Raw genomic sequence first — 57,671 nt, forward strand, 5'->3', positions numbered from 1 at the left:
GCGATTCGAGTTGTCTGCCGTCCAGCTCGGCATCGCAGAGATAAACCCGCTTCAGACGCAGATCCGGCTTCTTGTCACGCGCCGAACGCGGCAAATCCGGCGCTGCCGCACCCTGAGGCGGCGGCAGCGCCGCGGACGCCTGGCACTCGAGCACGGCAAGTCGGGCAATGCTGTTCGCGAGCTTCCGCTGCCAGGATGGCAGGACTTCGCTGCGCATGGCGACGGGCATCAGTCGCCAGCCGGCCACGAGTTCGGTGGCGCTCGAGCTCTCGGCACTCAGCTCGGGCAGCCCGAGAGTCGCCGCCGTGCCTTTGAGGTTGTGAAACAGACGCTGCAAATCGTCGATCGCAGTCTCGGCCGCCTTGCCCCCGCTCAAGCACAGACAAGCCAGTCTCGCTTCTTCCAGCATTCCCGGCAATCTGGCGAGAAAGAGGCTACGCAAGTGCCCGACCTTGTCGCGCAAAGAAGCGGTATGGGTGGGAATCATGTACAGGTCTCCAACGGTGATTCGATGTCAATCGGCCGGCGGCAGCAGCACGTCGGCGAGCGTCACCATCAACGACGTTTCGAGGTCGGCATCCTTTGCGATGCACGCATCGAGCCGGGGCTCCCTCTGCGCGAGGACATCCGGGTCGTCTGCGCTAAGCAGGATGAAGGGCACGCTGCTGCCTTGCGCACGCAAGGCACGGAACAACTCCATGCCACTCTGCCCCGGCATATTCATGTCGGAGACAATCGCATCGAAGTCCTTGTCGGCATTCAGCACGGTTTGCGCGGGCCCGGCGCCGTCCACGACAATGGCATCGCAGCCGCCGTCTTCCAGCACGGCCGCAACCATTTCGGCAGCAAAAGGATCGTCATCCACGACCAGTATCCGCATCGCTTTCTCTTTTCATAACAACGATTATCCCAGGATGCTTTGCAATATCTCGATCAGGTGCCCCTGATCGAAATCGCCCTTCACGATATAGGCGTCGGCACCGACCTGGATGCCGCGGCGACGGTCTTCTTCCTTCTGCCGCGACGTGATGATGATGATGGGCACCGTCCGGTAGCGTTCTTCCTCCCGCAACAGCGTCGTCAGTGTAAATCCATCCATATTGGGCATCTCGACATCGGTGAGAATGGCGTCAAAATCGCCGTTCCTGGCCTTGTAGAGACCGTCCCGCCCATCTTCCGCCAGGGTGACGTGATAGCCGTGAGCTTCAAGCACATCCTTCTCGATTTCGCGGGTATTGAGCGAGTCGTCGACGACAAGGATGCGTGGCCGCGACGGCGACGCCATATCGTCGTGCAAGCGCACGTCAGCCCGGGCATGGCGCGCCCGTTCCAGCAGTGCCGGAGCATGCAACACGCTCACGAGCTCGTTGCGGCCGGTCACCACGATACCCGCGACCATGTCCAGATGCGCGAGGTGAGCCGGCAAGGGCTTGAGTACCCGGTCGTGTTCATCGACGAGTGCGTCCACCCTGAGCGCGAGTTTTTCGTTGCGAACCCGCACGACCACCAACAGAACATCGACGGCAGACGACGTGCCGCGCGTAGGCAGGCACATCAGATCGGCGAGCCCGACCACGGGAATGAATTCGTTGTCGACGGCCACCACCCGGCGCCCGGCGACGGTGAGCAGACGCTCTTCGGGCAGTTGCCACAGCTGCGCAAGCTGCTGGGCGGAAAAGCCGAACAGCTTTCCGCCGGCCGATACCAGCAGCACCCGCATGACAGCCAGCGAAGGCGGCAGCCGCAGAGAGAAGGTCGTACCCGCTCCCGTACGGGTATCGATAGCAACCGCGCCCTGCAACTCATCAATCACGCAGCGCTTGACGACATCCATGCCGACGCCGCGGCCGGATACGTCGGTGATGATGGCGCTGGTACTGAATCCCGGCACAAAAATCAGGTCGACGACTTCGGGGTCCGAAAGAGCCTGCGCGGCTTCCTGACTCATCAACTCCTTGCGGACAGCCTTGTCGCGCAGAGCGCCGATGTCGATGCCGGCGCCATCGTCGCGGATATCGATGACGACGCAGCCTCCGTCCTGCCTGGCGGAAAGATGGACACGGCCATGGCGCGGCTTGCCTGCGCGTTCGCGCTGCTCCACGCTCTCGATACCGTGATCGACGGCATTGCGCAGCAGATGAAGCAGCGGGTCGCTCAAACGATCAATCAACTGCCGGTCGAGTTCGATGTCCAGGCCCTCGACCGTACACTCGACCTCCTTGCCCATGGAACGCCCGAGCTCGCGCACCCTGCGCGGCAGCGCCTCGAATATCCCGGAAAGCGGCAACATGCGCATGACGAGCGCCTTGCCGTGCAGTTCGTCCATCAGCCTTTCCTGTGCGAGGACATCGTCCTTCAACTGCTGAGTAAATGTATGCAGGCGAGCGCGCCCCGAAGCCGAAAGACCCTCGGACAAGGCGCTGCGTTCGAGGGCGCGGCTGTCATCGAGGCGCTGGCGCAGCCGGCCGTGGCTCGACACCACCTCGCCCATCAACTTGATCAACTCGTCGAGCTTGCTCATCGGAACGCGCACCGTATCAGGCGACTTCAGAGGCGAGGCGCCGATATCGAGCGTCGGCCGTTCAGGCTCGGCCTCGCATGGCGCCGCCGCTTGCCGTGCCGCGGACCCGCCGACCGCCTGCTCCAACTCGGCGCACCATTCCGTATCGATGCCGGTCGGTTCGCGCCCTTCGGCCACCTGCTCGACGAGCCCGGCAATGGCATCGACGCCGCGCTGCAAATGACGGACCAGTTCCGGGGTATGGATAATGCTGCCGCTGCGCAAGGCATCGAGCGCATCTTCGAGCTTGTGCGAGGTCTCGCTGATCGCGCCATACTTCAGCATGCGCGATGCCCCCTTGATGGTATGAGCCGAGCGAAAGACCGTATTGATCAGTTCGGGGTCCGCAGGCGCGGCAGAAAGCGCCGCCAGCCCCCTTTCGAGACGTCCGATGTGCTCCCGCGCTTCCGCAACGAAACGGGCCGCGAATTTTTTCGGATCAAGCGCCATGGCTGGCCACCCGAGTCATCGACGACGCCGCAGCGGAGCGCCTCTCGCACAGAAACCGGATGTCGGCGACGGGAAGGTCGAGCGGCAGCTCGAGCCCGCCATCGGGATCGGGGTGCGCGTCGATCTGCCTGAGCGCGGTCGCGAATCCGCGCCGGGCGCTGGCCTCGTCATCCCGGCACAGGGCGGCCAGGTAATAGTGGGCAGGCCAACAGTCCGGCTTGGAGTAGACAAGGATCCGGAATGCGCGCACTGCATTTTCGACATCCCCCTGCCATTTGCAGGCCAGTCCGATAAGCATGTGGGCTTCCGCCGACCAGTTATTAAACAGCAACACTTGGCGCGCGAGTCCGGCCGCCTCGGAAAACTGCCTCATCTGCAACCGGACATGACTCTCCAGCAAGCGCGGGCGAATATCATCCTCCGGCGCAAGCGAGCCGATCAGCGCCAGGGCCTGTTCATGCTGTTTGTCGCGCAACAAGCGGCGAACCGCTTCCATGGTCGCGCTCCAGCCCGGCGCCGTCACGGCGGGGGCCTCGGCCACAGGCTGCGGGCGGGCGGGCGATCGGCGCGGCGACGGCACCGTTCTCGTCGGCGCCGGCGGTTTCGCTTCCGGCGACGGGCGGGCTAGCGGCATGTGTCCGTTCGCGGCCGCGCTTTTGGCGAAGTAGAACCCCCCGCTCGCTTCACGAAGCTCGAAGACGCCCAGGTCATTGGCCAGGGTCTCCGACGCCCCCAGCACCAGGCTGGCGCCGTCGTTCATGACGGCATGCAGGCGCTGCAGGACAGCCCTGCGGGTATCGGCGTCGAAGTAAATGGAAACATTGCGGAAGAACACGATATCGAAGCCGCTCAGCCCCGAGGGATAATGCGGGGTCAGCAGATTGAACTGGCGAAATTCGACCACGTCGCGCACGGCGGCGTCCAGCACGCTCCTATGCGCTCCGCGGGGAGAGAAATACCGCGCGCGCAAGTCGGGCGACAGCGCGCGAAACGAAAACTCGCCATACTCGGCCTGACGGGCGCGAGCCAGCGCGCAGCGATCGATATCCGCCGCGACAATGCTCACCTGGCCGTGAATGCCTGCGCCGAATTTTTCCCGAACGGCCATTGCGATCGAGTACGGTTCTTCTCCGCTGGAGCAACCCGCGCTGAAAATCCGTATCGGCTCGCCTCCATCCCTCCCGGCCAGCAGCCGCGGCAGCAAAACGTCAGTCAACAATGCCAGCTGCGACGGTTCGCGGAAGAAATAGGTTTCGTTGACCGTCAGATGGGTGACGAACTCCTGAAACTCGGATTCGTCGCCGAGCAGCCGGGCGTAATACGCAGAAAGCGCCGCCGCCCGGGTGACTTCCATGCGTTTGGCCAGGGCCGATGCAAGACTGGGCTCGGTTGTCCGATCAAACCGAAGACCGCACCGCTGCGCCACCAGGCTTTTGAAAGGGGCGAGATCCGCCGCTGTCGTTTCCATCGCTTTGCCGCGCCTTCCGCTCAAGAGTCCGATTCGGTACGGAAGCGGCCGACCTGATCTTTAAGGCCGGCAGACAGCCCCTCCATATCGTGGCTGACCTCGCTCAGCTGCGTCATTGAATACGCTGTCTGTTTGCTAGCATCGGCAATTTCGCGCAGCGAGATCACGACCTGGCTCACCGCCGTCTTCTGCTGCTGCGTGGACAAGGAAATTTGCTGCGCGGCGACATTGGTCTTGCGCGCGCCTTCCACCATATCGTCGAGGCGCTCGGCGGTATGAGCGACGGCGGACTTGCCTTCGTCTATGCTGCTCGCCCCCTTCTCCGACGTAATCACCAAGCGGTTGATCGAATCCTGAATCTGGTTGACCCGCGCCTCGATCTCGCTGGTGGATTCGGTGACATTATCGGCCAGCCTGCGAATTTCGGCGGCAACGACGCCGAAACGGCGGCCGGCCTCGCCGGCACTGGCGGCTTCGAGGGCGGCATTGAACGCGATCAACTTGGTCTGGTCGGCAATCGAATTAATGATCGTCATGACGCGGCCGATCTCTTTCGACGTTCGGCCCAGCTCGATGATTTCGTCGAGGCTGCTCTGGTTTTCCGCCTGGATGCTCTCCATTTTGGAGCTCAGCAATGCCATGGCTTGCACGCCTTTCTGACTACTCTCCCAGGACAGACTGGCGATGTCGGCCACCGAACCCGAGTACTCCGAAATCTGCGACGCCGAAGCAGACAGCTCTTCCATCGTGGCGGCGATTTCCGTTACCGAGGCCGACAGCTGATTCGACGCCACCGACAAGCTCTCGACCGAAGTGGAGATCGTATTGGCGCCGCCATACACCGCACCCGCCGCGACCGACGTATCGCCGACGAGTCCGCTCAATTGCGTCGTCATGTTCTGCAGGGCGAAGCCCAGCCTGTCCCATTGCGAAATCGGCTCGACGCTAACGGTCAGGTCGCCCTGGGTGATGCGGTCGGCAACAGCGACGGTGCCGGCCAGATTGCGCTGCACGGAGGACAGCGCCCGCGCCATATCGCCGATTTCATCGCCACGCTCCGTGCCGGGAATGTCCTTGTCCAGTCGCCCCAGCGCCAGATCACCGGTTTCATCAACCACGCGCGACAATGGCCGCACCACGCCACGCGTGATGATCATCGAGACCGCCACGCTCAGAATCAGCACCGCCCCCCCGATGGCTCCTAGCCGCAAGGCCAGTTGCCAGAACTGGGTATCGATATCGTCGAGATACACCCCGGTGCCGACGACCCAGTTCCACTCGGGGATGCCGACGACAAAGGCAAGCTTGGCCTTGGCTTCGCTCTCACCCGGCGCTTTCAATGTGTAGTGGTAAAAACCGCTGCCCTTGCGTCGAACGACATCGATCATATCGGCGAAGATATGGGCATCGTCGCCGCCCGTCACCGATAGCACCGAGCTGCCGACCAGAGCCGGATTGATCGGATGCATGAGCATCGTACCCGAGGTGTCGAGAACCCAGAAATACTGGTTCCCCGAAAAACGCACCGAACGCAGCGTATCCAGCGCGATGCGCTGGGCATCCGCCTGCGGACGCCCGGCCTTGCCCCATTCCCTGGCAATGCTCTGTATGGTCGTCCTGGCGACGTCGATATGTTCCTGGGTCTTCGCCTCGCGTTCGGTCAGCAGCGTAGTGTGCAGATTGGACAAGGAGATAGCGGCGAAGAGGGTCAGTCCGAGGGCGCCAATGATCACCACCAGAAGCAGGCGGTAAGCGATATGTATATTAGAAAAACGCATGACTTCCTTATTCGCGCCAGTCGCTAGTCCGATGCACGCAGTCGAACTGCATCGCGCCAGGGCAAGCGCTTCCGCAGCTAGCGACACGGCGTGACAAAGCAGAAGCCGGGCGCGGCAGTGCGATCTGCGCCGCAGGTCGAGCGGTGGTCGGAACGTCTGGAAGCGACAACGGGCCGGTGACTGGCGTCACGGTAATGACCACAAATGAATCGCGGGTATTCTTGCGCATAGTCGATATTATTGTCAAATGCAAGCATGCGCATACCATACGTCGGCGCTGGGCACATCCCGCCATCGACAGCGGCGAAGGAATACCGGTGCAGGAGGTTCCCCACTCCGGTAGAGCGCATACACGATACGAATGCGTACCATTACTTTTTGTCATACACAACCCAACGGCCCATGCTACCCTTATTTTAAATATTTACCGAAAAATTGAGATCATTGCGATGACCGTGACCGACATTCCGACAGTAAACCACGATGAAGCCGCCGTCACGGCACTCATCCACTCGATACGAATACCGCCCCGCCCCGCTCTGCTTGCCGATCTGCAACGCGAGATCGACAGCCCCGAGCCCAACATCAAATCGATGGCCCACATCGTGGAGAAAGATATCGCTCTGTCGGGGGCCTTTCTGAAACTCGTCAATTCACCCCACTACCAGCGCTCGCGCAAAGCCGAGACGGTCGAGGCCGCGCTCACCGGGCTCGGTTTGAATCAGGTGTCGCTGCTGGCCAGTGGTTTTCTGGTGCGGGAGTCCTTCCGGGGCAAACAGCACCAACTGGCCGATTTCTGGGAAACATCCAGCCGGCGCTCGATTGCAATGGCCCATCTGGCGCGTGAACTGCGTGCCGGATCGCCCGACCTGGCGCGCAGCTTCGGACTGTTCGCCGACCTCGGCATCCCCTTGCTGATGGAACGCTTCGACGACTACTCCGAAACACTGCGCCTGGCGCGAGACCCCATGCAGACGCTGCCGTTCACCCGGCTTGAGGACAGCCGGCACCAGACCAACCATGCCCTGGTCGGGGCCATGCTCGGACGCAACTGGCAATTGCCTGGCGACGTTGTCAGCGCGATCACCCACCACCATGACGACATGGCATTTGTCTCGGACTCTATTTCCCACCCGGTGCGGCGTCTGATAGCACTGGGAATAATCAGCGACGTTCTCGTCCGGAGCTACACGGGACTCGCCCCGGATGCAGAGATGCTGCGGGCGGCCCCACGGGCTATGGAAGAGCTCGGTTTGGGCGATGACGAACTGGATGAAATCAGCATCGCGATCCATGAGGCGTTCGATCGCGAAGGATAAGCCGACCGTCTCCGGCCAGCCGCACCACCGGGATCGACTCGTCATACTTGAAAATCGAGTCGATCGACCGACTCTTGGGATGCCTGCGCCAACCCGCGTTGAACCCCTGTTCAAAGCGTGCTGACAATGGCGGATTACCTCTACGAGCACAGCTTTCGCATACCGGCATGCTAAGCTGAACAAACGATTTTCCAGCGCCATCGAATATGATCTATCCAAGCCAATACCGGCTCGGCATTGCTATCGGCTTGCTCGCCTGCCTGCCGGCGCATGCGTTGCAGCTTACATTTGCCGTTCCGAACAGCCCACCGAACAGATTGACGGAAATGTCGCAAGCCCTCCTGACCGAGGCCGCGCATCGGCTCGGGCACGAACTGCGGTTCCTGCCCTTGCCCCAGGAACGGGGCCTGGCAAGCGTCGACGCGGGCACGCTCGATGGCGACAGCCTGCGCAGCACCGATCTTGATCTGAAATCCTACACCAGGCTGACACGAATCAATGTCGTCATCGCCGACGATGAGCTGGTGGCCTTCGGGGTCGGCAAAGTGTTTACGCCCCACGGGCTGAAAAGCATCCGACCCTTCTCCGTCGCCAGCACCAGGATCAAAGAACTGGAACAACTGGGCAACGGCTATCACTTCACATTTGTCGCAACCGACATTCAAGCTTTCGAAATGCTTCGCCGCGGTCGCGTCAAACTCGCCGTCTTCCCCCGCAGCGTGCTCTGCCCGGCGCGAAAGGCCGGCTATTCCGACCTCACCATTCAGGAACCCGCACTTCAGCACCTGGAGTTCGTCGCCCACCTGTCCATACGCCACGAAAAACTCGCCCGGCAGTTCGAACGAACGCTGCTCGACATGCGACGCGATGGCAGCATGGAACGGATTCAAGCGCCGATCCGGCGCAAATGGGCCAACTGCAGTGCAGCAACAACGCCTCCGGCCTTCAGGCCGGTGTGCACTGACGGTCGGGATTGCTGACCGTCCAGGGAAATGGGAAATGCGGTGACTTATCGTCGGGCTGGCACAGCGGGCCGTTTCTACCCATGCAATACGTGCGTGCAGATCGCCTGAACGTGCCCGGCTCTAGCGCCACTCACCACGGCAGCGGCAAGCCGCCGTATGCGGCGCGGGCAATCAATCATCGCCCTCGCGGCCGCTTCCCGTCGGGTAGCCCCACAGCTGGTTCATATTGATTTGAATGATATTGTCGCGTTCGGCGACATCCTGAATCGAGAATTCTTTCTGCACGGTATCGCGCACCCTATGCTTGACCAAGGGCATGCCACGCGGACCGAGCACACTTTTCACCACGGGGGTTTGAGAGTCCTCGCCACGGTGAAGTACGATGGCAATCTCGCCGTTAGCCAGCTTGACGAAGGCGCCGGGGGGATACAAACCCAATTCTTTAACGATCAGGGTGGCAAAGCCCTCGTCGACATGGCTGCCGCGCTTTAAAAACAACTCGCGCATTGCCACGCGAGACGAAATCGCAGTCCGGTAGGCACGAGGCGTTATCATTGCAGTATAAATATCGGCCAGAGCGATCAAGCGTGGCCAGGGCGCCAGCCCGGTGCGCGACACTTTACGCGGATAGCCTGAGCCGTCGAGAGCCTCATGATGATGTTCAACGGCATCGCACCAGGCGTCGTCGGTGACATTGAAAGCGCGCAACATCGCCGCCGACTTTATCGGATGCACTTCAATCTCTTCTTTTTGGCTCGCGGTCAAGGGGCCATGCTGCCGGGTCAGCTCTTCTTGCAATCCAAGCATAGAGATATCACAGGTCAGCGAGGCGCAAATCACACGCATGCGCTCATGCTCGCTCATGCCCGACCGCTTGCCGACCAACTCGCAGACAATGGAGCGATGCAGCGGATGCTGGGTCGTGTAGCGATCGTTCCTGTCGAGATGAAGCAGACCGATCGCCGCATCGACATCTAGCGCGCACACTTTCTGCAGACTCGAGGCGATGCCCATGACCCGTGCCGCGAAATCACAGCCGTCGCCGTCGTTCCACGCAGGCTCTCCCGTGCCGATTCGGGAGAGGATCTGTTTCAGGCGCAGGTTCAGATCCGTCAGGAGCTGGAAGGGAGAAGGCTGCGCATCCTCGTCCTCCGCCTGCACCCCCGCCGCTGCCGCGGGTTCCGGATGGGAGAACAAACCATGCTCGATCATCAGCCCCAGCGCCCGTTCCGACTCGATGACCAGGCCCTTCTTGAGCAACAAGCGCCCCTGACTGTCAAAGCAGTCAAACTCGAGAGGTCTGCCAATCGCGATCTGACTGGCGTGCAGTTTTTTTCGTAGCGACATGATTCGAACGAGTCTAAGGCAGGTCCATTGCAACGGCATGAATTTTATGTAAAACATTGAAAAACAGACATAGTTTTTAAATGAACTGTTTATTCATTTTACATAAAACGCGAAGCACGGTCCAGGCAGCGCCAATCGGGCAGCCCCCTCTAGCATGAGTGCCCGGCTCCAGACATCCGGATTGCCGAACAAAAGAGGGAGATCGAGGCAGTGCCCGGCCCCGGGGCCAGGCAGGGAAGACGGTCAAACGAAGTGATAGGCGAACGAGCATGCCTGCCCGCGTTGCCACTGGCGGTGGGCAAAGTCGAAGCTGGGCGCGATGAAATCGATATCGCTGCGCAGATCGGCAACGCGCATGCGAGGATTCGGCGGGACACGCCTGGAGCGGGCCTCTTCCAGCGCCCGCTTCCCGTCGCTGCCGGATTGACGCTGGAAGACCGCCAGCAATGCCCCCGCCGTCAGACTGCCGATGGGCGCGCTTTACGGCGTGAACGAAGCCTGTTCCTCGCAGATCACACCGACAATGGTCTCGCACCAGGCGGCACGATTTTCTTGCAAGGCTGGCGGTGGGTCGCGCGTAATGAAATCGCCATCGATCCGGGCATGAATGGCGGCGGCGCGCCCCATGACGGCATCCAGACGGGAGGGCTGCGGCTGGAAGACGGTACCAACGGCGCTTGCCACGGCATTCGGCAAGCGCGCCGCCACCAGGAAACCGTCCACCGGACAAAGGTCGCTTCTGCCGGCAATCGTCTAATGGCCCGACTGACTGCCGAGCTGGCTGATCAGCACACTGGCCACGATGAGGGCGGCGCCGGAGACGGCCATGATGCCCACCTGCTCTCCGGCCACCGCCCCGACGACCCCTGCCCATACCGGTTCCATCGCATAGATGACCGTCGCCCGCGTCGCCGGCACCGTTTTCTGCGCCCAGTTCATGGCTATCTGGATCAGCGCGGTCGCGAGCCCCATCCCCAGGACACTGAGCAACAGCACGGGATGCGCTTGCACAGCGGCCTCACCGCTGATCTGCCAACCGATGCCGGACAACAGTGCAACGGTCAGCAGCTGCACGACCGCCACCCGCCGCGGATGACACTGGCCGGCAAAACGCCCGACCAGACTGATTTCCAGCGCGATCATACCGGCCCCGGCGACGGTCAGCCATTCGCCGGCTCCAAAATTCAGCCGCATGCCGCGCGGATCGGACAGCAGAACCAGTCCACCAAAGGCGACGGCAATCCCCAGCCAGGCGGCCAGTCGTGGATGGCGGCGGAACAGCAATAGTTGAAACAACGGAACCAGCGGGACGTACAAGCCCGTGAGAAAGGCCGACTTGCTACTGGGGATCAGCTGCAAGCCAAGGGTCTGCAAACTGTAGCTGCCAAACAGCACCGAGCCGACCAGCAATCCGGTGCCCAGTTCGATCCGCGTCAAACCGGCCAGTTCACGTCGGCACAGCAACAAGGCGACCAGGCCGGCCACGGCAAAGCGCAGACCGACAAAGCCAAACGGACCGGCCCAGTGCAGCGCGTGCTGGACCACGAGAAAGGTGAAGCCCCAGATCATGGTCACCCCGATCAGGACAAGGTCAGGCAGGCGGCTTGCGCTCCGCCCAGGCATGCCGGCGGCCGTACTCTGTATCGTCATGGGGTGCGCTCGCATTGCTGATGGCTCATTAAGTGCACTATAATGCACACTGTACAAATTGTGCAATATAGTGCTCAAAATATGAGTAATGGAACGCTGCAAGTCATACAGAATGTATCGGCCAATCTGCGCCGGGCAAGGCAACAACGTGGCCTGAGCCAGGACAGGCTGGCCGAACTGGCGGGCATCAGCCGCCGCATGCTGGTGAATATCGAAGCCGGCGAAAGCAATGTCAGCATCGCCACGGTCGACAAGCTGGCCAGCGCGCTGGGGCTCGCGTTTCTCGACGTGGTGGGGGCGCCAGCCCCGGCAGACAAGGTGCACAGCGCGCTGCCTCTGCGCATCTGGCAGGGCAAGCAGGCGGATAGTCATGGCAATCTGCTCGAGTCGCTGAACCGCCCCGGCATGACGGTTGAGCTATGGCAATGGCAGCTGGCCGCCGGCGACAGCTATCAAGCCGAAGCCGATGCGCCGGGCTGCCACGAGATGCTGCATGTGTACGCCGGCGAGTTGGAAGTACGGCTCCCTGACCGGGTGCGCAAGGTCGGCACAGGGCAGTCGCTGGCCTTTGCCTCGGATGTGACGTACACCTACCACAATCCTGCGCAGGCCCTGTCCTGCTTCAGCAAGAGCATCATCATGTATCCGCATCGCCGATAAACCCGCCATCAGACCAGCCTATGAAACGGCCCCGGCAGGGGCCCTGGCCTCTCGATGGCCCGATCGCAAACCGGAGTCAGACCGCCCCGCTGCGTTTTTCAACATGCCGCAGCGGAAGCCCCCCTCAACACTCTATCGACACCGGTCAGTCGGTGCAGTCCATCAAATCCGCCCGGGCAGAAGCGGCCGCCCACACACAGCCAGCCCCAAGCAAGGCCAGCGCTATCATCATCAACAGCAGTGACACGGGAGGCAAAAGAGACAGCACCAGACCGCTGAGCAAGGGGCTGATGGCATTACCAAGATTCGCCAGCTGCTGGGCACCGTAATAGCTCCCCTTGTGTGCATCAGGAGCAATGGTGTCGATGAATTGATACTCCGCCGGAATAATGATGATCTCTCCCAGAGTAAACACAACCATCGCCGCGCACCATGCCGGCAGGCTTTCCGCCAGCGCAAAACCGGCAAGTCCGCCGGCCAGCAGGCCTGAACCAACCATGATCCAGCTCAATAGCAGGCCATGACGCTGCAGTCGCCCCACTGGATACTGCAGCAGAATCACCGTCACGGCATTGCTGGCAATCAGTGCCGACATCCAGCGCAACACGTCCGCATCGCGATGACCTTGCAGCAACAACAATGACAGGTAATCAGAAAATCGCCCGTGGACAACACAGCCCAACGCACTGCCCAAGGTAAACAGGACAAGCGTGCGGTCGCGCCGCAATAGCAACAGCGTATCTGCAAAGCAACGGCAGCCTGCCCCCGCCTTGTCGGCTTCAACTGCCGGCAAACCAGGCAACAGCGGCAAAGTTGCCAACGTCAGCGCAGCGGCGAGCCAGAATGGGGCCAGGGGCGCTCGTCCAGCCAGCAGACTCCCGAGCAATGGCCCCACGGCAAAGCCGACATTGCTGAGGGCGTAGCGTAGTGAGAACGCACGGACACGCGCGGCAGGCTCCAGCCTGGCGCTCAGTACGGCCTTGGTGGCGATGCCATACAGAGCGAATGCGCCCTCCAACAGCAATAACGCCAACAGCGCAAGCGGCCACACCCGGCTGAACGGCACCAGGGCAAAACTGGTCGCGATCAGCAGAACGGCAATTCCAAGCAGACGACGACGGTCGAACCGATCGACCAGATGGCCCGCGTACAATCCAGACAACGTCGCGCACAGCATCGCCGCACTGAATAACAAACCGATACCCGATGATGAAAACAACAACTGGCGGCTCAAGGTCAACACCAGCAGGGGCGAGACCAGCCCCCGGCTGAGGCTCAACAGCAGCGCACTGGCCTGAAGGCGGGGAATAACGCGACTCATGCGACGACTCCGGCCATGACAAGGCAGACCAGTATCGACAAAAAAGCAGAAGACAAAAATGGATGAAACAAACAGAATTAGCTTCCCCTTTTTTGAATCTGCCGCATGCGCCTTCACGACCAATACACACTGCTCTACCAGCACTACGCAGACCACGATGCACAACCCGGCCTGCCCTTGCTGGCAACATTGCTTGGCTGCAGCGAGCGCAATATCCGCCAGCAGCTCTCCAAGATGCAGGCACGCGGCTGGCTGCATTGGGCACCGGGATGTGGCCGTGGGAAGCGCTCGACGCTCACCTTGTTGTTCACCCCCGAGCAGTTGCAACTGGACAAGCTTGGCGAACTGGTCGCCCGTGGCGAACTGGAAAAGGCATTCGTGCAGCTGGACACGCCGCAACGTCGTGAGCTGATGGCACGGCTGCCGGACTTTCTTGGCGCAGCCAAGCGCAACCGTCAGTTGCGCATCCCGCTCCACCGCGCACCGACCTCTCTTGATCCCTTACACGCAAGCAGCCGGCTGGAATCGCACCTGGTACGCCAATTATTCGACCGCCTGTGCAGTTTTGACCGTCAGCAGCAAACGCTGTCACCGAACTTGGCGCACTACTGGGAAGCCAGTGACGACGGCAGTCGCTGGCGTTTCTGGCTGCGCCCAGGCCTGCGTTTCCATGACGGGCAGCCGCTGGATGCGACGGCTGTCGCGGCGACCGTATTGCGCCTGCGCGACGCGTTCAACCCGTGGCAACGCCAATACCGTCACCTCGTCAACATCGAGCTGCACGACACGCTGTCGCTCAGTTTTGTGCTGGCGGAGACCGACTGGCTTTGGCCCAACCGCCTGGCCACCGCCAACGCCTCCATCGTGCCGATCAGGCGCGGGGCCGATTTTTCCCGACTGCCGGTGGGTAGCGGTCCATTCCGACTGATACGCCACAACGAGCTGCGACTGAGCCTGGCGGCTCACGAGCACTACCATAGAGAACGTCCATTACTGGATCAGATCGATTTGTGGGTCATCACAACAGCAATGGACCCGCCGTTCGACTTGCTGCTGGACGCATCCGCCATCAGCACTGACAGCCCGCTGCTGTCGGCATGCACGTATCTGTTGTGCAACCCTTCACGCTTGCGTCTGGGCGCCCCACAACGCGCGAACTTGATGCGTTTCCTGGCCGAACCTTCCCTGGTCAAGGCGGACGATCCTCTGCGCAAACCGGCGCAGGGTCTGCTGACGGAGTGGGAGCATAGGCTGCCCACTGGCCCGGCGCGCTGTCCATTGGTCAAAGGCAGCACACTGACCCTGGCCTGCTATGAACTGGCCTCTTTCCAGCCGCTGGCAGCTGCGCTGGCAGAGCGGCTGGCCAGTGCTGGCATCAGGCTGATCGTACGCACCCTCAGCTACCCCGAATTCGAACGTTTGCCGGACTGGTGGCCGGATACTGACTTGGTCCTCTCCAGCGAGGTGCCGAGCGATGATCGCGACTACAGCTGCCACGAATGGTTCGGCAGCAACCCGGTGCTGCGAGCCGCCCTGGAAGATCGCGTTGCGGCAGAGCTCGATCAAAGCCTGATGCACGCGCAGCGCCAGACAGACAGCGCAAAACGCATGCGTATATACAAGAACGCCGGCGATTGCCTGGTCGGTGGTGGCTGGATATTGCCACTCTCCCACGAACGGCAGGGGGTCAGCGCCAACCCGGCAGTGGCGGGCCTGGAACTCGGGGCAAGCGGCTGGATGGACTTCTCAACCCTGTGGGTACGGCAGTGACCGGCGGTCGTCATCAGCCAGAGTCAGCCCCCCCTCGCACAGGCATCAACCGTCATGCGCATCCGGACCGTTTGCTCAGCATGGCAGTGAAAGAGTCGAATTGGACCGGCCTGGAGAAAAGATAACCCTGACCATAGTCGCACCCGATTGAAGCGAGTACATCGCGCTGCTTTGTCGTCTCGATTCCCTCGGCCACCACTTTCAGCCCAAGCCTGTGCGCCATCGCGACAATCGCCTCGCACAGATCAAAGCCGACACCGTCCAGGTCTTCGACAAAAGAGCGATCGATCTTTAGATAATCGATATCAAATTTACGTAAATAAGCGAGCGATGAATAGCCTGTCCCGAAATCATCTATCGCCACTTCGATGCCAGATTCCCTCAAAAACAGCAAGTTTTTCTTCACCAGCGGATCAGCATTCAAAAGAAGGCCTTCTGTGATTTCAACAAGCAGCGACCGGCCGTCCAGGCCTGCGTCTTCAATCTTCCTGACCCAATCGAAATCGGACGCATTGCTGACGCGAAACTGGATTGGAGAAACATTGATTGAAATCTGCAAGTCACATAAAAACCGTTCGCGCCAAAATATTATTTTATCAATCACTTCATTGGCAACCCAGTTTCCGATTTTTACGATCAGGCCCGTACTTTCAGCTATTGATATGAATTCATAGGGCCCGACGACACCGCGCTCCGGGTGATTCCAGCGCAGCAATGCTTCTGCTTTCTTGAGGCTGCCATCTCTAAGGTCGATGATAGGCTGATAGTAAACTTCAAATTCGTCATTAGTCAAAGCACTGCGAAGTTCATTAGCCAAATGCAAACGGTTGAGCGCGGCGCATTGCAAAGCAGGCGTAAAATAACTGAAACAATTCCTGCCAGCTCTCTTCGCCTCATACATAGCCTGATCTGCGGATTTGAACAAATCATCGACGTTAGCGCTATCGTCCGGATAAATGGCGACACCAACGCTTGCGGACACGAATACGACTTCGCCATCCAGATGAAATGGACGCGCCAACTCATCCAGTACCCGCTGTGCAAACCCATCAACCCACTCAGGATAATCTGGCTCATTTATGATCAATGCGAATTCATCTCCACCCAGGCGAGCGATGGCCGCATTATCGCCAAGAGAATTCTTTATACGCGCCGCAATACTGCCAAGCAGCATGTCGCCTGCGCTATGCCCCAGAATGTCATTGACTTCTTTGAAATGATCCAGATCGATCAGGAAAAGAGCCAGGCGGTGCCCCTCCAGCTCAGCCCTGCTCCGTCCTTCCTCAAGCAGAATCCGGAACAAATTCCGATTCGGCAAACCGGTCACCGCATCATAGTGCGCTTGCTTCCATATTAATTCTTCGCTTCTCTTCCGCTCGGTTATATCCAGCACGTACACAAGCCGATTCAACGATGCCCCCTCTACCGACAGAGCAACAGATTCGGACCATACATAAATAAATTCGCCATCATGCCTACGAACGCGCCACTCCCCACCAAGACTGCCGCCCACATCGAGAAATTTTTGGTGACGAGAAAGAACAACCCCCCCATCCTCTTCAGGGAAAACCATGGTAAATGAAGAGCCGACCATCTCTCCCGCTGTATAGCCGTAGATTGAACAATAGGCAGGATTTACCGAGACGTATATTCCTGAATAATCAATAACAGCAATACCGACTGGGCACCGATCAAGAATCGCCAGAACCAACCCCGATTCATTCAACCCTTGTCGTGCGACCATACCCTCACCCTTTCGCAGTGCAAAGCAGAGATATCAAACAGAAATCGGCACTCAAAGCAAAGGAGAAACGCTGTACAGACCTCTCGAATAATTATCGCCGGAAACAACCCCGACTTTAAGGTATAGCATGCCAAGTCATGCGGTAAGCAAGGAATGAACCAGGCCAGACCACTGAGAACGATGGACAATGTCCCGTTCGCGCGCAGATGCGGCAACGATGTCGTCGGCCCCAAAATGAGGAAAGGGCGCCGCAGCGCCCCCTCCTCGCCCCTCACACCTTCAGGCTACCGCAATGGCCCCATGGCGCTCAATGGCCGACCGGCCCGTCCACCACGCGGCGTGCTTTCGGCGCAAACCAGATCGAAATGGCAGCCACGATAAAAATGACCGCGATCATCATGAAAACCTGGTTGGTCGCCAGCATGACCGCCTGCCCGTTCAGGATCTGGTCCAGCGATGCGCGAACCGCGTCCATCGACATCCCCGACGAGAGCATGGCACGGGTGCTGTCGCCCATGCCATCCAACTGCCCGACCAGATCGGCGTGATTGAATTTAATGCGCTCTTCCCATACGGAACTCACCAGCGATGTGGCAAAGGCACCAGCCAGCGTTCGCAAGAAATTCATCAAGCCGGCGGCGGATGCCATTTCGCCCTCGTCTACCGCCGACAGAGCCAGTCCGGTCAACGGCACGAAAAACAGGGGCATGCCTAGCCCCATCAACAGCAAGGGGATCGCGATCTGCCAGTAATTCATATCGGTGACGCCAAACGAGCGCCAGGCCGTCACGAACCCCATCCAGCACACGCCAAGGCAAACCAGTTTGCGAGCGTCGACGCGCATCGACAATGCCGCCACCATCGGCGCGATCATCACCGCCAGCACTCCGCTCCAGGCTGTCGTCATTCCCGACCAGGTCGCGGTATAGCTCATGAAGTTCTGCAACCACAGCGGTGTCAGCACATTGATCGCAAAAAAAGCGCCGAACGCCAGCACCAGCGTGACCAGGCTCATGGAATAACCCCGATGCCGGAACACTCTCAGATCCACGACCGGATGCTCGGCCGTCAGTTCCCAGATGAGAAACGACAGAAACCCGAGCACGGCGGAAAGAGCCAACAGGCAAATTTCGGTCGAAGCAAACCAGTCAAGATCCTTGCCTTCATCCAGCAGTATCTGCAAAGACCCGACCCAGAGGATCAGCAAGCCCAGCCCGACTCTGTCGATAGGAAAGCGGATCAGCGCATGTTCGTAGCGTTTGAGCAGCTTCCATGCTCCGGCAGCGCAAATCAACGCCACTGGAACATTGATGATGAATATCCATGGCCAGGAGGCCCGGTCGCACAACACGCCCCCCAGAATCGGACCGGCAATCGGGGCCAGCAATGTCGTCATCGCCCACAATCCGGTCGCTGCCGCCGCCTTTTCTCTAGGAAAAATCCGTAGCAGCAGCGTTTGCGACAATGGCATCAGCGGCCCGCCAGACAGTCCCTGCAAGATACGCCCCATCACCAGCAGGCTGAAGGAATTGGCCAGTCCGCACAGCGCCGAGCAGATACCGAACAACATCATGGAGAGGACAAACACGCGCACGGCGCCAAAGCGCGAGGCCAGCCACCCGGTCAAGGGCACGGTGATGGCTTCGGCCACCGAGTAGGACGTGATGACCCAGGTTCCCTGGCTCGACGTAACGCCGAGGGCGCCTGCGATATTGGAAACCGAAACATTGGCAATCGTGGTATCCAGCACCGCAATGAAATTGGCTGCCGCCAAAGCCAGTGCTGCCAATATCAGCATGCCGCCGGTCAGCGCTTCATCGCCGCCGGGCAAGGTCGGGGAAGACATGCAGACTCCTTAGCGCTTGCCGCCAGTGTTGATCTTGACCTGCATCGACAGGCCGACTTGCAATGGATGGCGTGCCAGTTCCTGCGGATCCAGGCGGATGCGCACCGGCAAGCGTTGCACAACCTTGATCCAGTTGCCGGTGGCATTTTGTGCGGGGATGGTGGCGAACGCCGCTCCCGTCCCACCGGCGAATCCGGCGACGACGCCGTGATAGGTCACGCTGTCACCATAAAGATCGGCATGCACCTCGGCCGGCTGCCCGGCCTTGACGCCTTCCAATTGGACCTCCTTGAAATTGGCGTCGACATGAATCGTATCGACCGGAACCACCGACAGCAGACCTGCTCCGATCTGGACACGCTGCCCCAGTTGCACCTGGCGCCGCGCCACCACACCATCGATCGGCGAGCGTACCGTGGTCCGTTCCAGATCGACGCGCGCCTGATCGAGACGCGCATGCGCGAGCGCCACTTCCGGATTGGCCTCGATCGAACTATTGTCGATCAGGGCATGATTGGCATCGCGCGAGCCCAGCGCGGCTTCACGATTGGCGCGCGCCTGGGCGGTCGCTGAGCGCGCCACGCCGAGATTGGCCTGTGCCGTGACGAACGCATTCTGCGCCTGGGTCAACTCTTCGCCGGAAACCGAACCAGAACTCGCAAGCGCCAGACGGCGCTTGAGATCGATGCTGGCGCGATCCAGGTCGGCTTGCGCCGCCTTCAACTGCGCAGCCGTCCGCGCCTCGTCGGCACGGCGGGCGAGGATTTGGGCATCCAGGCCGGAATCGGTTGCGACCAGGCCACGCACCTTGCGCACTGCGCGGGCATACTCGGCTTGCGCCTGCAGCAGGGCCAGACGGGCATCGGTGCTATCGATGACCACCAGCACGTCGCCTTTTTTCACTTTCTGCGTGTCCACCACGTCCACCCTGGACACAATGCCTCCCACCGAGGCCGTCAACTGTGCCACCTCCGCATTGGCATAGGCATTGTCGGTAGACACGAACTGTGAGGCATAGAGGAACCAATAGGCGCCAGCCGAGGCCCCGCCCACGGCGCAGACAACCGCCAGCAGAGAGAACAGGCGACGCCGCCGGGCATTGGAAACGGATTTGCTCATCGTTATCTTTCTTCAAGAATCATTGGGCCCGAAAACCGCCGCCGAGGGCACGCACGAGTGCCACGTCCAGCGTAAAGGCTCGGGATTGGAGATCGGTCAAACTGCGCAGATTGGTCAGCAGGGTGTCTTCGGCGCTGAGAACATCGAGATAAGTCGACAAGCCGCCCTCGTAGCGATTGCGAGCGATTTGCCAGGCGGCGCGGGCGGCATCGACGGCCTGCTGGCTATAGCTCAACTGCCCAGCCAATTCGCGCTGACTCACGGCGGCATCCGCCACGCTTTGCAACGCTTCCGTCACGGTTTGCTCATAGTTGGCAACCGCCTCGTCATAGTCGGCGCGCTTTATCCTCAGCTGTGAACGCAGATGACCGCCGTTGAATATCGGCAGGGAGATGGCGGGACCGGCCGAGCCGATTTCCGAGCCGGCCTTGGTCAACTGCCCGAGCCCTAGAGATTGCATTCCGATGAATGCGGTCAAATTGATATTGGGATAGAAATCGGCTTGAGCCACGTCGATGCGCCGACTCGCCGCTTCGGCACGCATCCGGGCCGCCACGACATCGGGTCGCCGGCCCAGCAGTTCGAGCTCCAATGTTTTGGGCAAAGGCAGAGGCTGCCCCAGATTGACCCTCGGGCGAACGATGGACAAACCGCGGTCGGGGCCTTTGCCCATCAGCGCGGCCAGCCGATGACGCTGCAGTTCGATATTTTCGCGACAGGCAAGCAGATCGGCTTCGGCGGCGGCATGCCGCGCTTCGGCTTGCCGGACGCCGGATAGATTCTCCAGGCCATTGGCGTAACGCTCATGAAACAGCATGGCCGTCTTGCTGCGCACGGCTGCCGCCTCCCTGGCGGTGTCCTCTGCGGCGAACAGGCGGGCCAGCTCGGCATAGGCACTGGTCAATGATGTGGTCAACAGCAAGCGCGCCTGCGCGGCCTCGGCCTGTGCCGCTCCATGCTCCGAAATCGCGGCGGCCAGGGCATCCCGGTTGCGGCCCCAGAAATCCAGCTCCCAGCTGAAATCCAGCGTCGTACGACCATAGCCATGAATGCCCGACGGCAACATTGAGCGTGGCGTCAGGTAGTTATAACTTTGCTTGGCCGCATTGATATCGGCATTGGCCGACACTTGCGGCGCGGTAGCGGCATCGCTGTCGTCCACGCTGGCGGCGGCGCGACGCAGACGCGCTTGCGCGACGGCCAGACTGGGGGCACTGGCCAGCGCTTCATCGATCATGACATCGAGTTGGCTATCGCCATAGGTTTTCCACCAGCGATCCTGTGGCCAAGCGACTTCGCCCTTGGTCAGATCGCCGGACCATGCCGCGACCTCCTTTATGACCGGCCGTTGGCCCAGGGGCGGCGTACTGGCGCAGGCGGAGAGCGCCAGCACACCCGCCACGCCCCACAGGCGATAGCGCAAGAAGGCGGACGGCGTAGATTCGGTATTCGAGGCCACAAATGCTCCATTACTAAACTGTACAATACAGTCTGCATTTGACAAGCCCCATCTGTCAAGCCAGACTACCGGCCTCAAGTAGATCACCGCAGAAGAGAAAACCATGCGAGCCAAGTCGGAAACCCGACGCCAGAAAATTTTGGACGTCGCGGAAGAAGTCTTCCGCGAGAGGGGCTTTGACCTAAGCACGATGTCGGAAATTACCGCGCGCGTCGGCGGATCGAGAGCGACCATCTATAGCTACTTCGCGTCTAAAGAAGTGTTGTTCCTCGACGTCATGCACCGCTTGGCCAAAGCGAATATCCAACCCTTGTTCGAGAGTCTCGATGCCGGCAAAGACATGCGCGCCACCCTGCTCAGCTTTGGCGAGCAACTGCTGGGCATCCTCTGTCAGGAGCGAATGATCACCGCCTTCAGGGTGCTGTTCGCCGAGTCGGGCCGCACCGATGTCGGGCGCCAGTTTTACGAACGCGGCCCCCGCGAAGGCGGCATGCTTCTGAAAGCCTACTTCGAGCAATGCATCGCTGCGGGCAAGATGCAGCCGGTAGACTGCACCGTCGCAGCCGCCCAGTTCACGGCGCTGCTGAAGGCGGAGATTTTCGAGCCCCTGCTGTTTGACGCTCGCGACGCGGATCGGCTCCCCGCCATTTCCACAACGGTCGGCTGCGCCGTGGATACCTTCATGCGCGCCAATGCAGTTCCGGCAGTGCGCCCCGCCCCTGGCAGCGCGGGCGACGACGCTATCCGATCGGCGTAAGCCGGATCGAGCGGCGAGGCGTTCGCCGCGGCGAGCCCATGGGCGGCGCCCGAATGCAAAAAGGGGCGACGCAGCGCCCCTTTTTCCGCCCCTCCCCAGACATCGCTTCGCCCCCTCTCCGACCTGCCGGGAGAACGGGGAATCGAGGGCGTATTGCGCGGCGACCTCGCCGGAACCCTCTTCCAGCCCCCCCCCGATACCCGCGCGGTGACGATAGAAGCGCCGACGCCTGTCGCCGACCTGCTCGACTGTCTGGTGACATACCCATCGTTGCCCAAAGCGCACTATCGGCCCTGCCGCAGACGGCGATTGGCACGGCCCCTCAGCAATTGCTCCACGCGGAACCGGGACGCGTCGAGCGACAGGCATTCACACAGCACTGGACAGCCAGCAGCCAGCCACCCATCGCGCTTTCGCAACAAACCCGATCGAGTCTCCCCTGATCGCACGGCACGAACGCCTTGTGCTCGAAAAGGCCTTCTGTCGACCACACGACAAGTGGCACAAATATTGCTTTAGATCATGACCGGTATACGTAATGCAGAATCTCTGCTGGGCCGGTGAGCATATTCGGCGATGCCCCGGTTACGGGGGCTTGCAAATGATGCGCAGACATCGTTAGTCGGGGTGGGGAGAAACAGGGATATGGCTCGCTACAAGAACATCGAACTCGACGACAGCCTCGTCGGGATGATACGCAATATGGACACGGTCGAGGAATACCGTGAGGTGTTGCAAAGTTTGCAAACGGTGTGGGACAACCTGACCCTGCTCGGTCAGATGTCCGGCTCCGGCACCGACATGAGCGGGACGCGACAGGCTTTCAATCAGCTGACCAGCGACCTCCTCAACCAGTTGGGGACGGAAACCCTGAAGAAATGCGTGCAGGAGATGAACGCCAAGTCGCAAGTGGCCATCGACATCCTGGTACGCAATCTCTTCGAGCGCACAGCCGACATCGGCTTTCTGGCGACGGACGAGGACATCCGGCGCTACATCGGTTTTTACGCAGCGCAAGCCAGAGAGGCGAACGCATGCGGCGACGAATCGGCGGCAGCGGCACTGGCCCGCGAACGGGAAAGCCTCCGCGCACGTTTTGCCGAATACGTCGCCAAGTATTCCGTCTATTCCGACATCATTCTGCTCGATACCGCCGGCTGCGTGCTGGCACGCTTCGACGACAGCGTCGAAGTCAGACAGACGAGGCACCCGCTGCTGCACACATCGCTGACGACGGACGACGCCTACGTCGAAAGCTTCGGCGCCATCGATCTTTTGCCCAATTGCGCCAAGGCGCTGGTCTACTCATATCGCGTCACCGACGGCGAATCGCCGATCGGCGTGCTGTGTCTCTGCTTTCGCTTCGAGAACGAGATGGAGCGCATCTTCGCCAACCTGTCTGCCGACGACGACTGGCCGGTGATCCTGCTGCTCGATACGAACGGGCAGGTGGTCGCCAGTTCGGACGCCTTTCACATCCCGGTCGGCGCGACGCTGGAACGGGCACTCGACGAGGACTACCGGGTCATACGCTTTGCCGGCCGGGAATACCTGGCGACCACGCGCGCCACGCAGGGTTATCAGGGATATATGGGGCCGGGCTGGTTCGGGCAGGTCATGCTCCCGGTGCAGCATGCGTTCAACGAGGACGCTTCCCAGGTGTTGCGCGACGTCAAGCCTGAGGTATTGCGCGCGGTGATGGAGAACTCATCGTTCTTCGGCGAGGCGCTGCGCAGCATTCCGATACAGGCGAATCGCATCCAGAGCGACCTCAATCGTTCGGTGTGGAACGGCAACGTGCGACAGAGTTCCTCTTCACAAACGTTCAACCGCTCATTTTCCAAGATTCTGCTGTGGGAGATCAGCAACACCGGTGCGCGCACCAAAGATGTCTTCGCACGCTCGATCGCGAACCTGCACGAAACGGTCGTCTCTACCATACTGCAAGACAGTTGCTTCCTGGCCTCGCTGGCGATCGACATCATGGACCGCAACCTTTACGAGCGGGCCAACGATTGTCGCTGGTGGGCACTGACGTCGACTTTCCGCGAGATTCTCGACAAGAGCACGCTCGAACCCGCCGACAGGGAGCGCATGACCGCGATCCTGCGCACGATCAACGGTCTTTATACCGTCTACGCCAACCTGATCGTCTTCGACGTCCGCGGCCACGTGCTCGCGGTATCGCAGGACGATCAAGCCGGACTGGTCGGAAAGCGCATCGACGAAGACTGGGTGCGCCAGGTACTCACGCTGCCCGACTCGCAAGGCTATGCGGTCTCCCGTTTCGCCGCCACGCCGTTCTACGCCGGTCGCCATACCTACATCTACGGCGCGGCGATTCATGCCGTCAGCGATGAACGCGTCATTGGCGGCGTCGGCATCGTCTTCGACAGCGAACCGCAGTTTGCCGCGATGTTGCGCGATGCCCTGCCGCGCGACGCACGGGGCGAACCGAGTGCCGGATGCTTCGGAGCCTTTGTCGACACGAGCGGCCATCTGGTCGCATCCACCGATCCGCAGCGGCATCCGGGCGAGCGGCTGGCCATCGATGCCGCGTTTTATACCCAGGCTGCGGGCCGCTCGCATGTCGGCATCGTGCGGCTCGGCGATAGCTACTACGCCGCCGGTGCCCGCATGTCCGCCGGCTATCGCGAATACAAGAACGACGACGGTGCTTACCGTAACGAAATTTCGGCGCTGATTTTCATCCCGCTATGCCAGGTCGTCGAGCAAGGGGCGACGACCGGAATTCCGCGCCTGCATGTGCGCTCTGATCGCACGGCCGATGGCGAAACGGTCGAAATCGCGTCCTTTCTGGTCGGCAATCGCTGGTTCGGTCTGCGGTCTGCGCAGATCGCCGAAGCCGTCGACTACGCCGATGCGGCGGGCATTCCGGGAGCCGGCCAGGATTTCATCGGCTACCGCATGTACTGCGGGTCGCCGATCCCGATTTTCGACATCCGCAGCATCGTCGGCGGCGGACCGGCGATTGCCGGCACCCGGCCGCAGATCGTAATTTTGAAGAAAGGCCCGGATTCGCATTTCGGCATCCTGGTCGACGCCCTGGGCGACATCCCGGAAGTCCTGAGCTCGCGCATGCAGGATCTGCCAAGCCTGCTCGGCGGCGGCAATGTACTCGCCGATACCATCGTGATGACCGACAAGCCGGAAAGCGAAACCCTGCTCGTCGTGCTCAGTGTCGAGCGCATCGCTGCGCGTCTGGTCGCCCCCGTACCGGATGCCGGACTCATCCCGAGCGACGGAGAAATTTTGTCGCTGCTGGAAAATGCGGGTACGCGCACCCCCGTGACCTGAGCCGTAGCACCCACGGCCACTGGCGTCACGAGTTGAGAACCCGACGAAATGCGCAGACTGTCGGGAAACGCAACGATCAGCACGAGTCCGACACTCGCTGCCCGGATGTCGAACATCGCGCCGACGCTCGTCGCCAGCACATAGGCAAACGGCCGCCCCGTAGCCGACACGGCGCGGGCCGGACAAAACACGTCCGGCCCGCATGCAGTGCCCCTCTGGGTGGCCGGGCCGATCCTGGCGGACAGCGCAGCGAATGGATCAAGTACGGAACCATCGGCCCAGCCTGCTCATTCCCGGCTGTCGCGGCTCACTGCCACTTGCGGTTACAGCGTACCGCCACCCACGCGATGCCTGCCGCAATCAATCCGGCGTAGCTCACGACAAGCACCAGCAGCTTTACGGTCGTGAGCAGCGCGGCAATACCCGCTATAGCCAGACTCGCGTCGGGAAAACGGGCGAGAAGCACGAAATGCAGTGTCTTCTCGGCAAGATCCAGAATGGCGAAGGCAAGGGGAAACGCGCAAGCACACACTGCCAGACGGGGTGCGTAAAGCCTGAATGCAAGCCAGATTGCCTGTATGCAAGTCCAGGCGAGCGCAGAAGGGAAAAGCAAATCGATGACGTCCATCCAGAACAGCAATCGGCGCCCTTCTGCACCATAGGCATGAAGATGGCCGATGACGGTCATCGCCCGAGCATTGAATAACAAAGACAATTTACCTAAGCCCCCCGATAAGGCTTGAAGGCGCATGTCGAGGGGCATCATGGCCAGTTGACACAGCACAGCAACGGCAAACGCAAGCATCATACCGCGCAGGCTTGCGAGCCTGTTCAAGCTCCTCCCGATAGGGGCAAGCATCGCATCGCAGATCATCGGCAACTTCACTCGTGTGGTCGATAGTGCTATAAGAATACGAGTAGAAGCTCACATTCCCCAACTCGCATTCAGAGATGCCAACAAAACGACAACCAGACTCGTTGAAGCCAAGGAAAAAGCCGGTTCAGGCACGGTCGGCAGACACGGTTGAGATCATCCTCGAAGCAGCGGCTCGCATTCTGGAGCTCGAAGGGTTCGCCAGCTACAACACGAATGCCATAGCAAGCAGGGCCGGCATCAGCATTGGCTCCTACTATCAATACTTCCCGAACAAGGACGCCGTCACGGCCGCACTGATCAAGCGGGATAGCGAAGACTTGGCCGCGCATCTCCTACAGGCCGGCCAGGCCCGGACTTGGCAACAAGGGCTGAAACTCGCTATCGATGCGGCAGTGGCTCACCAGCTGCGCCGGCCGGTGCTGGCCCGGCGGCTCGACATGGCTGAACGGCATCTACTGCCGGATGGCGGACAAGCCGCCGTGAGCGCCATTGCCTGCGCGACGATCAGACAGCTTTTGCAGATGCCCGATGCGCCCAAAATCTCCGATACAGGCTCCCTCTGCGCCGACATCGTGGCCATCGCACAGGGATTGATCGATGCGGCGGGCGCACGTGGGGAAACCGATCCGCTATCGTTATCTGAACGTGTCGAACGTGCGGTGCTGGCATTTATTGCGGCGTCGCCTCCTGACCGTGACGACCGGCAACCCAAGGGGCTCGACAACCCGGATGGCATGACGAGTCCCACCTTATCGACTTAGCCATGCACGATGGCGTACGCGTACGCCTGGCAAGACTCCGATGGACACTTCCGTGGCGAGGAAGAGGCCGCCACTTCAGCCGGTGAACTCGGCGCAGAGAGGCCCCGAATTACCGCAGACCGCAGAAACGGCAAGAAGGCGCAGTTGGCCTACGCGCCAGAAATTTTCGCGGGATCGGTTTGACGTGCGTAGCGAACCCCCAAGGCGCCGACAAATCCAATCAGGGCCACAGCCACTGCGGCAATTTCGAGTAATCCAGGCCGGTCTCCAAGGACAATCGCGCCCAGAATCAGAGCCACGGGTGGCACCATGGCGGGCAAGATCGCAGCGCGCGACGCGCCCAACAGCCGGACTGACTGCACATAGCAGCAGACCGTCAGCAACGCCGCCAGGACGCCTTGAAAAAAACCTGTCGCGACAAGCCAGGACGTGTCGACCTCGGGAAAGCGGCCATGATGGGCGACCAGATACACAGGCAGGACAGTGATTCCGGAGATCAGGTTCACCGCAGCAACCGATGCCACCGGATCGGCATCCCAGCGTTTCAGCAGACAGGTGTACGCTGTCCACAGCAGCCCTGCGCCGACGAAAAGCATATCGCCGTACCCTGCAGAGCGGTGCGTGGCGCCTTGGCTTCCTTGCAGCATCAAGCACAGTAGCCCGCCCCCCATGATGGCGGCGCCGATCCAGCGTCGAACCGAAACGGGGTCTGCCAGCACAAAGTGCCCTAGCAGCATGCCACCGAGCATGGCCACCGCCGGCACCATGATCGCGGCATGAGCCAGCGGCGTGACAGGCATTGCCATATTGACCAGTTGTCCAAACAAGGGCCCGGCGCACAGAGCAAGGATGAAGGCACGCTTCCACCCCAGTCCGGCGGCAGTGGAAATGCCCGCCCGACATAGCAGTGGCAGGCTGAACAGTCCGGCGATGCCAAATCTGAGCAACGTCAGATCATCGGGTGAGAAGCCATGCGCAAGGGACGCTTTGGTGCTGACGTTAAAAACGGACCAGCCGAGCACGGCGAGCGCTCCGTAGATCAGGCCGGCTGTCTGCGTGGAACGCGTGGCCGGGGTGTGTCGTGAGGCAACGGCCCGGTCGGTACCGGGAACGTCAGGTGCAGCATCTTGCATGTCGATCTCCGAAAACGCCCAGGAGCTGAGCTGACAGGGCATTCTTGGGGAAACGGCAGGATAAAATCCATTCACATATTCTGGCCTGAGCGATGCCTTCTATGCATCGCTCAAGGTGGCCCGTAAGATCGGGATGAAGCGCTGCAGCACAGGATTAGTCGATTCGCGGGAATAGGCAAACACCAGGGGCATCGGTATCGACAGGTCATTTAACCCGAAAAACTGCACCTGGGCCGGCGGCCTCCCCAGATTGGCGGCATTGACGATAGCCGCGCCGATGCCGGAACAGACCAGAGAAAGAATCGTTGCCTCGCTGTTCGCCTCGTTGACGATATTCAGACTGAGTCCCAGCCGTTGGCAGGCTTCGATCAACTTGTCGTAATACGCCGGGTAGATCGCGCGCGGGAACATCACGAAGGGTCGCCCGAGCATGCCGATGATGTCGATATTCGTCCGAGAACCGTTATCCATGCCCCAGGAACGCGGCACGGCCAACACGACGTCGTAGTCGAGCAATGGTAGCGTCTCCAGGCCGGGCGGGACTGCACCGTATTGGTAGATGAAACCTCCATCGAGCGTACCGGCCTCAATTGCAAGCAACTGCTCGGGGCTGTTGAGCGTCGTCAATTGCATGGTGACGTCGGGCAGTTCGGCCCGGAAGTTCTTGAAGGTGCGGGGCAGCAAACCGTCCCAGCCGGCGTTTTCGACGTAGCCGAGCCGGATCAAGCCGGTCGAGCCGCATGCCAGGGCTTTCGCCGCCTTCGTGGCGTGTTCAAGCGAAACCATTATACGGCGCACATCCTGCCGGTAGCCGTGACCCGCCGTGGTCAGCTTCAGGCCGCGCGGCGAACGCTCGAACAGGAGAAATCCCAACTCCCCCTCCAGATCCTGGATTTGGCGGGATATCGCCGGCTGGGTGACATGCAGACGCTCGGATGCCAGGCGCACGCTTTGGCACTCGGCGACCGCAAGGAAGTAGCGGAGATGACGCAGTTCCATAACGCTCCCGGGATCAAGTGATGCCTGAAAGTTATCACAGATAAAGGGCAAAGAATTGGCAAGTATGAGTCGAATCCACGATAGTGCTATCAGCAAAAACGCTCCACTCCGATGCCTGAAACCGCAGCGAGAACCGACATGACAACCCCGCACACCTCGAAAACCTATCACATTGGCGACGCCCGGGTTACCCGCGTCACCGAAACCCATCTGACCGGCCTGACCCCTTCGTTTCTCTATGCCGACTGGGATGCCACGCTGCTCGACACCTACCCGCCGTTACGCAGCAATCTCGACGGGACGGGCGAGCATGCGATCATCAGCATTCACACCTGGGTGGTCGAGCTGGCGGGGCAAACGATCCTGATCGATACGGGAATCGGCAACCACAAAGAAAGACCGTTCAGTCAGATGTTCCATGGTCTGAACACACCGTTTTTGCAACGACTGGAAGCGGCGGGAGTGCGCCCTGACGACGTCGATCACGTGCTGCTCACCCACCTGCATGCCGACCACGTCGGCTGGAATACGCACCTGGTCGATGGCCGTTGGCTAGCAACCTTCAGAAACGCCCGATATGTTCTACCGCAAGGCGAAGTTGACTACTTCGGCACCCCCGCGTCGGCAAACCGGCGCATCGTCTTTGACGATAGCGTGGCCCCGGTGATTGAGGCCGGGCAGGCCGTCACGATAGGCCTTGAAGGCGGCGACTACCTGGACGGTTTCCATTTTCACCCGACCCCAGGCCATAGCGCTGGCCACATGTCCATTTCCCTGACCTCCCGGGGAGAGACGGCCATTTTTAGCGGCGATGTCATGCACTCCCCGGTGCAAGTGTATCGGCCGACCTGGAATTCGGTGTTCTGCGCCGAACAGGAACGTGCGCGCGAGTCTCGACGCTGGCTTCTTGAGTTTGCAGCGACGAATCGTGCCGCGGTATTCACCGCGCATTTTCCGCAGTCATCCGCGGGGCTAGTCCAGCACACGGGAGACGATCTGGCATGGCGTTATCTCTGAAACGGCCGCCGTTGCCGAAGCATCCACCAGTCTCCGCGTCAGCACGATCCTTGGCAATCCAGAGTGGCCAGACGGGACAGTCAGCGCCCCATTTTCAACGCCGTTGCGAAAAAAGGCCTGGCCGAGCAGTCGGCAATGGCTCGACCATCGTTCCGGCTGACATGGCAGGCACGCCGCCGGCATGCTGGTCGAGGCGCAATCGCGAGCGGGTCTTGATCAATGCCGGGCGTGATTTCGCACGCCGCGGCCGATTGATGCGTCAGCCGGCATGCCATACCCATTGTCGGAGCACGAATACGACCGTCATCGTGAGCCCCACCGCGATAACAAAGCGGCGCACGGCGGGACGACCGATGCGCTTGGCCACGCCGGCAGCCAACACACCGCCCGCCACCGCGCAAAGCGCCATGGCAAGGACATATGGCCAATCGACTAGCCCTGCCGCAATGAATACCAACACCGCCACCCCGTTGATACACAAGGAGAACAGACTGGTCAGGGCGCTCATTTCCAGAATATCGGCCAAGCCGAATGCGCCAAGGGCAGACAACATGACAATGCTCACCCCCGCACCAAAATAGCCCCCGTAAATCCCGATCAGGACCTGGCAAGACAGGGCCAGCGCCAGCTTCCGACCCGAGAATCGGGCCCCCTCTCCGGCAGAACTGGCCAATCGGCGCTGTACCGCCCCCTGAATCATGAACAGGGCGGTGGCGAAAAAGATGAGAAAGGGCACCATGTGTTCGAAGGTGGCCGAGGAGGTATGCCGGAGCAAGACGGCGCCGAGCCCGCCACCGATCAGACTGGGAACGACCAGGGTGCGGATTGCCGGGTCGGTACGACCCAGCTCATGACGAAAACCCCAGATGCTCCCCAGCGAGCCGGGCCATATCGCCACGGTACTGGTTGCGTTTGCCACGATGGGCGGCAGCCCGAGAAACAGCAGGACAGGAAACGTAACCATGGTTCCGCCCCCCGCCACGGAGTTGATGGCCCCGGCCAGAAAAGCGGCGCACGCCGCCATCGCCAAGGAAAGAAAGTGCAAGTGTTCCATGAATAAATCGAATTCCTGATTATCCGGCAAGTTTTATCGATCGGGACGGATTGGCACGCCCACATGCGCCCACGGCGGCAGTCGCACTTTTGGCCCGTCATCCAGGTAACGCGAATTCTACAGTTGCACCAAAAAACTGCACAATCTCCCTGCCCTGGCGAAATCGCTTCATCGGTCCGCGAATCGCCCCGCTCCGCCCTCTCTTTCCGCCGGAGCGCTTTAAAAGTTTCCGTAGTCAATTGTTTTAAATGACAAACAACCGGAAATGCCAGCAAGGGCCGCACACATATCCCTTAACAAATATCACATCTCCCCTCGTTACGTTCTCATCAGCAGCGGACATAGTCATAGCTGAACCGGTTTCTCGCTATATATCGGCAAGGGGTACCGGGGTCTTCCCATCGCCCTCTTGCCCAGGAACGCCGGGATCAGCTCTGGGCTCGAAGCGTAGACCCGGTCAGGCCACCCCCTTCAGACTCGGCGCCGGCAGCCCTATGCAAAAGGGGCGCCGCAGCGCCCCTTTTCCTTCCCCCAGACATCAGCCCCGATGCCGCTTCCTGAAATGCGCGATCAGCCCAAGCGTCGAGCAGTCGTGCTGCCAGGTTTCCGCTCCGTCGCTCAGTTCCGGCTCGATGCGGCGCGCGAGCTGCTTGCCGTACTCGACGCCCCACTGGTCGAAGGAGTTCACCCCCCAGATCGCACCCTGCACGAACACCTTGTGCTCGTACATCGCGATGAGCATGCCCAGCGTATACGGCGTGATCCGGTCGACGGCGATCGTATTCGACGGCTGGTTGCCGGGGAACAGCTTCTGCGGCAGCAGGATGTCGACGAGTTCATCCGGCACGCTGCCCATTTCGTCGAGCACTTCGGCCTCGTCCTTGCCGCGCATCAACGCCTCGGTCTGCGCCAGGCAGTTGGCGACCAGCACCCGGTGCTGGCCATCGATCGGATAGTGGCTGTTCAAGGGCAGGATGAAGTCGCACGGAATCAGCCGCGTGCCCTGATGCAGCAACTGGAAGAACGCATGCTGGCTGTTCACGCCCTCCTCGCCCCAGATGATGGGGCCGGTGTCGAAGTCCAGCCACTCGCCCATGCGCCCGACCCGCTTGCCGTTGGACTCCATGTCCATCTGCTGGATGTGCGCAGGCAGCCGGCGCAGGCCGTGGTCGTAAGGCATGATCGCGTGGGTGTGCGCGCGGTAGAAGGTGTTGTACCAGATGCCGAGCAAGGCGAGGATGACCGGAATATTATGCTCGAACGGCGCAGCGAAAAAATGCCGGTCCATCGCATGCCCGCCGGCAAGAAACTGGCGGAAAGCGTCGGGGCCTATCGACAGCATCAGCGGCAGGCCGATGGCCGACCATACCGAATAGCGGCCGCCGACCCAGTCCCAGAAACCGAACATATGCTCGACGTCGATGCCGAAATCGCGCACCGCGTCCGTGTTGGTCGACACCGCGACGAAATGGCGGGCGATATCGCCCTCGCCCGCATGCTGGAGGAACCACGCGCGTGCGGCGCGCGCATTGAGTAGCGTCTCGGGCGTCGTGAACGATTTGGACGCCACGATGAACAAGGTCGTGGCGGGGTCTAGCCGCTCCAGTGTCCGCGCCAGATGCTGGCCATCGACATTGGAAACGAAATGGATATCGAGCTCAGGGCTGGAAAACGACGCCAGCGCTTCGCACACCAGCTCCGGCCCGAGGTCAGAACCGCCGATGCCGATATTGACCACATCGCGGATGCGGCGTCCATCGAAGCCGGTCCAGCCGCCGCTGCGCACCCGCTCGCAGAACGTCGTCAGTCGCGCGAGCACGTCTTGCACCTGCGCGACCACGTCCACGCCCTCGACGATCAGTTCGGAGCCGGCAGGCAGGCGCAAGGCGTAATGCAGCACCGAGCGGTTTTCGCTGATATTGATGCGCTCGCCGCTGCGCAGCCTGCCCATCCAGTCGCGCAGATTGGCGGTGGCGGCCAGTTCGAACAGCAGTTCCATCGTGCGCCCGGTGACGCGGTTCTTGGAATAATCGAGCAGAAGTCCGTCGAGTTCGACAGAAAAGCGCTGAAAGCGCCGGCTATCGGCTTCGAACAACTGCCGCATATGCATGTGCCGGGTCGCACGCTGATGCTGATGCAGACGGGCCCAGGCCGCCGAAGTATTGATGTCGTTGTAGCGGATTGCCGCCATGGAGTTCCTTCCATGAGATCAACCCAGCGACGACTGGCTGCAACCGCCGGGACGGGGTGGAGGCAGGCGACGACCGCGGACCGCAGCTACGACCCGCAGAATCGGCGCAGCGGCGCACCAGGTCGCCGCTTACGGCATCACAGCTTGAGGAAATTTGCGCGGTAGTAGCGCAATTCCTCGATCGATTCGAGAATATCGGCCAGCGCTTCGTGCCGCCCCTTTTTGACCACGCCACGCGCGACCTCGGGTTTCCAGCGCTTGCACAATTCCTTCAGGGTCGACACGTCGAGATTGCGGTAGTGGAAATAGGCTTCGAGTTCCGGCATCCAGCGCGCCATGAAGCGGCGGTCCTGCCCGATCGAGTTGCCGCACATCGGCGAGATGCCGGGAGCGACATGCTCGCGCAGAAAGGCCAGCATCTGCTGCTCGGCCTCGGCCTCGGTCAGCGTAGACGCTTTCACACGGTCAATCAGGCCGGAACGGCCGTGGGTGGATTTGTTCCAGTCGTCCATGGCGTCGAGGGTGGCGTCGGGCTGATGCACGACGAGCACCGGCGACTGGGCGACGATTTCAAGCTGGCTGTCAGTGATGACCACGGCCAATTCGATGATACGGTCGCCATCGGGATTGAGCCCGGTCATTTCCATGTCGAGCCAGACGAGATTGTTCTGATCTTGTGCCATACGTGATAGTCTTTGCGAAACTTTAGCATTCTCCCCTTTTGCCGCCAGCGGGGCAAACTTTCACAGAAAATTAATGACTCAAACCTTCACTCTTGTATTTCTGTGCGCGCTGATCGCTTCGCTCGTCCTCAAGTTGTGGCTGGCGACGCGGCAGACACGTCACATCGTCATCCACCGCGACGCCGTTCCGATGGCGTTCGCCGACACCATCACACTGGAAGAGCATCGTCGCGCCGCCGACTATTCGGTTGCCCGCCTGCGGCTATCCATGCTTTCCGCCGCATGCGACACCCTGATCGTGTCCGTATTTACCCTGGGGGGCGGTCTGCAGGCCCTGGCCTCGCTGATCGACGGCCAGGTCGCCGGCGAACTCGCGCGCGGGGTGTTGCTGATCGGGCTGACCGTCGCGATCAGCAGTGCGTTGTCGCTGCCGTTCACGCTCTATGCGACTTTCGGCATAGAAGCCCGCTTCGGCTTCAACCAGATGCGTTGGCGTCTATTCTTGCTCGACACCCTGCGCGGCGCGGCCTTGACCGTCGTTCTGGGTGTTCCGCTGCTGACGCTGGTATTGTGGCTGATGCGCGTCAGCGGCGCGGGCTGGTGGCTATGGGTGTGGCTGGTGTGGACCGGCGTCAGCCTGCTGATGCTGGCGATCTATCCGACACTGATCGCACCCTTGTTCAATCGTTTCAGTCCGCTGACCGACGAGACCCTCAAGCGGCGCATCGAATCCTTGCTCACACGCTGCGGTTTTAAAAGCCAGGGGGTGTTCATGATGGATGGTTCGACCCGCTCCAGCCACGGCAATGCCTATTTCACCGGCTTTGGCGCCGCCAAGCGCATCGTTTTTTTCGACACCTTGCTCACCCGCCTCGATGGTGACGAGATCGAAGCCGTGCTCGCGCACGAGCTCGGACATTTCCGTAAAAAACACATACGCAAGCGCATGCTGTTCACATTCGGCCTGTCGCTGCTCTTGCTGTACGGCCTCGGCTTGCTGCTCGACGCCCCCTGGTTCTATCAGGGGCTCGGTCTGGCCGAACGCAGCAACGCCATCGCCCTGATTCTGTTCTTCATGGCGATGCCGGCCTTCGCTTTTCCGCTGACGCCGGTTTCGAGCTGGATGTCGCGCAAGCACGAGTACGAGGCCGATGACTTCGCCGCCAGCGAAACCCGCCCCGAATGGCTGATCAGCGCGCTGGTCAAACTATATCGCGACAATGCGGCCACGCTGACGCCGGACCCCATTCATTCCGCGTTCTACGATTCGCATCCGCCCGCCGCGCTGCGCATCGCCCACTTGAAAGGAGAACGCCCTTGACCCTGACCCAACGCCATTGCGTCGCGGGCGGCCAGCCGCTCAATCCCGGCGAATTCGCCGCTCTGCTCGCCAACGCCTCCGCCGCCAGCTGGACCGAGCGCGCCGGCGCGCTGGAAAAAACGTTCGTTTTCGCCGATTTTTACCGCGTGATGGCTTTTGTCAATGCACTGGCCTGGATCGCCCACCGCGAAAACCACCATCCGGATCTGGCGCTCGGCTACGATCGCGTCACCGTACGTTTCGGCACCCACGACGCGGGAGGCGTGACGCTGAACGATTTCATCTGCGCAGCGCATGCCGACGCGCTCCTGACGGACACCCAATGAGAGAAACGCAAGGTCAGATCATCCGCAGCTACGGCCGTCGCTTCATCGTCGAAGCCGAAGACCGCACCTGGGAATGCACCACGCGTGGAAAGCGCGTCGATTACGCCTGCGGCGACCGCGTCACCATCGCCATCCAGAATGGCGAACAGGGGGTCATCGAAGCCGTACTGGAGCGCGACAGCCTGCTCTATCGCCAGGACGACTGGAAAACCAAAATTATCGCCGCGAACGTGACGCGCATCCTGTTTGTCATCGCCGCGGTGCCGACCCCGAGCGAAGACTTGCTCAACCGCTGCTTGATCGCAGCCGAAGTCGCCGATATCGATCCGGTCATCGTGGTCAACAAATCGGATCTGCCCGAAACCCAGGCTCTGCTCGACAGCATGCTGGAACGCTATCGCGCGCTAGGCTATCCGCTGGCCATCCTGTCGGCCCGCGAAGGCGCCGATGCGCTGCTACCCTGGCTGAAAGGGCAGACCAGCGTATTGGTCGGCCAATCCGGCATGGGCAAATCGACGCTGACGAACGCCTTGCTGCCCGATGCGCACGCACGCACCGCCGAGATATCGCAAGCGCTCGACACCGGCAAGCACACGACGACCCATGCCGAGCTCTACCATCTCGACGCCGACAGCGATTTGATCGATTCACCCGGCCTGCAGGCTTTCGGACTGCACCATGTCAAGGCCAGCGAGCTGATCCGGTATTTTCCGGAAATGCGCAAGTGGATAGGCAAGTGCCGCTTCCATAACTGCAGCCATCGGGTCGAGCCCGGCTGCGCGATCAGGGATGCCGCCGAACGCGGAGAGATCCATCCATTTCGCATGGGATTACTGAAGCGGCTGACAGACGAATTGAAATAGTTAAAATCGCGAAAAATTAGGCCAGTACGATCAATTTACATTCTCCGGATGCCACCCTATGCTTAGGGGATAAGACCAAGGTGCTTTGCTGTCGTTTTACATAATAAAGGAGACGAAATTATGACAAACCGCGTCGCACTGGTCACCGGAGGCATGGGTGGCATCGGCAACGCCATTTGCAAGGCGTTGGGTAAAGCGGGTCACACCGTGGTTACAACCTATAGCAAGCCAGGCCGCGAGGACGCCTGGGTCGCGGAAATGAAAACTCTGGGCATCAGCGCCCATGCCTACCCCTGCGATGTCACCGACGCAGCGCAATGCGCGGCTCTGGTGGCCCAGGTCTCGAGCGAGATCGGCCCGGTCGCCGTACTCGTCAACAATGCCGGCATCACCCGTGACGGCACGTTGCGCAAGATGAGTGCGGAAGACTGGTCGGCCGTCCTTGCCACCAACCTCGATTCCGTTTTCTTCATGGCGCGTCCGGTGATAGACGGCATGCTCGATGCGGGCTGGGGCCGCATCATCAATATTTCGTCGATCAATGGCCAGAAAGGTCAGTTCGGCCAGACCAATTACTCGGCCGCCAAAGCCGGCATGCATGGCTTCACCATGGCGCTCGCGCAGGAAGTCGCGCGCAAGGGCGTCACCGTGAACACGATCTCGCCCGGTTATATCGCAACGGAAATGGTAATGGCCGTACCGGAAGACGTTCGCAACAAAATCATCGGCCAGATTCCGGTCGGGCGGCTGGGCACGCCGGAGGAAATCGCCGGCCTCGTGACCTATCTGGCCTCGGATATCGCCGGCTTCATCACGGGCGCCAATCTATCGATCAACGGCGGGCAGCACACGATGTGAACACCCGCTGCGAGGAGGTGTTTCATGCCCTCGGCCCCCGCGCCGACACGGGGACCGAGGGCAGACAGGTTCAGCGCGACGCCTCCGGTTTCGCCGCAGGCACGGGCTGACCGAGCAGATGATCCTCGACCGCAGCGACCGGCGCGCGCATATGCGGCGCCAGTGGGTGCGAGAACCACAGATACCACGCCCCCCACAGCAGCGCCGCCTTGAACAGCAGCACGACCGTCACATCCAGCCACAGCGGCCTCCCGCTTCGGGCCAAAAACCGTTTCATCGCACATCCTTTGCAACGCATGACGTCGCCCGGCAGCTCCCGCCGCCGGCACGCCGTCAGAAAGAATCAAACTATAATCTCCGACTTGACGCCGATCAACGCCGCCTCCCTCTCCTCCGCCCGCCGGCCCTGCACTGGCTCTGCCCCCTGGCGGCTGCTAGGATGTCGGTTTTCGGCACACATTGAAGACCCCCGAAGATGGCAGAGCATTTGATACTTGATGGCGAAGGCAAAGACGAACGTTACCGTAGCCTGATCCCGCAGGCGCTGGCACTGATAGACGGCGAGACCGATCAGACCGCCGCGCTCGCCAATGTCGGCGCGGCGCTGGCGATGGCTTTCGATTGGCTATGGACCGGATTTTATCTGGTCAAAAACGGGGAGCTGGTGCTCGGTCCGTTCCAGGGGCCGATCGCCTGCACGCGCATCAAGCGCGGCAAAGGCGTGTGCGGCACAGCCTGGGATCAGGCCCGCACCTTGGTCGTTCCCGATGTAGAGGCTTTTCCCGGGCATATCGCCTGTTCGTCGCACTCGCGCTCCGAAATCGTGGTTCCCGTATTCAACGCAGCGGCAGAGGTCGTCGCCGTGCTCGATGTCGACGCCAGCCACACCGAGGCCTTCGACGAGACCGACGCGCGCTATCTGGAGCAGCTGGCCGCCGGACTCGGCCACTTGTTCTGAGCCCGGCGAGCTCAGGCCTCCAGGCGCTTGCGCAACCAGTCATCGAGTTCGGACGGCGCCAGCGCCGTCCAGCGCGCGCGCTCGTCGCGCAAGACTCTCAGCCACCCTTCGGCGCGAGCGTGGTCTTCCGCCTCGCGCCGAGCGAGATCCGAGCTGGCCACCAGCAGGCGTTCGCCCGCAGCGAGCGCCGCAGCACGCTCGAGCGCGAGCTCCGACTGCAACTCGGATACCCGTTGCTCGAAGCCGTCAAGCCGGGCCGAAAGCCGGCCCAACTCGCGCTCGCGTTCGCCGCTGCGTTCGCGCCAGGCGCTATCCTGCCGCACCAGCTCGGCACGCGCGCTGCCCAGATCGTCTTCCAGACGTTTGCGCTCCAGCTGCAGCGCCCGTCTTTCGTCCTCCACCTGCGCATACAAATGCACGCGCAAGCCTTCCAGACGCTCATAGGCCAGGGTCTCGCGCCGTGCGGCTTCGTCGCGCTCCACGGCGACCCTTTCATCGGCTCGCGCCTCGACCTCGCTCATGCGCGACTCGAATTCGACGCGCCGGTCCCGGATTTCGAGCCGGGCCGCATCGAGCGCCTGCGCGAGCTCATCCTGCCTCGTTTCCGCCGCCAGACTGCGCGCCTGCTGCTGTGCGAGCGCCTGCTCGAGTTGACGCTCGCGCTGTGCCGCGCGCTCGCTGTCCGCGGCGTTGCGCTGCAAGTCCGCCTCTTGCGCATCGACCCGTTCCTGCAAAGCAGCCACGTGCAGCCGCAGCTCCAGCGCCTCGTCACGCACTTCGCTGCGCACGGTTTCCAACTGCGAGTCGGCGGCATCGCACGCGCGCTGCCACAGTTGTTCAAACAGACCGGCCAGCCCTTCCGGCCAATCCGGACGTCGCGAAGACACTGCCATGCGCGACAGAAATTCGGTGCGCCACTCTTTGAGCGTGGTATTGATCGTGGTATTGGAACCCGTGCCCAGGCGGCTACGGACTTCGACCACAGTCGGCCACACCCCTTCACTCACCAGCTCGAACGCGGCCTGGCGGATTTTTGCGTAGATATCGCTCGCCATGACGGCCCCTGTACGATCGCGCCACGGGCGCGATAAATATATTACGTAAGGCATTATATATTTATCGCCAGATCCGTTCTAGCGTCAGTTCCATCGATGTCGAAACCGCCCCCCCCCCTTCGCGCACGTTTCAGCGTGAACCACATCGTAGCCGTCCACGCGCAGAGACACCGCCGCGTCGGGGCTGGCCGCTGCCGCCAGCAGCACGGCAATGCCCCCCCCAAAGCCAGGCATCCGGTTTCACTCCCGCCACGAGTCAATGCGCCGGCACACAGGCCGGTGTGCCCTGCGTCCGTAGCGCACGCATCGTGCGCGGAGAATCGACCAGAACCGCATCCAGTCCCAGACAAGCGCTGTCCCGATAGGCACCGGCGTCGTTGACCGCGATGGCCAGCAGCTTCGCACCTCCCTGGCGTCGCAGACAGGCAACAGCCTGCGGCGTCCACAGCCGCGCCTTGAGCGCCGATGTCGCCTGCCCCAAGGTGAACGTCTCGACCACCGCCACATCGCGTTCGTACTCGAACGCCACCCAACTGCCCGGCGCAGGCGGCGGCAGGCACTCTCCACGCAAAGCCATCGCCAGCAAGCGATTGCGCGTCGCGTCACGTGCCTCGAACACGCGGGCAGCCGGATAGGGCGCGAAGGCGGCCTGGTAATCGGCCGCCGTCGAATAAATCAGCACCCGTCCCCAGGCGCCCTCCTCATCCAGCAACCGGGCCACGGCCCGCGCTTGCGGTACCGCCGGCAGGGCCTTCATATCGAGCACGACGGTCATGGTGGCGGGCAATAGACGCAGAGCCTCGCGCAAGGTTGGAATCGTCGCCGCGTGCTCGCGATAAGGGTAGTCGGCGGGAGCGTGCGCGGAGGCATCGTGGAAACGCCAGCCGGCATTGATGGTGGCAAGCTCATCAGCCGTGCGGCCGGCGACCGGCCCGGATTGCGGCGTCAGAGCGGAAAGATCCGCCGGCCGATACAGCACAGGCACCCCGTCGCGACTCAGCTGCACCGTCAGCCACATCATCTCGGCGCCATTGGCAATGGCCGCGCGAATGGCCGGCAGGGTATTTTCCGGTGCGTCGCCGGTTCCGCCACGGTGGGCAACCAGCAGCGGGTCGGCACGAGCCACGGACAGCAGAAATAACAAAGCAAGGAGGCAATAGTTGATCATCGGCAGACACCCTTTGTGTTTACTCAATACCGTTGGCGACAACGCGACAACTGCGCAAGGCACGCCATATACGATACACATAACGTTGTTAAGATCACGCTATCGTTTCTACGCCTCCCTTCGTGACCGATATGGACAGACGCCGCTTCATCCAGTTCTGCCTGGCTTGCGCCATGGCAGGATTCGTCCTGACGACCGCAGCCGCCTCGCCGCCGCTGATCGGACTGGTGCTCAAGTCGGTCGGGAGCCCGTATTTCATCGAGATGGCCGCCGGCGCGAGAAACTACCAGCGTGCGCACCACAACGATTTCACCCTGAAAATCGACGGTGTCGTCAGCGAGATGGATTCCCGCGGCCAGGAGGCGATCATCGGGCGACTGATCGCGCGACATGCCGCCGCCTTGCTCGTGACGCCCGCCGACTCCTCCGACCTGCTGCCGGTTCTGGCCCGCGCCATCGCATCCGGCATTCTGGTCATCAGTATCGACAACAAAATCGACGACCGGGCCCAGGTCCGGTTCAGGGTCAACATCCCCTTCGTCGGCCCGAGCAATTTCAACGCTGCCAGAAGCGTGGGCAAGGCCCTGCTGCCTCAGCTACGGCCCGGCGACCAGGCGGCCATCATCGAGGGCTTGCGCGGTTCGATCAATGCCAGGGCACGCAGCGACGGCTTCGGCGAAGCCTTGCGCGGCGGCGGCATCGAGGTCGCGGGCATACGCCGCGGAGACTGGCAAAGCGACGGTGGCTACCGCGCCGCCAGCCAGTTGCTCGATACCCTGCCGCATCTGCGCGCCCTGCTGTGCGGCAACGACAACATGGCGATAGGGGCCTCGCGTGCCATCGCCGAACGCAAGCTCAAAGGCAAAGTGCTGGTGGCCGGCTACGACGGCATTCCGGAGGTCCATCCCTTGATCGCGGACGGGACCCTGTTCGCCAGTGCCAACCAGTACCCGGCGCGCCAGGCCGAGTACGCACTGCAGCTCGCGCTGTCCGCCCTTGCCTCCCACGCCCGCCAAGCCGACCTGCCTGCCATCGTACAGACGCCTGTCATGCTGATGACCCGAAAGCCATGATCCGCCACCGGATCTGGCCGCTGGCCATCGCGCTGGGCGGCAATGCCTGTGCCGCCACGCTCGATGTACTGGGCAGTGCCGACCCGCCCGGTCCCTTCGGCGAAGCTTTCGCGCAACTGTCGCGCAAGCACGGCATTACCGTGAATATATTCTGCAGTCGGCGGGGATTCCTTTTCGGCCCGTAAGCGAGGCGGAAGAAGGCTGGCAGATGCTGAACGCTCTACTCCAGGCACTGCATGAAGGGGCATTTGCTCCGCACACGCGCTCGACATGGAGGCACCACCATCTCGACGATTACTACCTCGCCGTGCGCAGGGACTGGGTGGGGGCAAGACCCGACAAGGCCGGAACGCCCCCCCTGAGCGGCGGCTCCGGCACCGGGCCGCCCCGCACACGCTAGAACCAGCCGCCTCTCGCCTTCTCCGTGGCCGCCGCGGGCGAGCGGTATCGCGCAACGCTGGCAGCGAAGTCGCTCACCCAGCACTCGAGCGCATGCTCGCTCAATCCCGCCAGCGGCTGCTGCGACCACAGGATCCATATGCCGTCGACCGGCGAGAGCACATGCGCCGGCCAATGGCGCCCGAACAGATTATCCGGCGTCACCGGCCCGCAATCTCCATCCAGCTCGTGGTAGAGAACCAGCCAGCGATCCTGGTACGCAGCCAGATAGACCCGCAAACCGTCGCCGCAGCGCAGGCTGACCATCGTCTCCTCGCAGGTGTCGAAGGCAAACCCGCTGCGCAGATGCAGGCGCAAGAGCAAATCGTCGAATAGGCTCATGCCGTCTCCACGCGCTTGAACTCGTGCACGGCGAAAGCTTGCCCCAGCCCCAGTTCCAGACCATAGCAGGAGCGGGGCCAGAATTCGCCCGAGAACCAGCGCCGGAAGGCGGCGTGATCGTCGAAGCGGAAATCGCCGAAGTTCGGGTCGAAAAAACTGACGCCTTGATCGATGTGAACAGCCAGGGTATGTCCGCAGTAGCGCCCCTGCAGCTGGACTTTCTTGTACAGCGCGTCCTCGCCGCGGCGCGCGAGCATGACATCGAGCAAACGGCGTGTCCCCTCGGCACCGGTCGTCCCTTCGATCAGGTTGCTGCCGCAGTAAAGCGCGGGCAGGGTTTCGGGTACGCGGCGCGCATGCAAGGGGCGAGGCAAGACACCGTTCAGCACCAGCCAGATCTCGGTGGCGTCGTCCTGCTCCGCGTCGCGGGCGACACCGGCCGACTGCAAGCGTTTGACCGAAACCAGGCTCTCCGGGCGCAGCCCCAACGCCCCCGAGCAGTGATAACGCTCTTGCCAGAGGCTGGAACCGCGCGAATGCGTTTCGATCCAGTGAGCCGCCAGCGCTTCGCATACGCCGGCCGAGGTTGCCTCGTCGCGCATGATTTCGTTCACGAATGGAGGCTGCGACTGCGAAAAGGCAAATACGACGCGTCCCCCGCCGTCCGCCACCGACGCGCGCACGGGGGCGACGCGGCTGGAGACGGCCAGATGCAGCATCCGGTCGAGCAGCATGCGAAAACGGAAGCGGCTAACCGGATCCCCCGCCGCCCCGCGTCCGCCGGAGGATGCGCAAGCGACGCGTTCGGGCCGCGCCGCATGCAGCAAGCGATCAAGGCGCGCGCGTGCCGCAAGATGAGGGGGGCCGCTGTTCGGTTCGACCGCAGTCGCAGCCTGGCACAGGAATGAAGGGGGCGGCATTGGGCGCACACTTGACGGCATCTCGGGCTCCATGAGGTATAGCCATCAACCCTAGGGCACAATAGCCGCCCATAACTATCGAAAACAGGCGCATTATTATCGAAATCACACCGTATGCCGGGACGCGCGCCAGCTGGGCCGATGCCGGATACCCGTAGCAGAACGCAGAAATGACAACACTCCATGCAGAACGGGACGATGCCAGGCAATGGCAGGCATCGCCCGACCCGCGGCTCGCCCCCTATATCGATCGATACTGGGGGCGCGATGGCAACATCGTCCTGCCCGGTAGGCTGCTGCCGGGTACCGGGGCGGAGTGCCTGTTCCATTACGCCGCCCCGGTCTTGCTTGACCACCGCGCCACCGCCCGCGCCGTCGTCATCTGCCCGCGCGCACGCGCGCCGGAGTTGAGCGCGAACGGTCGTGTCGGCTTTGTTGCCGTTCGTTTCCGCAGCGGCCGCTTGCGACATCTGTGCCCGCTCGCACTCGCCGAACTGCACGACCGTCCCTGGTCGGCCGAATCGCTCTGGGGCGAGTCCGCATCCCGGCTGGCCGACCGGATCGCGACGTCCGCGACGCAAGGCGAGCGAATCGCCGCGCTCGACGCCTTTTTTCTGCAACGGCTCGCGCGACATGAAGACCGCGCCGACGTCGGCTTCGACGCCATCCTCGACACGCTCTACTACGCTCCCGCCACCACGATAGAGCAGATCGCCCTGCATTCAGGCTGGACGCGTCGGCACATACTGCGCAAATTCACGACGCTATACGGTATCGCGCCCAAGCGCTTCGCCCGCCTGGCGCGTCTCAATCACACCATGCGCAGGCTGGCGCTCGACGCCGGGGCTTTGCCGCTGGATACCGCACTGGACATGGGTTATTTCGATCAGTCCCACTTCATACACGATACACGGGCCTTGACCGGCGCTACACCGTCGACCGTGCGCGGCTGGCTCGAGCACGGCGCCCATTTTTACAATCCACCATCGCGGCCACTGGCTTAAGCTGACGCCTCTTTCAACTGACCCCGGAGTCCGTATGTATCTGACTTGCATCTTCAACGTCCGCCCCGAGTCGCGCGACGCCCTGCTCAATGCATTGGCAAGCTTGGTCGAGCACTCGCATAGCGAGAGCGGCACGCTTCAGTACGAAGTTCTGGTCGACCGCGACGACGAAAACCGGATTATCGTCTTCGAACGCTATAGCGGCGCACCGGCGCTGCAGGCTCATCTCGAGTCCGCCGCGGTCAGCTCGACGCTCGCACGCTTTGATGAATGGCTCGACCGCCCGCCCCTGCTGATAAAATCCAAGCGCTTCGCCGGCTTCGTGCACTCGGGGCTGGATAATCAGATCTGAAATCGCGGCGGCGGCTGTCGGGCCGACAGCCGCCGCCGCAGACCGGATACTGCCGTTGGCGGCCAGAATAGCCGCCAAACCAAAGGGAGAGCACCATTGATCATTTCCATCCTGCTCGTCAGCGCGGCCTGCGCGGCAGCGCTTGCGTTTGGCGCCGTTCGCTGGCGGATCGATGCGCAGGCCCTGCGCGCGCAGCTGACCCGCGCAGGCCGCCCCCTGTCCTGCCAGACGATAGACTTCGCCGAGCTGAACGGTCTGCCGCCCCCGGTGCAGCGCTATTTCCGTACCGTATTGAAGGAAGGGAGAACCATGGTCGTCGGGGCGCAGGTCCGGCATGAAGGCCATTTCAATCTGGGCCGCTCCCGCTGGCTCCCCTTCCGCTCGCGGCAACAGCTTGTGACCCACCGGCCGGGCTTCGACTGGGATGCCCGCATTCGCATGCTGCCTGGCCTGACCGTATACGTCCACGATGCTTACGTCGCGGGCGAGGGGGTGCTTCATGCCTCACTGCTGGGTCTGCTGACGGTCGCCAGGATGGAAGGCAATCGCGACATCGCCGCCGGCGAGCTCATGCGCTTTCTGGCCGAGGCCGCCTGGTATCCGACCGCCCTGCTTCCAAGCCAGGGCGTACGCTGGCAAGCCGTCGACGATAGGTCGGCCCTGGCCACGTTCAGCGACGGCACACTCGCGGTCACCCTGCGTTTCGGCTTCGACGGCGAGGGCTTGATAGAGACGATAGAAGCCGACGCACGCGGCAGGGCCGAGGGCAAGACGATCGTCGCGATGCCCTGGCTCGGGCGCTTCTGGAATTATCAATGGCGTGATGGCATGCGGGTGCCGCTGAACGGCGAAGCCGCGTGGCGCCTGCCCACGGGAGTGCATCCGTACTGGCGCGGTCGGATATGCGCCATCGATTACCAGTTTGCGCAGCCCGTGCCGAAGTCCGACACAATCGCCCTGCAGACCTGACAGACAGAACGCCATGCCCTTGAGCGGGATGGGACCGGCCTCGAGTGCAGCAACGAATCGGGGCCAATCAGCGGCCCCGCCCGACATCGCCGCTCGTCCCCCCACCGACCGCCAATCGTCAAAATGGCGGCGCCGAGCCGTCCCCGGACGATCGAGAATCCCGTGCGCAGGCATCCCGAATTTCTCCATGATTGTCCGCCATGATCGCTTCGTGAATGTCATAGAACCGAAACGGAGCAGCAAATGATCTTACTCATCGTGTTCGGCGCGTTCGTCATGTGGGATGAAGTCGGCCAGTGGTGGCGTCAGCACCGCGCGCAACGGTCGGCAGCCCGACCGCGCGCAGGGGCGCAAGTCGCTTGAAGCCTGTCGTTTCTGCGTCTTGCCGAGAACCTCAGTCCCCGGCTTCCAGCCGCTGCCGGATATCCGCGGCTTCCTCGCACAGCGCGGCGGCCATGGCGGCGACCAGCGGGCTGGCCGGACGGTGCTCGGGCTGAATCAAATTGACGCAGAAGGGATACGATGCCGCCAGGGGGCGGATATGCAGATTGCGCCCGGCGAAATCGAGTGCCGTCAACGGGTTGACGATGGCCAGTCCAAGGCCGTTGCGGACCAGGCTGCATACCGATACCGCCGTCGGCGTCTCCACCACCTGCCGCCGCATTATCCCCCGTACGGCGAAGGCCTCGTCGATCTGCACGCGATACGGATCGCTGGCCGACAAACTCACAAAGGCCTGATCGGCAAAATCCGCCAGTTCAATCACGCGCCGCGCAAGCAGGGGGTGGCCATCGGGCAGCACGCAGACTTCATCGATTTCTAGCAGGCGGGTGAGCCGCGTGCCGGCCGGCGCCGCGCCCTGCTCGGTCAGCCCGAGATCGAAACGCTGCGCCGTCAGCCATTCTTCCAGAAACGGCGACTCCTGGGTCTCGATCGAAATCCCTGCCCCCGGGCAGGCGGCGGCAAAGCGCCGGCACGCCCCCGGCAGCAGCGAATGTGAAAACGCAGGCAAGGCGATAACGGAGACATGACCGCCGCGGTTCTCGCGCAAGCTCGCCAGTAGCGACGATACCCGCTCCATACCGACATAGACGCGCTGCACTTCTTCGAACAGGGTGATCGCCGCCACCGTCGGCCGCAAGCGGCCTTGCACCCGTTCGAACAAGGCGACGCCGCTCACATATTCCATGCGCGCAAGCTCGCGACTAACCGTCGGCTGCGACGTCGACAAAAGCTCGGCGGCACGGGTGACACTGCCTGTCGTCATCACGGCGCGAAAGACTTCGATAAGCCGGGGCGTTATTTCCATATCAGATATGAATTCACTTCTAAAAAAATAGCATTTTACCGCATGGCAATACCACGCCAAGATACAGACATCACTATTTGACGAAGACGCGCCGCACCATGTCCATTCCGCCCGAGCAGCTCAAGCAACTGATTCGCGAACACGGCACGCCGCTGTGGATCTACGACGCCGATGCCATCCGCCGTCGTATAGCCCAACTGCGCCCGTTCGACGTGGTGCGCTACGCGCAGAAAGCCAATTCCAATGTGCACATTCTGCGCCTGATGCGCGATGAGGGCGTGCGGGTCGATGCCGTTTCGCAGGGCGAAATCCAGCGCAGCCTCGCCGCCGGCTATCGCGGCGAAGACGACGGCATCGTCTTCACCGCCGACCTGATCGACCATGCGACACTGGCCACGGTCATCGAACACGGCATCGCCGTCAACGCAGGCTCGCTCGACATGCTCGAGCGCGTCGGACTCAATGCGCCCGGCCACCGCGTCTGGCTGCGCATCAACCCGGGCTTCGGACACGGCCATAGCAACAAGACCAATACCGGCGGAGAACACAGCAAGCACGGCATCTGGCACAGCGATGCCGCGCGGGCGATCGAAATCATCGAGCGCCACTCGCTGCAGCTGGTCGGCATTCATATCCATATCGGTTCCGGCGTCGATTACGAGCACTTGGCGCGCGTATGCGGGACCATGACCGAAACCGTCAAGCGGCTCGGACACGATATCGAGGCCATTTCGGCCGGCGGCGGCTTGTCGGTCCCCTACCAGGACGGCGAGCTCGAAGTCGACGTCGAGCATTACTTCCATCTATGGGACGGCGCACGGCGCGAGATCGCACAACACCTCGGGCATCCGGTGCGCCTGGAAATCGAACCCGGCCGTTTCCTGGTCGCTCAATCCGGGCTGCTCGCGAGCGAAATTCATGTGGTCAAGGATACGCCGGCCCATCGTTTCGCCCTGGTCGACGCGGGATTCAACGACCTCGTGCGCCCCTCGTTCTATGGCAGCTACCACGCCATCACGCTCCTCGCGCACGACGACGAGGACATCGGCAAGCGCCCCGAACGGATGGTGGTCGTGGCCGGCCCCTTGTGCGAATCCGGCGATGTCTTCACCCAGAAGGCCGGCGGGGCGATCAGCGGGCAGCGCCTGCCCGAGCCTCGCGTGGGCGATTACCTGCTGTTGCACGACGCCGGGGCCTATGGCGCCTCGATGTCATCGAACTACAACAGTCGCCCGCTCGCACCCGAAGTGCTCGTCGAGAACGGCGCGGCACGCCTGATACGGCGGCGCCAGACACTGGGCGATCTGCTCGCGCTCGAGACCGGGTCCGACGCGCGCTAGGACACGGGACGGGAGTCAGATGGCGACGGGGTGGCTCTCGATATCCTTGCGCCAGTCGTCGTTGAGCACGACGGCAAACGCGCGTCCATCCGCGCGGCCGACAAACTCCAGGCCATAGGACTGCGGCCTGGCCGCAACGATCTGCCCCGCCGCAACCGGCACCTGCTCGAGTTCGTAGCGGGTCACATAGAGATCCAGCTTCTGCCTCTCGGCCGTCAGCGGGGCCAGTTGCATCCGCACCCAGCCCGGGCGGCCGTCTGCGTCGGCGACGGCCAGCACTTTATACTCTCCGCCGGCATTCTTGATCATATCGGCCGAAGAATTGCTGCTTCCGGCCGCGCTGCCGGAAACAGCGGCCAGCGATGCGCCTATGCTGGCGGAGACGACGGTAAGCGATGCCGCCTGGCACAGGGCCGAAGGCAGCAGGCATGCTGCCAGAATCCATTTCGTTTTTAGCATGAACCTTCTATCCTGAGTTTTTCGATCCGACGTCTTGCTTCTTCGTTGGCACCACGGAACGGCGTTCCGCTCCCATTCATCCCATTCGGCATATCCTACCAAGAACAGGCGCACGCTGCTGCAGCCGGATCACTCCGGCAGTGGGGCGCCCATGGCATTGAACAATGCCGCACTGTCCGACAGGCGTTTTGCCTGTGCCTCGCTATACTGCAGCCTGAGCGCCAGCCAGGACTGCTCGGCGCTGCTGCAGCTATCGCGGGAGGCCGCGCCGAGCCGGTAGCGTGCGAGGCTGTTGCGCCAGAGCTGTTGCAACTGCCCATCTTGTTGCTCGAGCAGCGCCACCGTCCGGGCATCGTCCTCCAGCGCGGCAAGCGTATCCGCCACATTACCGAAGGCCGACAGCACCGTTTGCCGGTATTGCGCGAGCGACACCCGATAGAGTTCGCCTGCCTGCTCGCTGCGCTCGCTCAAGGCCCCGCCATTGAAGATCGGCTGCGTCAAGCTGGCCCCCATCCCCCAGATAAGATTGGCCGGCGAAGCCAGGTCGGACCAGTTATACCCGCTGCGCCCCATAGACGCCGAAAGCGTGAGCGAGGGAAACCGGGCCGCGCGGGCGGCGCCGGCCTGATCGGCGGCAGCGCGGACGGCAGCGGCGGCGCCCCGGATATCGGGGCGCTGCTGCAGCAAGCGGCTGGGCAAGGTCAGCGGCAGTTCCGGCGGCAGACGCAGCTGCGAGAGAGAAAGCGGCGGCGGAGCCTGGTCGGGCGAGCGCCCGAGCAAGAGGGCGAGCGAATGCCGCGTCGTGGCCAGCTGCATGTCGAGTGCGCTCAATCTCGCCTCGTCGGCCGCGAGTTGCTGTCGTGCGCTCAGCACCGGGTCTTGCGCCACCGCACCGAGCGACCGCCTGGCCTCCGTCCATCCGGCCAACTGCCGCCCGACTTCAAGCTGGCGCCGCAGGATCTCCCGCCGGTCGGAGAGACTGGCGAGCTGGATCGCACCGGTCACAATATTCGCCACCACCCCCTGCCGTGCCGCTTGCAACTGCCACGCCTGCTGGTCGACCTGGCTCGCCAGGGCTCGGTTGGTCTGGAATGCCTGCCCGAAAAAATCGAAGGTATAGCTCGCCGTGAGCTCAGCGGTATAGATCGTCTCCAGCGAGGTCGGTTCCGGGAATACCGGCAAATTCAGCGACCGCTGACGGACAGGAGAAAAAGAAGCATTGACCGTCGGCATATCGGTGGCGCCCTGACTCGCGCGCAGCGCGTGGCGCGCGGCCAGCCACTGGTGGCGCGCCTGTTCCACCGTCTGACTGTGTTGCAAGCCCTCGGCCACCAGCGCATCCAGCTCCGGCGAGCCGTAGGCCTGCCACCAATTCGCACCGGCCTCGGCCCCGGTCGTCAGCCGCTGCGCCCCCACCCGTACGGAGCCCAGCTCGGACGCTTCGGCTTGCCCCCGATAGCGGATCGGCGCGGTATCGGCAGGCAGGGCGGGCGGCGGGAATACGTGAGCACAAGCCGACAAGACAAGCAGCGACGGCAACAATACCGCCGCCCTCAGATAACACGGTTTCATGACGATTCCTCCGCCGTGGGTGGACGCCGTACGCCAAACCAGATCGCGTAAAGCGCGGGCAGGTAGAACAGCGTCAGGACGGTCGCAGTCGTGATCCCCCCCATCAGGGCCGTGGCCATCGGGCTGAAAAAATTGCTGGCCAGAAGCGGGATCAGCGCCAGCACGGCGGCGGCGGCCGTCAGCATGATGGGCCGAAAACGGCGCACTGCCGACTCGACGATGGCATCGAAGCGCTCGTGTCCGCTGCGGATATCCTGCTCGATCTGATCCACCAGAATCACCGAGTTGCGCATGATGATGCCCGCCATCGCAATGATGCCGAGCATGGCCACAAAGCCAAGCGGCACGCGGAACAGCAGCAGCGCCGGAATCACGCCGATCAGCCCGAGCGGGGCTGTCAGCACCACGATCGATACCAGGCTGAAGCGCTGCAGCTGTATCATCAGCAATAGCAGAATCGCCGCCACCAGCAGCGGCAGCTGCGCAACGATGGATGCATCGGCCTTGGCGCTGGCTTCGACCGCCCCCCCTATCTCGACCCGATAGCCGGGCGGCATGCGGCTGCGCACCCCGGCCAGTCCCCGGTCGATGGCATGCGTGGCGTCGATGCTCTGCACGGCGGGCGCAAGATCGGAGCGCACCGTTATCGTCGGCTGCCGATCGCGCTCGCGAATCACAGCATATTCGAGGCCATAACGCATCTGCCCGAGCGCGGCCAGCGGGATTGCCCGCCCCTCGCCCGCAGGCATGGACAAGTTGATGATACGCGCCGGGTCGGCGCGCTGCCCGGCGGGCGCGCGCACCTCGATGGCGATCAGTTTGTCGCCTTCGCGCAACTGACCCACGGTATAAGCGCTGAGGGTCATCTGTAAAAAGTCGGCAATATCGCGCGACGACACATTCAGCGCCCGCGCCTTGTTCTGATCGATTTCGAAGCGCATCGAGCGTTCACCCGGCTCGTCCCAGTCGAGCTGGATATTGCGGGCATCCGGATTTTGACGGATCACGGCCGCTACCTTCAGCGCCTGCTCGCGCACCACCCGCGCATCGGGGCCAGAAACACGGAACTGCACCGGGTAGCCGACAGGAGGACCGGTTTCCAGACGGCTGGTCCGTGTACGGACCGCCGAAAACTGCTGCGGCAGCATGGCGTCTAGCCAGGCGGCCAGCTTCTCGCGATCGCGTACCGACTTGCACGTCACCACGAACTGGGCAACGTTGTCCGCCGCCAGCTGCTGGTCGAGCGGAAGATAAAATCGCGGCGCGCCTTCGCCCACAAAGTCGATGTAGTGGTCGATTTCAGGACGCCGCGCGAGATAGGTTTCCAGCTTGCGGACCTGAGCCAGCGTCGCCCGATGCGAAGCGCTATCGGGCAAGGTCATGTCGATCAACAGTTCGGAGCGGTCGGAACTCGGAAAAAACTGCTGCCGAACCAGCGGTGTAGCCAGCAAGGTTGCGCCAAACAGCAACACGGTCGCCAGCAAGACCTTGCCCTTGTGGTCGATACAAAGGCCGACCCAGCCGCGAAGGCGGCGGTAGAAGGGGGTGTCGTAGACGCCGGTTTCACCGCCATCGTGCCGGCCGGCAGACGGTGCCGGCAGCAGGCGGTAGCCGAGCACCGGCACCACGATCACCGCCGCCAGCCACGACACCAGCAGGGAGATGGCAGAGACTTCGAAGATGGAGCGCGTGTATTCGCCGGTATCCGACTGCGCGAGCGCAATCGGCAGGAAACCGGACACCGTGACCAGGGTGCCGGTCAGCATCGGAAAGGCCGTACTGACATAGGCAAAAGCGGCAGCCTGCGCCCGGCCCAGTCCCTCGCGCAGTTTCACCGCCATCATCTCGATCGCGATGATGGCATCGTCGACCAGCAAGCCCAGGGCCAGGATCAGGGTGCCGAGCGAGACCTTGTTCAAACCGATGTCGAACACGCGCATGCACAGCACGGTGACGGCCAGCACCAGCGGAATGGTGATGACCACGATCGTACCGGTGCGCAGCCCGAGGCTGAACAGGCTGACCGCGAGCACGATCGCGACCGCTTCCCCCACCGCCTCGACAAACTCGTCGACCGAGGACTCGACGACCTGCGGCATGCTCGCCACTTCACGCAGTTGCAGACCGGCCGGCAATTGTTCTCGCAGCGCACGCACTTTTTCGTCCAGCCCGCGCCCGAGATCGGTGACATTTCCGCCCGGCGCCAGCGAAACGCCGATGCCCAATGCCGGGCGCTGCTGATAGCGCATCTCAGGACCGGGAGGATCCGCATAGCCACGCTCGATGCGCGCGATATCGCCAAGGCGGATGGTCTTGTCGCCGACGCGCAACAGCACCCCGGCCAGCTGCGCCTCGCTGCGCAACGCGCCGTCCGGACGCAGATACACCTTGTCGTCCGGCGTAGTCACCAGACCGGCGGCAAGCAGGGTATTCTGCCCGGCGATGGCGGCCGCCACCTGCTGCAGCGACACCCCGAGGCGCGCAAGCCGCTGGTTGTCGATTTCAAGATGAATGCGCTGCTCCTGATCGCCGAAGAAAGTCACTTTGCCGACATGCGGCACGCGCAGCAGTTCGGTACGCAGCTGCTCGCCATAGTCATGCAGTTGCGCCGGACTGAAGCCATCCCCCTGCAGCACGAATAGATTGGCGTAGACATCGCCGAACTCATCATTGAAAAACGGACCCTGTACCCCATCCGGCAAGGTGGCCGCCATATCGCCGACTTTCTTGCGGATCTGGTACCAGCTATCGGGCACCTGGGCGGGGCGCGTGCTCTCTTTCAAGTTGACGAACAACAACGACTCGCCGGGTCGGGAAACGCTGTTGAGAAAATCCAGCCCCGGGATTTCCTGCAACGTGCGTCCGATGCGGTCGCTCACCTGCAACTGCATCTGGCGCGCGGTCGCGCCCGGCCATAGCGTCCTTACCACCATCACCTTGAAAGTGAAGGGGGGATCTTCCGAACGGGACAACTTGCCATAGGAGGCCATGCCGAACAGCGTCGCCAACAGCAGGATGAAAATCACCAGACCCTGATGGCGAACGGCCCAGGCCGACAGGTTGAATCCCGCGCCCCCGTCTTCGCGTCCGCTCATGATTGCCCCTGGGCGTCGCCGCCATCGAGCGCCACCGACGGCGGATCGACCGGACGAACGCGCTCGCCCCGATACACATTGTGCACGCCCGCCATGACGATGCGCTCGCCGACCTTCAGACCATGGGTGATGAGCACCTCGTTCATCCGGTATTCGCCGACATCGACCGCACGCAATTCCAGTCGGCCGGTGTCCGGCCCGATCACCCACACCGCCGATTTATCCCCCTGATGAAACAACGCGCTCACCGGCACCCGCACCCGCCCGCCCCCCTCCTTCTCCGCCGCCGCCAGCCATGCCGACATGCCAGGGCGCACCCGCGCATCAGGGTGCAGCACGGTCAATTTGACGCGATAGCTGCCGCTGAGACTGTCTTCATGCCCGGCGACTTCACGCACTTGGGCCGGCCACTTGACGCCCGGCCACTCGGGCAGCCGCAGCATGGCCAGTTGCCCGGGCTGCCAGCGCGCACGATCGCGGGCGGACACATCCAGCACGGCATCGATATCGGGCGTCCAGGCCAGGGTATACACCGCCTGCCCCGCTGCGACCACCTTGCCGTTGTCGGCATTGTCGGCGGTGATCAGTCCGTCGTGCTCGGCCACGAGCCGGTTGTAGCCCAGCGCATTGTTCGACTGCGTCAGTTGGGCGGCAGCCTCGCGCTCCGCGGCGGCGGCGGCGGCCTGATTGTCCTCGCTCTGCTCGAGCTGCGAGCGCGCGATCAATTCCTGCCGCATCAGCGCCACGTCACGTTGCAGCTGCTGACGGGTAAAGTCGAGTCGGTGCCGGGCGGCTTGCAAGGCCGCCTGGGCGCCGAGCACCTGCTGCTGCGCGTCGGCGGGATCGAGCCGGGCCAGCACCTGCCCCTTGCTGACACGATCCCCGACCTTCGCTCTGCGCTCGACGATCTTGCCACCGACCCGGAACGCCAGATCGGTGCTGTAGCGTGCCTGCAAGCGGATAGGCCATTCTCCGGACGACCCGCCATCGACCGGCTGTACCAGAATGGCGGTCACAGGCGGGATGACGGAAGCCGGTGCAGGTGCCCGGCCGCACGCGACGAGCCCGGCAAGCAATAGCGTCAGACCGGCGCAGGCCTGGAAACGGCGGCGCATGGATCGAATGCTCACGATGAGATTCCCGAGTCGAGTTGAGATACATAAATAAATTCAAATACAAGTATGTATTACAATACATGTATGAATTAAATTTGGCAACGAATCGCATCGCACCTGGGACCGTGTGCTACCATGCGGCCATGAACGCCAAACGCCTTAGCCGACAAGAAAGCCGGGACCTGACGCGCGAACAGCTGCTGGATGCGGCACAGAAACTGGTCGCCGAGCAGGGGCTCGCCGCCACCAGTGTCGAAGACATCGCCAGCGAAGCCGGGTTTTCCCGCGGGGCTTTCTATTCCAACTTCGCCAGCAAGAACGATCTGTTTATCGAGATGCTGCGCCGCGACCACGAGAAGAGCATTCGCGACTTTGCCGCGCTGTTCGCGAGCGACATCCCGGGCGAGGCCTTGCGCCAGCAGGTCCGGGAGTTGTTCAGCCATCTCTACTCGGACGACTGCAGCTTCATGAACTGGACCGAAGCACGTTTGCTGGCCGTACGCGACGCCATGTTTCGCGACAAGTTTGCCGTGCTCGAGCGCGAAACCCAGAGGCAGATCACCGGCCTGATCGAGGCCTTTTACAAGGCGACCGGCATGGTCCCCCCTGCCGACGGGCAGACCATGGCCCTTGGCATCATCAGTCTGATCGAGGGCATGCAACTGTATATGCTGTCGAGTCCGGATGCCGAACCCGCAGCAGCGCACAATGTCCTCGCCCTGTTCATCGATGCCTTGATGCGCGCTTCGTTTACACCCGGTGCGGCCGATCCGGCACCCTAAGCGCCGAGGGCGCGACAGGCGGCGGGAGAAAGACGGATAGTAAGTCGGCGGTAAGTCATGGCCGTGCAGGATGATGCGATATCCGTTCCAAGCCGAAAGGCTGGTGATGACACGATTCCGCTACGGGTCTGTGCGTACCGGCGACGCCGGCCCATTTTGAAGATTGAAGCGCCGTGAATCGAATTGCTCTTGTCGAAGACACCGAGCGCCTGGCCGATTTGATCAGCAAGGCACTGCTCAAGGCTGGCATAGCGGTCGATGTCTATCCCGATGCCTCAAGCGCGCGCCACGGGATACGCAGTGCCGACTATGCGGTGGCAGTGGTCGATCGCGGCTTGCCCGACGGAGACGGGCTCGATCTGATCCGTCACCTGCGCACAAAAGGCAGCGCGCTGCCCTGTCTGATCCTGACGGCACGCGATGCCGTGCACGACCGTGTCGACGGACTCGAAAGCGGCGCCGACGACTATCTGAGCAAGCCCTTCGTCATGGAAGAGCTGGTCGCGCGCATCCGTGCCCTGATGCGACGCCCACCCCGGGTGCTGCCCAACTCGCCGGACTACAAAGGACTGCACATCGTTCCCGACCAGGGCCGGATGTATCAGGGCGAAGAAGCGGTCACTCTGGCGCCGGCTGAAATGCAGATCATGCTCTGCCTGGTGCGTGCCGCGGGCGCAATGGTCCGCCACGCGACTCTCGAGCACGCGGCATGGGGCATGACGGACGCGGTCACGCCCAATGCGCTCGATGTCGCCCTGCACCGGCTGCGCAAGAAGCTCGCCGCGATCGATTCGCCGCTGCGCATCGTGAACGTCAACCGGAGAGGTTATGCGCTTGATGAAACACAGGTTGACTAACAGCCTCGCCTTGCGCCTGCTGTTGACCACCGTTCTTGCGCTGGCCATGGTCTTCGCCATCCTCACGCTGGGGATCGGGTATTTATTGCACCAGCACCCGGATTTGCTTGACGCCCATAGCCTGCAAGAAGAGGCCGACATGCTGATTCGAGGTCTGCGTTTCGACCCGGCCGGCCGCCCGGTGAGCATCACCATACCGAACCAGGCGCAATGGCTCTACACAGCGCTACCCGACGATACAAAGTACCGGCTGCTCGACACCCGCGGACGGCCGCTGCTCAGTTCGGAGCCGGGTGGACAGGCACTCAGCCCTGCCGGCAAGCCTTTCGATCCCGCACTCAGACAATTCGAGATCCGCATTGCCGGCCATGCTCTGTCGGTGCACACATTCGATGTCGGCCCACCCCACAATCGCTACCTATTGCAAGTCGCCGGCAGCCTCCGGCTGGGGGATGTCCTGCGACGCGTGTTCACCATGCAGGCGGAAAAGGCGCTGACCTTCAATCTGAGCCTCGCCCTGCTCATTTTCGCCGCCGTGCTGTTCTGCGTTTTCCATCACATGCTCAAGCCATTACGTCGCGCGTCGCAAGAGACGGAACAGATCACCCCGCGCAGCCTTGGCGTCAGACTCACCCTGGACTCGATGCCCTGCGAACTGTACCCCCTGATCGAATCCTTCAACGACAGCCTCGCACGGCTGGAAAAAGGATTTCAGGTCCAACAGGAGTTTCTGGCGGCGGCGGCGCATGAATTGAAAACCCCGCTGACGCTGCTGCGCGCCGGAATCGAGATGGAAGACAAGCTCGAAGACAAAAGCGCCCTGCTGCGCGAAGCTGACCTTATGGCGCGCCATGTGCAGCAATTGCTGCAGCTGGCGGAGTTGAGCGAAATCCAGAACTATCAGTTTGCGCCGACCACGCTGGCAAGCGTGGCCGAAGAGACCGTGGGCTATTTGCAAAGGCGGGCCGCCATGGCCGGGGTGGAAATCGAGCTCATCCTCGAACAGAAACCGGACAGCACCCTGGCTGACGCAAGCGCAGTCTTCGTCCTGCTCAAAAACATACTGGAAAACGCCATCCTGCATACGCCGCAGCAGGGCACCGTCCGTGTCCTGATCCGCGAGGGCGAAATCCGTATCTGCGACCAGGGGCCCGGCATCCAGCCACAGCACCTGCCCCATTTATTCACGCGCTTCTGGCGCGCGCCCGGCAACCGCTACGATGGCGCGGGACTCGGACTGGCGATCTGT

The 57,671-nt window shown here is 62.1% G+C and carries 52 protein-coding genes (2 of these 52 cut by a window edge); 23 read left to right on the forward strand and 29 right to left on the reverse strand.

From position 1 onward, the window contains the following. The 5 genes in view from G520_RS0102800 to G520_RS21230 are tightly spaced (at most 27 nt apart) and all read right to left on the reverse strand, a layout consistent with a single transcriptional unit that may run on beyond the window. Window positions 1-487 carry the 5' end (the start) of a GGDEF domain-containing protein gene (locus tag G520_RS0102800; protein ID WP_028534344.1) on the reverse strand. 1,196 nt of this gene lie to the left of the window's left edge, so only the first 487 of its 1,683 coding nucleotides appear in the window; the start codon lies at window positions 485-487; its stop codon lies beyond the left edge, outside the window. Between the two features lie 27 nt (window positions 488-514). Next, the gene (locus tag G520_RS0102805; protein ID WP_028534345.1) at window positions 515-880 is read right to left on the reverse strand and encodes a response regulator; all 366 of its coding nucleotides are present in this window, start codon (window positions 878-880) and stop codon (window positions 515-517) included. A gap of 24 nt (window positions 881-904) precedes the next feature. Further along, a complete protein-coding gene (locus G520_RS0102810) occupies window positions 905-3,010 on the reverse strand; it encodes a hybrid sensor histidine kinase/response regulator (RefSeq protein WP_028534346.1) in 2,106 nt (701 codons plus the stop codon). Then, window positions 3,000-4,478 (reverse strand): CheR family methyltransferase, encoded by a 1,479-nt coding sequence (locus tag G520_RS0102815; protein WP_028534347.1) that lies wholly within the window; start codon window positions 4,476-4,478, stop codon window positions 3,000-3,002. The genes G520_RS0102810 and G520_RS0102815 overlap by 11 nt, the downstream gene beginning before the upstream one ends. A gap of 20 nt (window positions 4,479-4,498) precedes the next feature. Continuing rightward, window positions 4,499-6,256 carry a methyl-accepting chemotaxis protein gene (locus tag G520_RS21230; protein ID WP_051228887.1) on the reverse strand — a complete coding sequence of 586 codons (1,758 nt, stop codon included), beginning with the start codon at window positions 6,254-6,256 and terminating at the stop codon, window positions 4,499-4,501. A gap of 449 nt (window positions 6,257-6,705) precedes the next feature. Between G520_RS21230 and G520_RS0102825 the strand changes: the two genes are divergently transcribed. Beyond that, window positions 6,706-7,575 (forward strand): HDOD domain-containing protein, encoded by an 870-nt coding sequence (locus G520_RS0102825; RefSeq protein WP_028534348.1) that lies wholly within the window; start codon window positions 6,706-6,708, stop codon window positions 7,573-7,575. A 206-nt stretch (window positions 7,576-7,781) separates the two neighbouring features. Beyond that, complete coding sequence (locus G520_RS0102830) at window positions 7,782-8,555, forward strand: type 2 periplasmic-binding domain-containing protein (protein ID WP_028534349.1); 774 nt, start codon at window positions 7,782-7,784, stop codon at window positions 8,553-8,555. Window positions 8,556-8,711: 156 nt separating this feature from the next. Here the strand turns inward: G520_RS0102830 and G520_RS23820 are convergent, their stop codons facing one another. The 3 genes from G520_RS23820 to G520_RS0102850 form a co-directional block, all read right to left on the reverse strand. Then, entirely contained in the window at window positions 8,712-9,887 is a 1,176-nt protein-coding gene (locus G520_RS23820; RefSeq protein WP_051228889.1) for an HD-GYP domain-containing protein, read from the reverse strand. 480 nt (window positions 9,888-10,367) lie between these two features. Beyond that, the gene (locus tag G520_RS0102845) at window positions 10,368-10,610 is read right to left on the reverse strand and encodes a hypothetical protein (protein WP_028534351.1); all 243 of its coding nucleotides are present in this window, start codon (window positions 10,608-10,610) and stop codon (window positions 10,368-10,370) included. Between the two features lie 30 nt (window positions 10,611-10,640). Continuing rightward, window positions 10,641-11,552 carry a DMT family transporter gene (locus G520_RS0102850; RefSeq protein ID WP_246542657.1) on the reverse strand — a complete coding sequence of 304 codons (912 nt, stop codon included), beginning with the start codon at window positions 11,550-11,552 and terminating at the stop codon, window positions 10,641-10,643. A gap of 66 nt (window positions 11,553-11,618) precedes the next feature. Here G520_RS0102850 and G520_RS0102855 point away from each other — a divergent pair, with 66 nt between their 5' ends. Then, a complete protein-coding gene (locus G520_RS0102855) occupies window positions 11,619-12,197 on the forward strand; it encodes a helix-turn-helix domain-containing protein (protein ID WP_028534353.1) in 579 nt (192 codons plus the stop codon). A 145-nt stretch (window positions 12,198-12,342) separates the two neighbouring features. Here G520_RS0102855 and G520_RS21240 read toward each other — a convergent pair whose 3' ends face one another. Then, window positions 12,343-13,635 (reverse strand): MFS transporter, encoded by a 1,293-nt coding sequence (locus G520_RS21240; RefSeq protein WP_246542782.1) that lies wholly within the window; start codon window positions 13,633-13,635, stop codon window positions 12,343-12,345. Here G520_RS21240 and G520_RS0102865 point away from each other — a divergent pair. Then, window positions 13,624-15,288, forward strand: coding sequence for an ABC transporter substrate-binding protein (locus tag G520_RS0102865; RefSeq protein WP_028534354.1), 1,665 nt, complete (start codon window positions 13,624-13,626; stop codon window positions 15,286-15,288). The two genes, G520_RS21240 and G520_RS0102865, sit on opposite strands and share 12 nt — an antisense overlap. Window positions 15,289-15,340: 52 nt before the next feature. Here the strand turns inward: G520_RS0102865 and G520_RS24240 are convergent, their stop codons facing one another. The 4 genes from G520_RS24240 to G520_RS0102895 form a co-directional block, all read right to left on the reverse strand. Continuing rightward, window positions 15,341-17,032, reverse strand: a complete 1,692-nt coding sequence (locus tag G520_RS24240) for a putative bifunctional diguanylate cyclase/phosphodiesterase (protein ID WP_084637428.1) — start codon at window positions 17,030-17,032, stop codon at window positions 15,341-15,343. Between the two features lie 307 nt (window positions 17,033-17,339). Continuing rightward, window positions 17,340-18,878 (reverse strand): DHA2 family efflux MFS transporter permease subunit, encoded by a 1,539-nt coding sequence (locus G520_RS0102885; protein WP_028534357.1) that lies wholly within the window; start codon window positions 18,876-18,878, stop codon window positions 17,340-17,342. Window positions 18,879-18,887: 9 nt separating this feature from the next. Next, window positions 18,888-19,997: an HlyD family secretion protein gene (locus tag G520_RS0102890; protein ID WP_036665139.1), complete on the reverse strand. Its 1,110-nt coding sequence runs from the start codon at window positions 19,995-19,997 to the stop codon at window positions 18,888-18,890. 19 nt (window positions 19,998-20,016) lie between these two features. Beyond that, entirely contained in the window at window positions 20,017-21,456 is a 1,440-nt protein-coding gene (locus G520_RS0102895) for an efflux transporter outer membrane subunit (protein WP_028534359.1), read from the reverse strand. A 103-nt stretch (window positions 21,457-21,559) separates the two neighbouring features. Here G520_RS0102895 and G520_RS21250 point away from each other — a divergent pair, with 103 nt between their 5' ends. Continuing rightward, the gene (locus tag G520_RS21250; RefSeq protein ID WP_051228893.1) at window positions 21,560-22,213 is read left to right on the forward strand and encodes a TetR/AcrR family transcriptional regulator; all 654 of its coding nucleotides are present in this window, start codon (window positions 21,560-21,562) and stop codon (window positions 22,211-22,213) included. Between the two features lie 645 nt (window positions 22,214-22,858). Then, window positions 22,859-25,531, forward strand: a complete 2,673-nt coding sequence (locus G520_RS21255; protein WP_051228896.1) for a chemotaxis protein CheW — start codon at window positions 22,859-22,861, stop codon at window positions 25,529-25,531. Window positions 25,532-25,838: 307 nt separating this feature from the next. Here G520_RS21255 and G520_RS0102910 read toward each other — a convergent pair whose 3' ends face one another. After that, a complete protein-coding gene (locus G520_RS0102910; RefSeq protein ID WP_211222743.1) occupies window positions 25,839-26,366 on the reverse strand; it encodes a hypothetical protein in 528 nt (175 codons plus the stop codon). Between the two features lie 116 nt (window positions 26,367-26,482). Between G520_RS0102910 and G520_RS21260 the strand changes: the two genes are divergently transcribed. Next, window positions 26,483-27,169 (forward strand): TetR/AcrR family transcriptional regulator, encoded by a 687-nt coding sequence (locus tag G520_RS21260; protein WP_051228898.1) that lies wholly within the window; start codon window positions 26,483-26,485, stop codon window positions 27,167-27,169. A gap of 149 nt (window positions 27,170-27,318) precedes the next feature. Here the strand turns inward: G520_RS21260 and G520_RS0102920 are convergent, their stop codons facing one another. After that, entirely contained in the window at window positions 27,319-28,302 is a 984-nt protein-coding gene (locus tag G520_RS0102920) for a DMT family transporter (protein WP_169449808.1), read from the reverse strand. Window positions 28,303-28,401: 99 nt separating this feature from the next. Next, entirely contained in the window at window positions 28,402-29,397 is a 996-nt protein-coding gene (locus G520_RS0102925) for a LysR family transcriptional regulator (RefSeq protein WP_211222744.1), read from the reverse strand. 15 nt (window positions 29,398-29,412) lie between these two features. Here G520_RS0102925 and G520_RS0102930 point away from each other — a divergent pair, with 15 nt between their 5' ends. Then, window positions 29,413-30,318: an MBL fold metallo-hydrolase gene (locus G520_RS0102930; RefSeq protein ID WP_211222745.1), complete on the forward strand. Its 906-nt coding sequence runs from the start codon at window positions 29,413-29,415 to the stop codon at window positions 30,316-30,318. 259 nt (window positions 30,319-30,577) lie between these two features. Here the strand turns inward: G520_RS0102930 and G520_RS0102935 are convergent, their stop codons facing one another. The 3 genes from G520_RS0102935 to orn form a co-directional block, all read right to left on the reverse strand. Beyond that, complete coding sequence (locus G520_RS0102935; RefSeq protein ID WP_028534364.1) at window positions 30,578-31,372, reverse strand: sulfite exporter TauE/SafE family protein; 795 nt, start codon at window positions 31,370-31,372, stop codon at window positions 30,578-30,580. Between the two features lie 538 nt (window positions 31,373-31,910). After that, a complete protein-coding gene (pgi, locus tag G520_RS0102940; protein ID WP_028534365.1) occupies window positions 31,911-33,563 on the reverse strand; it encodes a glucose-6-phosphate isomerase in 1,653 nt (550 codons plus the stop codon). Between the two features lie 137 nt (window positions 33,564-33,700). Next, entirely contained in the window at window positions 33,701-34,246 is a 546-nt protein-coding gene (gene orn, locus G520_RS0102945; RefSeq protein WP_028534366.1) for an oligoribonuclease, read from the reverse strand. Between the two features lie 73 nt (window positions 34,247-34,319). Between orn and G520_RS0102950 the strand changes: the two genes are divergently transcribed. The 4 genes from G520_RS0102950 to phbB all read left to right on the forward strand — a co-directional run bounded on the left by G520_RS0102950 (window position 34,320) and on the right by phbB (window position 37,614). Next, window positions 34,320-35,567 carry a M48 family metallopeptidase gene (locus tag G520_RS0102950; protein ID WP_028534367.1) on the forward strand — a complete coding sequence of 416 codons (1,248 nt, stop codon included), beginning with the start codon at window positions 34,320-34,322 and terminating at the stop codon, window positions 35,565-35,567. Next, window positions 35,564-35,893 carry a 4a-hydroxytetrahydrobiopterin dehydratase gene (locus tag G520_RS0102955; protein ID WP_051228900.1) on the forward strand — a complete coding sequence of 110 codons (330 nt, stop codon included), beginning with the start codon at window positions 35,564-35,566 and terminating at the stop codon, window positions 35,891-35,893. The genes G520_RS0102950 and G520_RS0102955 overlap by 4 nt, the downstream gene beginning before the upstream one ends. Beyond that, window positions 35,890-36,756, forward strand: a complete 867-nt coding sequence (gene rsgA, locus G520_RS0102960) for a ribosome small subunit-dependent GTPase A (protein WP_028534369.1) — start codon at window positions 35,890-35,892, stop codon at window positions 36,754-36,756. Before G520_RS0102955 ends, rsgA begins: the two co-directional genes overlap by 4 nt. Window positions 36,757-36,876: 120 nt before the next feature. Then, window positions 36,877-37,614 carry an acetoacetyl-CoA reductase gene (gene phbB / locus G520_RS0102965; protein ID WP_028534370.1) on the forward strand — a complete coding sequence of 246 codons (738 nt, stop codon included), beginning with the start codon at window positions 36,877-36,879 and terminating at the stop codon, window positions 37,612-37,614. A 70-nt stretch (window positions 37,615-37,684) separates the two neighbouring features. Here phbB and cydP read toward each other — a convergent pair whose 3' ends face one another. Further along, complete coding sequence (gene cydP / locus G520_RS21265) at window positions 37,685-37,891, reverse strand: cytochrome oxidase putative small subunit CydP (protein ID WP_036665149.1); 207 nt, start codon at window positions 37,889-37,891, stop codon at window positions 37,685-37,687. A 198-nt stretch (window positions 37,892-38,089) separates the two neighbouring features. Here cydP and G520_RS0102975 point away from each other — a divergent pair, with 198 nt between their 5' ends. Continuing rightward, window positions 38,090-38,572 carry a GAF domain-containing protein gene (locus tag G520_RS0102975; RefSeq protein ID WP_028534371.1) on the forward strand — a complete coding sequence of 161 codons (483 nt, stop codon included), beginning with the start codon at window positions 38,090-38,092 and terminating at the stop codon, window positions 38,570-38,572. A gap of 11 nt (window positions 38,573-38,583) precedes the next feature. On the opposite strand, the gene G520_RS21270 is transcribed toward G520_RS0102975, so the two are convergent. Beyond that, entirely contained in the window at window positions 38,584-39,627 is a 1,044-nt protein-coding gene (locus G520_RS21270) for a DNA-binding protein (RefSeq protein ID WP_051228902.1), read from the reverse strand. 256 nt (window positions 39,628-39,883) lie between these two features. Continuing rightward, window positions 39,884-40,795, reverse strand: coding sequence for a glycerophosphodiester phosphodiesterase family protein (locus G520_RS21275; protein ID WP_051228904.1), 912 nt, complete (start codon window positions 40,793-40,795; stop codon window positions 39,884-39,886). A 131-nt stretch (window positions 40,796-40,926) separates the two neighbouring features. Between G520_RS21275 and G520_RS0102990 the strand changes: the two genes are divergently transcribed. From G520_RS0102990 to G520_RS24755, 3 genes are read left to right on the forward strand one after another with little or no spacing between them, the layout of a single operon-like run. After that, the gene (locus G520_RS0102990; protein ID WP_036665152.1) at window positions 40,927-41,868 is read left to right on the forward strand and encodes a substrate-binding domain-containing protein; all 942 of its coding nucleotides are present in this window, start codon (window positions 40,927-40,929) and stop codon (window positions 41,866-41,868) included. After that, complete coding sequence (locus tag G520_RS0102995; protein WP_028534373.1) at window positions 41,865-42,053, forward strand: hypothetical protein; 189 nt, start codon at window positions 41,865-41,867, stop codon at window positions 42,051-42,053. The genes G520_RS0102990 and G520_RS0102995 overlap by 4 nt, the downstream gene beginning before the upstream one ends. Before the next feature lie 23 nt (window positions 42,054-42,076). Then, window positions 42,077-42,268, forward strand: coding sequence for a hypothetical protein (locus G520_RS24755; RefSeq protein WP_156876850.1), 192 nt, complete (start codon window positions 42,077-42,079; stop codon window positions 42,266-42,268). Here G520_RS24755 and G520_RS23835 read toward each other — a convergent pair. Both G520_RS23835 and G520_RS21285 read right to left on the reverse strand, forming a co-directional pair. After that, the gene (locus tag G520_RS23835) at window positions 42,265-42,648 is read right to left on the reverse strand and encodes a type III secretion system chaperone family protein (protein ID WP_051228906.1); all 384 of its coding nucleotides are present in this window, start codon (window positions 42,646-42,648) and stop codon (window positions 42,265-42,267) included. The two genes, G520_RS24755 and G520_RS23835, sit on opposite strands and share 4 nt — an antisense overlap. Beyond that, the gene (locus tag G520_RS21285; protein WP_051228908.1) at window positions 42,645-43,568 is read right to left on the reverse strand and encodes a YopT-type cysteine protease domain-containing protein; all 924 of its coding nucleotides are present in this window, start codon (window positions 43,566-43,568) and stop codon (window positions 42,645-42,647) included. Before G520_RS21285 ends, G520_RS23835 begins: the two co-directional genes overlap by 4 nt. Before the next feature lie 170 nt (window positions 43,569-43,738). Between G520_RS21285 and G520_RS0103010 the strand changes: the two genes are divergently transcribed. The 3 genes from G520_RS0103010 to G520_RS21295 all read left to right on the forward strand — a co-directional run bounded on the left by G520_RS0103010 (window position 43,739) and on the right by G520_RS21295 (window position 45,893). After that, entirely contained in the window at window positions 43,739-44,572 is an 834-nt protein-coding gene (locus G520_RS0103010) for a helix-turn-helix domain-containing protein (protein ID WP_028534374.1), read from the forward strand. 34 nt (window positions 44,573-44,606) lie between these two features. Further along, entirely contained in the window at window positions 44,607-44,924 is a 318-nt protein-coding gene (locus G520_RS23840) for a putative quinol monooxygenase (protein ID WP_051228910.1), read from the forward strand. A 96-nt stretch (window positions 44,925-45,020) separates the two neighbouring features. Beyond that, entirely contained in the window at window positions 45,021-45,893 is an 873-nt protein-coding gene (locus G520_RS21295) for a DUF6920 family protein (RefSeq protein ID WP_051228912.1), read from the forward strand. A gap of 394 nt (window positions 45,894-46,287) precedes the next feature. On the opposite strand, the gene G520_RS0103030 is transcribed toward G520_RS21295, so the two are convergent. Then, entirely contained in the window at window positions 46,288-47,202 is a 915-nt protein-coding gene (locus tag G520_RS0103030; protein ID WP_028534375.1) for a LysR family transcriptional regulator, read from the reverse strand. A 98-nt stretch (window positions 47,203-47,300) separates the two neighbouring features. On the opposite strand from G520_RS0103030, the gene lysA reads away from it, so the two are divergent. After that, complete coding sequence (lysA, locus tag G520_RS0103035; RefSeq protein WP_028534376.1) at window positions 47,301-48,542, forward strand: diaminopimelate decarboxylase; 1,242 nt, start codon at window positions 47,301-47,303, stop codon at window positions 48,540-48,542. Between the two features lie 15 nt (window positions 48,543-48,557). Here the strand turns inward: lysA and G520_RS21300 are convergent, their stop codons facing one another. The 4 genes from G520_RS21300 to G520_RS21305 all read right to left on the reverse strand — a co-directional run bounded on the left by G520_RS21300 (window position 48,558) and on the right by G520_RS21305 (window position 54,798). After that, on the reverse strand, window positions 48,558-49,001 hold the full coding sequence (locus G520_RS21300) for a hypothetical protein (RefSeq protein WP_051228914.1): 444 nt from the start codon (window positions 48,999-49,001) through the stop codon (window positions 48,558-48,560). A gap of 129 nt (window positions 49,002-49,130) precedes the next feature. After that, a complete protein-coding gene (locus G520_RS0103045; protein WP_028534377.1) occupies window positions 49,131-50,573 on the reverse strand; it encodes an efflux transporter outer membrane subunit in 1,443 nt (480 codons plus the stop codon). Further along, window positions 50,570-53,668 carry an efflux RND transporter permease subunit gene (locus G520_RS0103050; RefSeq protein WP_028534378.1) on the reverse strand — a complete coding sequence of 1,033 codons (3,099 nt, stop codon included), beginning with the start codon at window positions 53,666-53,668 and terminating at the stop codon, window positions 50,570-50,572. The genes G520_RS0103045 and G520_RS0103050 overlap by 4 nt, the downstream gene beginning before the upstream one ends. Then, window positions 53,665-54,798, reverse strand: coding sequence for an efflux RND transporter periplasmic adaptor subunit (locus G520_RS21305; protein ID WP_156876851.1), 1,134 nt, complete (start codon window positions 54,796-54,798; stop codon window positions 53,665-53,667). Before G520_RS21305 ends, G520_RS0103050 begins: the two co-directional genes overlap by 4 nt. Window positions 54,799-54,926: 128 nt before the next feature. On the opposite strand from G520_RS21305, the gene G520_RS21310 reads away from it, so the two are divergent. The 3 genes from G520_RS21310 to G520_RS0103070 form a co-directional block, all read left to right on the forward strand. Further along, window positions 54,927-55,565: a TetR/AcrR family transcriptional regulator gene (locus G520_RS21310; protein ID WP_051228917.1), complete on the forward strand. Its 639-nt coding sequence runs from the start codon at window positions 54,927-54,929 to the stop codon at window positions 55,563-55,565. 173 nt (window positions 55,566-55,738) lie between these two features. Then, window positions 55,739-56,422 carry a response regulator transcription factor gene (locus G520_RS0103065; RefSeq protein WP_028534589.1) on the forward strand — a complete coding sequence of 228 codons (684 nt, stop codon included), beginning with the start codon at window positions 55,739-55,741 and terminating at the stop codon, window positions 56,420-56,422. Next, window positions 56,394-57,671, forward strand: partial view of a sensor histidine kinase gene (locus G520_RS0103070; RefSeq protein ID WP_028534379.1) — the 5' portion only. Its footprint extends 87 nt past the window's final position; only the first 1,278 of its 1,365 coding nucleotides appear in the window; its start codon is at window positions 56,394-56,396; its stop codon lies off the right edge, out of view. The genes G520_RS0103065 and G520_RS0103070 overlap by 29 nt, the downstream gene beginning before the upstream one ends.

Origin of the sequence: Paludibacterium yongneupense DSM 18731 (genome assembly GCF_000422925.1) — a bacterium.
In the GTDB taxonomy this organism is placed as follows: Bacteria; Pseudomonadota; Gammaproteobacteria; order Burkholderiales; family Chromobacteriaceae; genus Paludibacterium; species Paludibacterium yongneupense.

Coding starts and splice junctions, on each gene's coding strand:
- G520_RS21250 (WP_051228893.1), top strand. CDS start 21,560: ATGCGAGCCAAGTCGGAAACCCGACGCCAGAAAATTTTGGACGTCGCG.
- rsgA (WP_028534369.1), top strand. CDS start 35,890: ATGAGAGAAACGCAAGGTCAGATCATCCGCAGCTACGGCCGTCGCTTC.
- pgi (WP_028534365.1), bottom strand. CDS start 33,563: ATGGCGGCAATCCGCTACAACGACATCAATACTTCGGCGGCCTGGGCC.
- cydP (WP_036665149.1), bottom strand. CDS start 37,891: ATGAAACGGTTTTTGGCCCGAAGCGGGAGGCCGCTGTGGCTGGATGTG.
- G520_RS21260 (WP_051228898.1), top strand. CDS start 26,483: ATGCCAACAAAACGACAACCAGACTCGTTGAAGCCAAGGAAAAAGCCG.
- G520_RS0103030 (WP_028534375.1), bottom strand. CDS start 47,202: ATGGAAATAACGCCCCGGCTTATCGAAGTCTTTCGCGCCGTGATGACG.
- G520_RS0102825 (WP_028534348.1), top strand. CDS start 6,706: ATGACCGTGACCGACATTCCGACAGTAAACCACGATGAAGCCGCCGTC.
- G520_RS0102850 (WP_246542657.1), bottom strand. CDS start 11,552: ATGCGAGCGCACCCCATGACGATACAGAGTACGGCCGCCGGCATGCCT.
- G520_RS0102810 (WP_028534346.1), bottom strand. CDS start 3,010: ATGGCGCTTGATCCGAAAAAATTCGCGGCCCGTTTCGTTGCGGAAGCG.
- G520_RS0102990 (WP_036665152.1), top strand. CDS start 40,927: ATGGACAGACGCCGCTTCATCCAGTTCTGCCTGGCTTGCGCCATGGCA.
- G520_RS21310 (WP_051228917.1), top strand. CDS start 54,927: ATGAACGCCAAACGCCTTAGCCGACAAGAAAGCCGGGACCTGACGCGC.
- G520_RS0102805 (WP_028534345.1), bottom strand. CDS start 880: ATGCGGATACTGGTCGTGGATGACGATCCTTTTGCTGCCGAAATGGTT.
- G520_RS0102920 (WP_169449808.1), bottom strand. CDS start 28,302: ATGCAAGATGCTGCACCTGACGTTCCCGGTACCGACCGGGCCGTTGCC.
- G520_RS24240 (WP_084637428.1), bottom strand. CDS start 17,032: ATGGTCGCACGACAAGGGTTGAATGAATCGGGGTTGGTTCTGGCGATT.
- G520_RS21230 (WP_051228887.1), bottom strand. CDS start 6,256: ATGCGTTTTTCTAATATACATATCGCTTACCGCCTGCTTCTGGTGGTG.
- G520_RS24755 (WP_156876850.1), top strand. CDS start 42,077: ATGCTGAACGCTCTACTCCAGGCACTGCATGAAGGGGCATTTGCTCCG.
- G520_RS0102865 (WP_028534354.1), top strand. CDS start 13,624: ATGCGCCTTCACGACCAATACACACTGCTCTACCAGCACTACGCAGAC.
- G520_RS21275 (WP_051228904.1), bottom strand. CDS start 40,795: ATGATCAACTATTGCCTCCTTGCTTTGTTATTTCTGCTGTCCGTGGCT.
- G520_RS0102890 (WP_036665139.1), bottom strand. CDS start 19,997: ATGAGCAAATCCGTTTCCAATGCCCGGCGGCGTCGCCTGTTCTCTCTG.
- G520_RS0102855 (WP_028534353.1), top strand. CDS start 11,619: ATGAGTAATGGAACGCTGCAAGTCATACAGAATGTATCGGCCAATCTG.
- G520_RS0102930 (WP_211222745.1), top strand. CDS start 29,413: ATGCCTGAAACCGCAGCGAGAACCGACATGACAACCCCGCACACCTCG.
- G520_RS0103050 (WP_028534378.1), bottom strand. CDS start 53,668: ATGAGCGGACGCGAAGACGGGGGCGCGGGATTCAACCTGTCGGCCTGG.
- G520_RS0102885 (WP_028534357.1), bottom strand. CDS start 18,878: ATGTCTTCCCCGACCTTGCCCGGCGGCGATGAAGCGCTGACCGGCGGC.
- G520_RS0102830 (WP_028534349.1), top strand. CDS start 7,782: ATGATCTATCCAAGCCAATACCGGCTCGGCATTGCTATCGGCTTGCTC.
- lysA (WP_028534376.1), top strand. CDS start 47,301: ATGTCCATTCCGCCCGAGCAGCTCAAGCAACTGATTCGCGAACACGGC.
- G520_RS21270 (WP_051228902.1), bottom strand. CDS start 39,627: ATGGCGAGCGATATCTACGCAAAAATCCGCCAGGCCGCGTTCGAGCTG.
- G520_RS23835 (WP_051228906.1), bottom strand. CDS start 42,648: ATGAGCCTATTCGACGATTTGCTCTTGCGCCTGCATCTGCGCAGCGGG.
- G520_RS23820 (WP_051228889.1), bottom strand. CDS start 9,887: ATGTCGCTACGAAAAAAACTGCACGCCAGTCAGATCGCGATTGGCAGA.
- G520_RS0102935 (WP_028534364.1), bottom strand. CDS start 31,372: ATGGAACACTTGCACTTTCTTTCCTTGGCGATGGCGGCGTGCGCCGCT.
- G520_RS21300 (WP_051228914.1), bottom strand. CDS start 49,001: ATGCTAAAAACGAAATGGATTCTGGCAGCATGCCTGCTGCCTTCGGCC.
- G520_RS0102975 (WP_028534371.1), top strand. CDS start 38,090: ATGGCAGAGCATTTGATACTTGATGGCGAAGGCAAAGACGAACGTTAC.
- G520_RS21285 (WP_051228908.1), bottom strand. CDS start 43,568: ATGCCGCCCCCTTCATTCCTGTGCCAGGCTGCGACTGCGGTCGAACCG.
- G520_RS0103045 (WP_028534377.1), bottom strand. CDS start 50,573: ATGAAACCGTGTTATCTGAGGGCGGCGGTATTGTTGCCGTCGCTGCTT.
- G520_RS23840 (WP_051228910.1), top strand. CDS start 44,607: ATGTATCTGACTTGCATCTTCAACGTCCGCCCCGAGTCGCGCGACGCC.
- G520_RS0102950 (WP_028534367.1), top strand. CDS start 34,320: ATGACTCAAACCTTCACTCTTGTATTTCTGTGCGCGCTGATCGCTTCG.
- G520_RS21255 (WP_051228896.1), top strand. CDS start 22,859: ATGGCTCGCTACAAGAACATCGAACTCGACGACAGCCTCGTCGGGATG.
- G520_RS0103010 (WP_028534374.1), top strand. CDS start 43,739: ATGACAACACTCCATGCAGAACGGGACGATGCCAGGCAATGGCAGGCA.
- G520_RS0102815 (WP_028534347.1), bottom strand. CDS start 4,478: ATGGAAACGACAGCGGCGGATCTCGCCCCTTTCAAAAGCCTGGTGGCG.
- phbB (WP_028534370.1), top strand. CDS start 36,877: ATGACAAACCGCGTCGCACTGGTCACCGGAGGCATGGGTGGCATCGGC.
- G520_RS0102995 (WP_028534373.1), top strand. CDS start 41,865: ATGATCCGCCACCGGATCTGGCCGCTGGCCATCGCGCTGGGCGGCAAT.
- orn (WP_028534366.1), bottom strand. CDS start 34,246: ATGGCACAAGATCAGAACAATCTCGTCTGGCTCGACATGGAAATGACC.